Consider the following 57,671-nt stretch of genomic DNA (forward strand, 5'->3'; position numbering starts at 1 on the left):
GGAAGTGAGCAGGATGACCTATGGTATGATCCATTCCGTTGAATCATGTGGAACAGTCGATGGTCCTGGCATTCGATTCATCGTCTTTACGCAAGGATGTCCACTACGGTGTCAATACTGTCATAACGTGGATACATGGGAGTTCGGTTGCGGACGGCGTGTCTCAGCAGACGAAGTCGTAAAAGAAGCGATCAGCTATCGCTCCTTTTTCGAGGCAACGGGTGGCGGAATCACCTTCTCTGGAGGTGAACCGCTCGCTCAGCCAGAATTCTTGGAGGCTGCTTTAACAGAAGCAAAACGCCATGGACTGCATACGGTCATCGATACCGCGGGATCCGTCGTCCCGAAAAACATCGACGCGATCCTCGATGCGACGGATCTGGTACTGCTCGATATCAAACATATCGACGATGCCGCTTGCCGCGTCTTGACTGGACGGAGTAACGCCAATACACTCGCCTTCGCAAAACGTCTAGCCGAGCGAAATATTCCCGTCTGGATTCGCCACGTCCTCGTTCCAGGTATTACGATGTCGGAACATTTCCTCCGTCAGACCGGCGAGTTCATCCGGACGCTCGGAAACGTCGAGCGCGTCGAGGTACTCCCGTATCATCAACTAGGAGTCTATAAGTGGGAAAACCTCGGTCTTGCTTATCCGTTAACTGATGTGCTTCCCCCTTCATCAGAAGAAACGGATGCTGCGCAAACCCTACTTGAATCGTACTTGTGTTAACGTTTCCATTTTGTTACAATAACGTCATAGACTAAGAACAGGAGGTACAACACCGAAATGAAGCAATCACTCGTACACGTCGCTTGATGAATGAAATCATCTCTTTCGCAATGCAGTTGCGGATGTCTGACGCTACGAGTCTGCTCTTTTTCGGTGTGACCAACCTCTGGCCAGCACCTTCTTTGAGTTACACTCCGGCACACCATCCGCTCGCTTCGGATGGTGTGTTTTTCATTTCATCTTATCGGAAATGAACACTAAAGGAGCTGCTTTTATGCCTACTGAAACACTTACGATCCAACACCTATCGATGGACTACGACGAACGACGTCTTTTCTCGGACGTTTCTTTTCATATTCATACCGGTGAACATGTCGCCTTAATCGGTCCGAACGGCATCGGAAAAACGACACTGTTACACTTGATCGCTGACCAACTTCAGCCGACTGACGGTTCGATCAGGCGTCATTACAAAAAACTCGGTCTACTATCACAACACTTCGTAGCGGGCGATCACACCGTTCTTGATGTCGTCGAACGAGCGGATGCGGTTCGTTATCAACTTCGCGCTAATGCCATGAATGGTGACTTGACGATCTATCAACAAGCACTCGATCAGGACGCCTTCTCGCTTGAAGCAGATGCAACACGCGTCTTAAAAGAAGTCAAATTAGAGGAAGCACTCTGGACACACAAAGCATCCAGTTTAAGCGGTGGTGAACAGACGCGCCTCCAACTTGCCTGCCTGCTTCTGTCACGACCTGATTTCATCATTCTCGATGAACCTACGAATCATCTGGATCAAGAGACGCTCGAGTGGCTCACGGAATGGGTCAACATGTCACGGACCTCGATTCTCTACGTCTCACACGAACGATTCTTCATCGACGCAACGGCTGATGCCGTCATTGAATTATCCGAATCAGGGGCAACGCGATACAGCGGAAACTACCAGTCCTATAAAGAACAAAAGGAACATCAAGCTCTGTCGCAACAACGAGCGTACGAAAAACAAGAACGCACCCGTAAAGAGCTGACACGCATGATTCAAGGATACCGACAATGGCATCAAAAAGCCTCGAATCAAGCGAGTGAACGGGATCCGTATGCGAAAAAGAAGGCTGCTAAACATGCGACGAAGGTCAAGGCAAAAGAGCAGCAACTCGAGCGTCTACTCGAGGATTGTGTACAAAAACCACAGGTTGCACCGACTGTTCACGTCGCATTCGAACATGAAGCGATTCGTGCGAAACGACTGATTTCGTTTGAAGGTGTCTCTTTCATGCATGAGACGAAACCGATCCTAAACGACGTTTCGTTTACGGTAGAACGTGGTGACCGAATTGCTGTCATCGGACCGAATGGAAGCGGGAAAACGACCTTACTGCGTCTCATCGAGGGCGAATATGCTCCTCATCAAGGGAACGTAATCCGTCATCCTCGATTGAAGACCGGCTATTTTTCACAAGCCCTTTCCCACTTACCGACATCCGGTACGTTGTTAGAGGCATTACTTGAGTACGGCACGATGAGTGAAACGGACGCCCGGACGTTGCTCGCCTGTTTTTTATTCCGTCGCGATGATGTTTACCGGTCGATTTCCGACGCTAGTATGGGTGAGAAATGTCGGATCGCTTTCTTACGTCTGTATTTTTCAGGTGCTCACTTGCTTATTCTCGATGAACCAACGAACTATTTGGACCTTGCGACTCGTGAACAAATCGAAGCCGCCCTCGATGTTTTCCCTGGTGAGCTCCTCTTCGTCTCTCACGATCGTTATTTTACCGATCGGCTGTCGAATCGGACGTTTGATTTAACGACTGGATTCAACGATCATCCGGTCGGAACGGCCACGGTACGAAACGCGCGCCGAAGTGACCCTGAAGCGATTCAATCCGACTTACATCGTCTTGATGCGTTGACGGGTAACGTGCCGTTCCATACAGAAACAAATGAATTCCTTTCAAAAGAATAACGAGAAAAAAGCATCTGCATAGAAAAAGAGACTCCTTTTTCCGTTGCAGATGCTTTTCATATTTCAGTCGTATTATCGCTTTTGATACTTCACTTTCGTATGCGCTTGGGCCTGCTTGTGGATTTTTTTCCACTTTTCTTTCTCCGCCGCCTGCAACGCCACATTTTGCTTGCGTTCCGCATAAGCGATTTCTCGTTTTAGCTTGACGAAGCTATTCCAGCGTTCAGCAGTTAGTGTGCCATCTTCTAAAGCTGTCCGAACGGCACAGCCCGGTTCCTTATCATGTTCACAGTCTCGGAAACGACAGTTTTCAGCAAGCTCCTCAATATCAGAAAACGTCGACGATAAACCGTCACTTCCATCCCATAAGGCCAATTCTCGCATCCCCGGTGTATCAACGAGCAGTAGACCGTTCGATAGTCGTTTCAGTTCGCGATGCGTCGTCGTGTGACGTCCACGTTCATCGTCTTCTCGTACGCCACCCGTCTCCATTAACTGTTCTCCAGCTAAAGCATTGACGAGCGTCGACTTCCCGACGCCGGACGACCCAACTAACACAATCGTCTGCTTGATTTGTAACTGTTCACGCAACTCCTCTAATCCGTCACCGGTCAAAGAATCAACGGCAAGGATTGGTGTTCCGAACGCGATCGCTTCGACAGCCTGTATTTCCGTTTCAATCGACGGCATCAGACTTTTTTTCGTCAGGACGATGATTGGTGTCACCCCTGCATCCCAAGCAACCGTTAAATAACGTTCCAGTCGACGGACGTTGAAGTCATGTCCAAAAGCCATGACGAGCAAGGCAACGTCGACATTCGCGCAGATGATTTGTTCCTCGGTCTCCGTTCCTGCCGCTTTTCGGGAAAATTGAGAAGATCGTGGCAAGACACGCTCGATCCGTCCCTTCCCAGGTTCTCGTTCTGTTTGGATGATCCAGTCTCCAACCGCTGGCAATTCAGCTTTCGTTCCTGATTGAAAACGCAGCTTACCAGACAGTTCGCTAAGTGATTCTCCTGTGTCCGTCATGACACGATAATGCGTTTGGTAGACGGCCGTGATTCGTCCCAGTTGTTCTGTTCCTGTCGTTTCGTAGACAGGTGGTGTACCCCATTCGTTCAAATGGTTTCCTCCTCTGATTTAAGGGAGGGAAACCCCTCCCTGGTTTTCGACACATGTTACTTTTTTAGCGTTGATTGTTGCACTCATCAACATCACTCCTCTCGATTCGATTCCTTTATAGAATATCATATCAATCAATGTTTCTGGTAGCGCTTCCCTCAAAGTCAGACCTTCTCTCCGCCTTAAGCCCGAGAGCAAATACGGTCCAAAGAGCGTCGTACGAACAGAAGGACTTCCGTATTATAAAGGTATCAACACAAGGGAGGCTTCCTCATGAAGCAATCGAAAGGAAAACAATTGGTGATGATTCTTGCCGGACTCGCATTACTCGCCGTTGTCATCGGAACATTACCACATATGATCGGACTTGGTTTAGGGGCATTACTTGCGTTCTATTCGATCAGTAAGTTCATGCAATCGAACAAATGGCCAGCGAAACTCGGTTTCGGATTTCTAGCAGCCATCGGAATCGGACTTGCCCTCTCAAACATCTGGGCAGTCATCGGAATCGCAGCAGCCATCGCATTGTACGTCGGTTACATGCGTATGAAACTACAGCGTGTCAATGTTCAAGATCTCTTTAACCGCCGCCGTACGTCAACAACACATTTTGAAGCTGACTGGAAAGACTTAGACGAAAAACGATTCTAAATTTAAAGATAATACCCATACTGTTTACCACTTTCAAGGAGGAATTTTTCATGAAAAACGTGTTTGATCAACTCAATGATTTTGCGACACAAATGATGACAGAAGTCAAAAAAGCCGCTGAACAGGGCGAAGTACCTGCTAAAAAGCTCGTTCGTCATATTCGATCTACAGAAGCTGATTTAAAAGAGATTGATCGACTACTTGAGCGTCAACGAACATTATTGCTGGAACTGACTCAAAAGCAGGAAGAAGCGAAGGATTTAGCCGATAAACGCTTCAAACAAGTTGAAATCGCAAACGAAGCCGGTGAACAGCAACTCGCCGAACGTGCTGCCATCGAATCGAAACATTACGGAGAGCAATACCGGTTCTTCGAAGAACTCGTCGCTGAAACGAAACGCGAGTTAAATGAGCTTGAACGTGAAGCCCTCGAATTGAAGTTGAAGCTCGAAGACCTACAGAACAAACGGTACGAATGGATGATGCGCGAAAACGTTTCGAACTTAAAAAACAAGATGAACCAGGTGCTAGATCGCGAACCAAATGCTACTATAAAAGAAGAAGCACATCCGTTCACGGCGGAAGAACCTGAAGCAAAACAACCAGCCGTTGATGAAGATGATATCGATGCGCGTATCGCTGAACTCGAACGCCGCATTCATCAATAAGCAGTTCATGACGAAGGAGGCGTATGCCTCCCTTTGTCATGTTAGAAAGGAGATTGATCGTGCGACGATTAAGTACGAAACAACTGGTCGGTTACGTATCGATCCTGTTCGCCCTTGGTCTATTCTATGACCTATTATCCGGTGCAGGAAATGTATTGTTCGGTGTCTTATTCCCTTTCCTGCTGTATTACGTCGGGATTCATTTCCGGCGGCGCAATCATGAAAAACTAGCGATCCTCTTTTATATCGTCGGTACGATCATTCTTGCTGGCGTCGTCCTCAGTTCGGCTGCCATCGGTTTTGTCATTGCCGGAATTTTGCTCTATCTTGGGATCATTCTTGTGACACGGCATTCTGTCCGTGAATTTTTGTTTTCACGGATTGCCCCCCATCAATATGAAGAGGAAGGCATCAAGATTCAACCAGCTTACTCCTTCTCGACCCAGGCCGATGCACCGTATGTCTTACAGGACTTAAGTGAACAGTTCATCGTCAAGGATTTAGAAATCGATTTGACGCATGCCTATGTCCCGGAAGGTGAAACATTGATCGTCGTCAGTGGCGTCGTCGGGGACGTCCGGATTCTTTTACCGTCCGGTTATGATTATACGCTCGACACGTCGATCGGCTTCGGAAGCGTCAAGACGGACATCCGCCGGATTCCGACCTTCTTCAATCGACGCATTCAATTCCGAGCACCAGAATACGGTGAAGCGACGCGGAAGGTTCGTATTCATGTCATGCTCGGTATTGGCAACGTGGAGGTGTCTTCGATATGAAGCGTGATCAATTTCCGCTTGGTGTCATCGCTCTGCAAGTCATGACGGGCTTTTTGACAGCCGTCATGACGACGTTGTTATTCTTAAGTACACGCCAAGTCGATTGGCATGTTCTCTTCGTCCGTCAGCAAGACTTTCCTGTCCTTTTACTCGTCATCGGACTCTCATTACTACTGCCGCTTGCTATCGGTAGCATGCATTATTTTTTCTTGCGTCGTGACTTCAAGCGTGTCACGACTGCCATCATCGAACTGGAGCAAGGAAAAGATGTGACGATCGTTCCGGGTCCCTACTTTCATACGTTGACACGCTTGTCGCGGATTGGAAAACGTATCGACGAACAAGTCGAGACTGTCCAAAAAATCAGTACACGTCCGCAACATGTTGAACAAGTAAGAGTTCAAGCCGTCACGGAAGAACGAAAACGACTCGCACGTGATCTACACGATTCCGTTTCGCAACAGCTCTATGCCATCTCCATGATGACGACAGCAGCTAAACAGACGATTCTGTCTCAACCTGAAGCTGCTGCCAAACAGATTGAGATGGTCGAGACGATGGCGCAAACGGCGCAGTCTGAAATGCGCTCCCTCTTACTTCAGCTTCGCCCTGTCGAACTCGAAGGAATGACGTTACAACAAGGACTTTCTCAACTGCTCGAAGAATTATCTAGAAAGCAGTCCACACAATTGAGTTGGAAGTTAGAAGAGATGTCACTTCCACGACAAATTGAAAACGAGTTATTCCGGATCGTTCAAGAAGGATTGACGAATGCATTACGTCACGCGAAAGCGTCTCATATGGATATCGAACTCCGACAATTCAACGAAACGATCATTCTAAGCATGAATGATGATGGTGTTGGATTCGTCGTTGATGAAAAAAAACTTGCCTCTTATGGCATTAATTCGATGCGGGAACGGACGGCTGAGATGGGCGGAACGATTCGTCTCGTCAGCGTTCCGGGACAAGGAACCCAAATCGAAGTCAAACTTAGAAAAGATCGGATGGTGCAAGTATGATACGCGTATTATTAGTAGATGACCACGAGATGGTCCGGGCCGGTGTGTCTGCTTTCCTTTCCACACAACCAGACATCGAGGTCGTCGCCGAAGCGTCGGATGGTCAAGCAGGAGCCTTGCTTGCGCTTGAACACCGACCGGATGTCATCTTGATGGATTTAGTGATGGAACCAGTCGATGGTGTCGAAGGAACGCGACTGATCCGTAAAGACTGGCCGGAAGCAAAGATTCTCGTCGTGACGAGTTTTCTTGATGATGAGAAAGTTTATCCTGTCATTGAAGCGGGTGCGATGAGTTATGTCTTAAAAACGGCTAGCGCCTTTGACATCGCAGAAGCGATCCGCAAGACGGCAAACGGTCAATCCGTCATGGCAGCACAAGTGACCGGTAAAATGATGGAACGTCTTCGTCGTCCTACGACACACTTACATGATGATTTAACGGAACGTGAGCAGGAAGTTCTTCAATTGATGGCTCGTGGTATGGCGAACCAAGAAATCGCAGACGAATTATTCATTTCCTTAAAAACCGTTAAAACACACGTCTCGAACATCTTATCGAAACTCGATGTCGTAGACCGTACACAAGCTGTCGTCTATGCCTTCAAGCATAATCTCGTCAAATAAGATTTAGCCCTTCATTACTTATTCCTTAAGCTCACGCAAATAAGGGGCTGACTCAAAAGTCAGTCTCTACAAAGATAAGGGAGGCAGATTGATGATCTGCCTCCCTTATCTCGTAATAAAAAGAATGACGCGTCACACGCAACTCCTACAGGAAAAAACGCATTTATGCGTTGTCAGAGACGAACAAGACCCGCTTTCCTGCTTAAATGAAGCAGGAAAACTGGCTTGTATCTCGCCTGAGGAAAGGGCGTTTACAGACGCGTCATTCTTTTTTTGAGTCAGCCCCTTCTTCTTTGTCTTACCAGAGTCTCCATCCGGGAGCTCCTGGAGGAGCATTTTCAATCATATGCCAAATCGGCACCGTATACGCAAACGCAATCAAAGCGAACGTTACGAAAATCCATAACTTCCAATTTTCAAAGAAGAGTGGCGTTGCCATCGCCTCTTCTTCCGTTTCAGCAATCGGAAATTCTTCCGTTTCTTTTGGCGTGCGGAAGGCAAGTTGGAACATCGCATAGAGGAATAGCAGAATCGAGATGAATAAAATCGTTCCGCCGATCGCCATTGCGACATGATATGGAATCCAGTCAGCGACGATGGAATCCTTGAAGTAGGCGGCTGGACCCGTCCGTCGTGGATTACCGAGTAGTCCTGAGATGTGCATCGCCGTCGACATGAAGAGCATTCCGATCGTCCAGGCAGCCGTTTGAATAAGCCCGAGACGATTCATTGCCGCTGTTAACGTCCGACCACGTAAGAGCGGGACAAGCCAGTAGGCTGTTCCGAAGAACGTCAGTGCGACAGCAGCACCGACCGTGATATGAAAGTGTCCCGTGACCCACAATGTGTTGTGAACGATGATGTTCAGCTGATGCGATGCATTAATGACACCACCTGCACCTGCTGGAATGAAGAACAACATCCCGATGAACGGTGCAAGGAACCGGACATCCCGATATGGCATTTTCTTCACCCAACCAAATATGCCAGTTGCCCCCTTCCGGCGACCCGCCAACTCAAAAGTCGCAAACATCGAGAAAGCAGTCATCAATGATGGAATGATGACGAGGAATGTCAAGACGACTTGGACATACTTCCAAAATGCAGAAATCCCCGGCTCTAACAATTGATGGTGAAAACCAACAGGGAATGAAAAGAGTAGGAATAACAAGAACGACATACGTGCTAACGCATCAGAAAAAATCTTCCCCCCAACGATTTTCGGAATGACCGTATACCAGACGATGTAGGCAGGTAACAACCAGAAATAAACGAGTGGATGACCGAAGTACCAAAATAGCGTCCGGGATAGCTCGATTCCGACCTTATCTGTCCAACCGAGAGATAAGGGAAGTAACTGAAAGAGAATCGTTGCTGCTACGCCGAGTGTCGCAACGACCCACAACAAGGCAGTCATGATGCTCATGTAGGCTTGAAGCGGTGGATGAACACCTGGATGTTCCCGCTTGTAATCAGCATACATACGGAACATGGCACCAGACGCGATCCACGTTCCGACGACGAAGATGACGAGTCCGATATAAAAAACGGGATGTGCCTTCAGTGGTGCATAGAATGTATAGAGGACGGAAGCTTCACCTGCAAGCACCATCCACGTGACGAGGACGACACCAAGAATCATGAACCAGAATCCGACCCATCCGAGACGTCGAGGAAACTCTTCGAATCGTCCGAACGATTGACCTAAAAATGAGAACAATAATCCAAAAATGAATAACGTCGTAAAGACGATCGCAAGCATCAATCCGTGCGCAGTCAGAAGTTCATAGTATCCGATTCCCGCGATTTCTGGAATGGCACCTGTCCGTACCATCGTTTGTAGTAATCCACATAGACCACCGATCAATAAAGCAACAAGTGAAAAACTAACATGTGCGAAGGCCAGTTTCGCTTCCTTGATTCCGATGACGGTAGCGGGTAGACCACGCTCCATCTCGAACTGTCTTAGTTTATTTGAAATAGCATTCATCTTATTCCACCACCCTGATTTTCGTTGCCATCATATGATGGGCATTTCCACAATATTCATTACAGACGACGAGATACTCGCCTGCTTCCTTGAACGTGTACTCAATCGAATTGATATGACCGGGAACGACCATCATGTTGACGTTCGTCTTGACGATTTCGAATCCATGTACGACGTCCTTCGATGTCACGAGAAAATCGACTGTCGCCCCTTTAGGTATGACCATATCTTTTGGTGTAAACTGAAAAGCTTGTGAAACGATGACCGCTTCGTATCGGTCATCATCAATCTTTTTTAGTCCTGGCTTATCAAACGGTTTCGTTTGATCGACTTTTGTCGGATCAATCAATGTCGCATCAGATGGTGGTTGATTTCCGGATGCAAAAGCGGATACACCGATAATGGTCAAGAAGACCGCTAGCATCGCTACTCCGAAGATCAGCCAAATTTTTTCTAAACGATGAATGTGCATCGTGATTCCCCCTTAACGTGATATGAACAATAGAAAGATTGAACTCCACATCCCGATGATGACACCTGCTACGATCAGGACGGCAACAAATGTTCCTTTTAGATTTGATTCTGTCTTTTGGCTCATCGTGATTACTCCTTTCCTACTCTGAACTTGTCTTTATTGTAAGAATTCAGCAAGTCTGGAAACTGTGATAAATATCACTTTAAATATGAAGATTCCGCACTTTTCATTTCGAAAACACACAGAAAGTTCACATCTAAACGAGCGTAGAAAAAACTTTTATACATAAAAATAACGCGAGACAGGAAAGTCCTGTTTCGCGTCGGGATGATTCATACATTTTATTAAATTCGACAAACACCTGCTGGACATCCTTCACAATGACACAGATCCCGTAGATATTGCGGATCGTGAATGGTGATTTCTTTTGCTGTCATCGAAATGACCCCTTCTTTTTTCCACTGAGAAAACATACGATTAACGGTTTCACGTGGTGCACCAATCAATTGACCAAACTCACCGTCGGATGGTCGCTTCGCAAGACGATACGTTTCTCCCACTTGTTCCCCTTCCATCGCAATCAAGCGAAGTAACGTCGAAGCTAATGCCCCTGGTTTTCCAAACAGTAGTAAGTCACGTAATTTCGTTTCCGTTTGCTTCCGCATTAATGCTTGCCATCGCATGATCTCAAGCGCAAAGGCACCGTCTTTTTTCATGAGCTCTTCTAATTGGTTTTTCGATAAGAATCCGATGATGCTATCTTCCATCGTTTCAATACTGTAGGAACTCGGAAAAGCTTCTCCTACATCAAATTCGCCAAACAAATCTCCTTTGAAATATAAAAACATGAGTAATGGACTGCCTTTTTTCGTCAACTTCGATAGTTTGACGCCTCCTTGTTTCACATAAAACAACTTATCGTTCATTTCCCCTTCCCAACAGACAATGGAATCCTTTTTGAACGTCGTTTCTGTCATGAAGCTCTCAAGCAACGTTCGCGTTTCGGGTGATAAGACGAACGTATTGGCTTCAGTCGTTCCACAAGTTAGCATATCCATTTCTCCTCTCCTCTTCTTCTGCTTTTAGTATAGAACATCACAGTCGAAAAGAATGGATTTTCAAAAGATTGTCAAACTTTGTTCAACATTTCACATTATTATTTTTAAAATGACCTGACGACTACTTTTAAGAATGCAAAAGGAATCGTCAGGAGTGATGTCATGGATTTATATCATAGTAATGATGAACAATTCGATTGACTGCTTGACCCGGCGTCTGATCATACCAGTTCTGTTGGAACTTCTGCATGTGTTGACGACATTCTTCAAGTATCACATCAGACGTGATCCACTCCATCAACTGCTCCATCCGTTCTGTCTGGCGGACAGGTAGCGGTTTCGGATACTGATCCACGAGCCCTGGTAGTTGTCGGTATGTGTCAATATCCGGTGTATACAAGAACGCCGGAATGTTGAGGAGACAGCTTTCAAATGGAATCGAAGAATAATCAGTTACGAGCACATCTGTGATCAGCAAGTAATCATTGATCTGATACGTATCGTCCAAAAGATGGATATGGCTAGAACGATAGGTAGAAAGAGACCGAATCGTTGGATGTAATTTAACGAGAATCGTCCATCCCGCTTGAGCAAGTTGTTCGAACTGTTGAATTGTATGATCTTCTGTTCCTTTGTATTCCCGGTATGTCGGTGCATACAATAATATTCGACGATCAGTCTTTACATATTGTTTTCTTAATTCCAGTGTTTTCTGCTTTCGTTGCTTCTCATCAAACCAATAGTCCGTTCGTGGCATGCCGAATGGTTTAAAGTGAGACCGTTTTAAGTCGTGTGGTGCCATGAACTGTGTCGCACAGCGCATCCCTGGTACGATGAAATCACCATATTCCTGATAAACACGTCGAAAACGATTTCGTACTCGTTCTGATACGAACAGACTTTTGGAGGAGGTCAGTCCAAACTGCTTTAATGTTCCTGCCGCATGCCATAGCTGGATACGTCGTGTTCCTCGTCGCGTTGTTGCGACACTGAATTCTGCGACATAATTATCGACGAAGACCGTCCGGGAGGTCGCAAGCAAATACGCCAATCGGACGAATCGTAAACGACGAAAGCGAAGAGTCCGATCTGACTTCCACAGATCCGGCTGCTTCATGAAATGATGATCATATACCAGATACCGTTTCTCACTTGGCAATTCCTGCGCTAAGCGATCATTAACAGGTTTTGCGTTATCACCATACGTCATCCAAAACAAAGTGACTGGTCGAAGCGGTAGCCATCGAAAGACACCATAACAAATACGAAACAACAATAAATAGACCCATACGATACCTTCTCTAACCACTTTCATCCTGCCCTTCTACGAAGAAAGACCGCACGTCGATCGTGTGGTCTCCTCTTCAATCACTTCGAAGCTAATTCCGTTTTAATCTGGCTTGTAGAGATGCCTTCAGTCCGACTGAGGTAAACGACTTCACAGTGCTCTTTCAAGAAGTCGAACTCGCCTTTCCAGTCGTCACCCATGACGAAGAGATCAACATCATGTTTTTTCACATCTTCTACTTTTTGATCCCAGCTGTTCTCTGGAATAACTTCATCCACATAACGGATGGCTTCAAGGATCATCTTCCGATTCTCAAAGTTATGGTAAGACTGTTTATGTTTTAAACGATTGAATTCGTCTGTCGAAATCGCGACGATGAGGTAATCGCCCATCTCTTTGGCACGTTTTAAGATGTTGATATGACCCCAGTGCAATAAATCAAATGTTCCGTACGTAATAACCTTCTTCATGATTTTGCTCTCCCTTTTATCCGTAAATTCTCTTTATGATCGTCTTCATCGCCCGTTCTGAAGCCTGCCCATCATCCCATTGACAATACGTCTCTTGGAACGCTCGGAATGCTGACGCATACCGTGTGTGCCAATCATCCAACTGATTCAATTCTTCAAATAGTGCTGTCTCAGTGGATAATAATGGTCCCGGTGCCCCCTGTTCAAAATCGAAGTAAAATCCGCGCAACTGATCGCGATAATGTTCTAAGTCATACGTATAGAATAAAATCGGACGCGATAAATGCGCAAAATCGAACATGACAGAAGAATAATCCGTGATCAAAGCGTCTGACGCCATATAGAGCTCCGCGATATCCGGGTAGTCCGATGCATTTCGAACGGATGGATAAGCAGTGACGTCGAGACGACTTCCGACTAAATAGTGCATTCGAATAAGCAGGACATATTCATCCCCGAATCGCTTTTCAAATTCCTCTAACGAAAAGGGCAGCTCAAATGAATATTTCCCTTGACCTTCGAACGCATTATCTCGCCAAGTAGGTGCATACAGCAAGACTTTTTTCGAAGAATCAATCTCATAGTGGCGATAAACCGTTTCTTTGATTTTAGCATGCCGTGCCTCTTGATAAAATATATCATTTCGAGGGTATCCAATTTCTAGCATCTCACCTTCAAAAGCAAATGCCCGCCGAAAGATTGAACTAGAGTAGGCATTCGGGGAAATTAAGCCGGACCATTTTGCAGTCTCTTGCTTAAATCCTTGCTTGTACCGCTCCGTCGTCGTATTCGCCATTTGGACATCATCCATATCAAGCGCGAGCTTTTTGAGCGGTGTGCCGTGCCATGTTTGGAGATAATACGTTTTTTTCGGTTTGATCAACCAACTCGGTAACCGACTGTTTGATACCCAGACCCGTGACGTCGCGAGCAAATAAATCCAGCGAAACGTCAACCGATCTACCGTCTTGACGTCTGGCGGAAACGTAACACCTCGTTGTTTACTAAAAATCAACTCACATTCCGGATGCATCGTACGCATCAATTCGTAGATGGCACGCGGACTGTCACTATATTGCTTTCCGAGAAAACTCTCGAAAAGGACTCGATTTGATTTTTGTGGCAACCACGTAAAGACTTTCATGATGGTTCGCAGACTGCGTTCAATCAAGCCTGTTCGTTTCATCCACTGTTTTACTTGATCTTTCAAGTGAAGAGCTCCTTCTTAAGTCAATTAATCACAGCTCATCATAACAAAAAGCGCATCCATTTGGAATTGCTATTTGTTCGCATGTAGCGGAAAGGTAAATCGAACGCCGTCGTGTTTTTGACGATTCCTTTACGATGGCTGAACGTCTCGAAACTATACTTGCCATGATATCCACCCATGCCACTCGCCCCGACTCCACCAAATGGTAGATGATGCTGTGCGACGTGCATCAATGTGTCATTGACACATCCGCCACCGAATGAAATCCGTTCAAGGATACGATGTTCGACGGCTTTGTTCTCTGTGAACAGATAAAGTGCAAGCGGCTTATCACGATCGTTAACGAACGCGATGACCTCTTCGACTTCACGGTATGTCAATACCGGCAAGATCGGTCCGAAGATTTCGTCTTGCATCAATGGAGCATCCACCGCTACATTCGTCATGACAGTCGGCGCCATCTTACGCGTTTCCGGATCCACTTGTCCACCGAATTCGATCGTCCCTTGCGACAAGTAACTGCTAAGGCGATTCAGATGATCGTCCGATACGATTTTGACGTAGGATGAGACGCCGACGCCATTCCCGTACTGTTTGAAGGCTTCTTCTTCAATCAACTGCAAGAAACGTTCTTTGACGTCCTCATGAATCAATACGTAATCCGGGGCGATACATGTCTGTCCGGCATTCAGCCATTTTCCCCATGCGATCCGCTTCGCTGCTAGACGAAGATCCGCATCCTTGTGAACGATCGTCGGTGATTTCCCACCCAGTTCAAGTGTGACCGGTGTTAAATGCTTCGCCGCAGCCTGATGCACGATTTTTCCGACGCGTGTGGAACCCGTAAAGAAGATATAATCAAAACGCTCGTTTAGTAAAGCGCTACTGACTTCAGCATCTCCTTCTATGACGATTCCGAATCGTTCATGGAATGCCGTTTCAAAAACTTCTCGTAATACACGAGAGACGTTCGGTGTCAGCTCGGATGGTTTAAGGACGACCGTATTCCCCGCTGCAATCGCACCAATGACCGGAGCAAGTGCCAGCTGGAAAGGATAGTTCCATGGCGCGATGACAAGAACGTTGCCATAGGGTTCATACTGGATTTCACTTTTTGAGCCGATATGCAGAAGCGGTGTTGCAACACGCTTTGGACGTGCCAGTCGACGGAGTTGTCGCTCCATCCGTTGAATCTCTCCATAAACGAAACCGATTTCCGTCGTAAAAGCATCATGCTGTCCTTTATTGAGATCTTGTTTTAATGCCTCATAGATCGCGGCTTCATGCGTTTCAATCGCTTGGCGTAAGAACGTCAGCATGCTTAAGCGAAAAGCTAGACTACGTGTTGCACCTGTTTGGAAAAAGTGACGCTGTGTCTCAAGGCGCTCTGAAAGCACTGTCTCTGTCATCGTTGTCTCCATCCGAGAATCTCCCCTTTAACTGATCTATAACACTGCCTTTATCTTACCATATCTCTTTTTCGATATGAAAAAAGACGGAGAGGCTTCTCCGTCTTACTTCTTATAATTGAATCGCTGTCTCGAGCGCGACTTTCATCATATCGTTGAATGTCGTCTGGCGCTCTTCAGATGTCGTTTCTTCACCTGTCAACAGGTGATCTGAAATCGTCAAGATCGTCAGTGCGTTTACTTTATGTTTTGCTGCAAGTGTGTAAAGACCTGCCGCTTCCATCTCGATTGCGAGACATCCGAAATCCGCCCATTTTTTGAAGTGATGGAAATCATCTTGATAGAACTGATCCGTCGTGAAGATTTGACCAACTTTTGCATCGATACCTTGTTCTTTAGCTGCTGTATATGCTTTATGCAACAGATCAAAAGAAGCTGTCGGTGCGTAGTCTAGTCCATTAAAACGGACACGGTTCTGTGCCATGTCATGCGAAGCACTCATCGCGATGACGACGTCACGAACTTTAACGTCTGGCGTGATCCCACCGGCAGTTCCGACACGGATCAAGTTCTTCGCACCGTATGACTGAACAAGTTCGTTCGCATAGATCGACATCGATGGTACACCCATACCTGTTCCTTGAACCGAAACTTTTTTCCCTTTATAAGTACCTGTGAAGCCATACATGCCTCGAACTTCGTTATAAAGGACGACGTCCTCTAAAAACGTCTCAGCGATGTATTTAGCACGTAACGGATCTCCTGGGAGTAAGACCGTTTCGGCGATTTGTCCTTCAGCTGCATTAATGTGTACACTCATGTACGATTCCTCCTCGATAGTCGTTTAAATCGACAACAATTCACGAAACTCATTCGGTGTCATACCGAATTGTTTTTTGAACACTTTCCGAAAATACTTATCGTCCTGATATCCGACTTCAAGTGCGATTTCGTAAATGCGCGCTTCCGTCTCACTCAATAATTCCTTCGCTCGATTCAAGCGAATCGTTTGGATGTAATCAGATAAGTTAACGGAAAAACGCTGTTTGAAGCGTCGTGATATATACTCTCGGCTCAAGTAAAACCGTTCGCTCATGAATTGCAGTGTCAATTCTTCCGCATAATGCGTTTCGATGTATTTGGCGATTTGATCAATCGCTTCTCCTGATTCCACTACCGGATGGATACATTCCATCGCGCGGGACAAGGCATCATTGAGTACATCTGGATCAACCGGCTTCAATAAATAATCAAAGGATTGATGCAAAATGGCACGTCGCATATACGTATAATCATCATACCCTGTCAGCACGATCGTGACGACCTTTGGATGATGATTTTTTGTCCATTCTAGTAATGTTAATCCGTCGAGTCCAGGCATTTCGACATCTGTCAGCATTAAATCGATCGTTCCAGTATCCAGTAATCGTTTCGCTTCTTCCCCATGTTCCGCCTCGTAAATATGTGAGACCTGCCAACTGTCCCATTCTCCGAGCAATTTGACCGCTTCCCGTACATGTCGTTCATCATCTACGATCAACACGTTCATGCCAAGTCCCCCTTCTCATATGGAATCCGAATCACGATTTTGAATCCTCCCTCTACCGCTGAAGAAGAGAGCGTCATATTTGCTTGCTCCCCGTAAAAAATCAAGAGCCGTTCATAAATATTATGGAGACCAATGCCGCTCGTCTCGAGATCTTCTGGGTTACGATGCATGCGCATTTTTCGATCAATCTCTTCAAGTCGTCCTGTTTCAAGAATGGCGCCGCTATTCTCGATTTGAATGATGAGACGTCCACCATCCGTCCGTACTTTGTAGGCGAGATAGTTTTCCGTCGCTGCTAATTGCTGTCGAAAGCCGTGTTTGAAGTAATTTTCAGCGAACGGTTGCAAGATCATCTTCGGCACTTCAATGTCATTGAGATGCCACGGGACGTCAACGATATAACGGAACCGTTCCGGAAAACGTTGCTGTTGCAAACGAATATACGCTTGAAGATGATCGACTTCTTGTTTTAGGGTTACGATCGTCTGCTCATTATTCATCGAGTAGCGCATCATTTGTGATAATCCGGTGATCGAGCGGTACGCGATCTTCCGGTCTCCTTGTAGCGTCGTCGTTCCGATCGATTGTAAGGCATTGAATAAGAAGTGCGGATTGAGCTGAGATTGTAATGCCCGTAGCTCATTCGTCCGGTTTTCAAGTGCCAGTCGATACTCCCGTTTGATTAAACGATCAATCCGTTGAATCATGCGTTGGAACTGACGGTTGAGTAATCCAATCTCGTCATTCGTCGTCGCAACGAATGGTGCTGATAAATCCCCTTGTTCGACTCGCCAGACGTTTACTGTCAACTGTTTGATTGGTTTCGTGATCTGCATGGCAACGAGACTTGCGGCAATGATCATGACGAACAGTGAGACTAAACCAATCAAAACAAGAATCAATGCCGTTTCATTCGCCCCTTGGATGACTGACGCATACGGAATCCGTTTGACGAGTATGAGTGGAACGCCATTCGTCATCGTCTTCGAATAGACGATGAACGATTTTCCGACACGTAAACTCCCACTCTGCCCAGTGAATTGATCGACCGGTAGTTCCATCTCTGCTCCAGTCTGTGCCAACACACGCTGTTCTGTCATCAACCATAACGACTCTTCCGGATCATTCTCGAACAGTTTCAATTGTTGTTCGAATACACGGACTGGAATATCCACTGAAAGGAAGCCGAGTGGCTCATCTGTTTCGACACGATCGATGCGATAACGAAAACTAACGACTTGTTTCTCATCAAGAATCATCGTGTGCACATTGTATGGTTCAATCGTGTGCGCTCCGTCAATCAACCAGCCACTTTTTTGTTTCATCAATCGAAAATAATCCGTTTCTTGCATCCAATCAAACGTTCCCCGACTCGTCGTTTTCATGTTGTAGACCGAATACTCCGAATAACCATTTAAGATGACGAAATGTAACTGCTCGATATCCTGACGTGATAAAAACAGACCTAACATCGCCCGCGAAACGACTCCATCAGATTCGTCTAATTCCTGATCTGCTCCGACGCGCATAATGTTCATCAACGAACGATTCGCATACAGACTTGTCGAGAGACGGCGGATATCCTCTATGTAATGGGTCACCTGTGTATTTCCTCGCGTCAACACGTTCAGGCTAGAACGTTCTGCCTGTTCAATGTTTTGGTGCCGTACATACAAGTAGGAGATCGATGTCGCGAGGGCTGTCGGAATCAAGATCGCTAGGACGACGAGACGAATCAAACGTGTCCGGATACTTTTCATGAAAGGCGCCCCCATCCTTTTTCTTGTAATCAATCGTATCATAACCTTGAATCCGCTTACATCATTTCCTGATATTCTCTTTCATGATTCCTATAAAAAATTCTTTTTTGTTACGACTTGATTCCGAATGAATTTTACTATAATATCATCAATGTTCGTTTTTTTAATCAATTTGTTATGAAGGTGGTCCTTTTACCCATGTTTAAACTTGCCGCACATCAAACAACCGTAAAACGTGAAATCCAAGCTGGATTCGTGACGTTCATTACGATGGCATATATTCTGCTCGTCAATCCAACGATTTTAGCAGATGCCGGTATCCCCCAAGCCCAAGCATTTTCTGCGACGATCATCGCGACATTGATTGGTACGCTCCTGATGGGGCTTTATGCGAATCTACCGATCGCAGTCGCACCCGGAATGGGACTCAATGCGTATTTCACTTATACACTTGTCGTTGGTGAGAAGATTCCCTATCAGACAGCACTCTCAGTTGTCTTCGTCGCTGGTATCATTTTCTTATTGTTATCCCTCTCACCGATTCGTACGAAGCTGATTGAAATCATTCCGATGACATTAAAGCTTGCGATCACAGGTGGAATCGGTCTTTTCATTGCTTCACTCGGTCTGAAGATGTCAGGAATTCTCGTCGCTAGTGAAGATACACTCGTCACGATTGGCGCATTGACGTCACCAGAAGCATTGATCACACTCATCGGACTATTAGTTGCCGCCATCTTGACGATCAAACGTGTACCAGGTGCTATTTTGTATGCCATGATCCTTTCTGGATTGATTGCATTCCTGACAGGTGAATTGAAGTTTTCCGATTCCTTCGTTGCGTTACCGACGTTACCAGAAGGATTGATCATCACGAATCCGTTCAACGCCATTCAAGACGTATTCCAATACGGTCTGTTCAGCGGTGTCCTCTCCTTCGTTCTCGTGACGATGTTTGATACGACAGGTACGATGGTCGCTGTCGGAGAACAGGCTGGATTGATTGAAGAAGATGGATCATTGAAAAACAGCGAACGTGCCCTATTATCTGATTCGACTGCGATGGTCGCTGGTTCATTATTCGGAACAAGTCCCACAACGGCTTACGTAGAATCTGCAGCGGGTGTTGCTGCTGGTGGACGGACTGGACTCACATCCGTGACGGTCGGGATTTTATTCGCATTATCTGCCGTCTTTGGACCGTTCGTTCAATCGATTTCGAGCGTCCCTGCGATTACTGCGCCCGCATTGATTTTAGTCGGTGCCTTCATGATTCAAAACATCAAACAGATTCCATGGGATGACTTCAGCGAAGCCTTCACGGCTTTCCTCGTCATCTTGATCATGCCATTATCCGGTAGCATCGCAACCGGTATCGCATTCGGTTTCATCGTCTATCCAATCATGAAAGGTATCCAAAAAGAGCGTGTCCATCCACTCATCTATGTATTCGCGCTTCTCTTCTTCATCCAATTATTCTTCTTATAATAAAAAACATGCCTGTTCCGTCAGTTGATCGGAACAGGCATGTTTTTTTGAATCAGTTCTTATTTCTTCATTTTATTCCATGTTTTCGTGAAGTCCTGCAGCATCTCGTCAGCTGTTTTTTGCTTACCAACATATGCTTGCATGATCGCTCCGAACTCGTTTACAGCACCGTCCGGATACTTGAACCAGTTCCATGAGATCGTTTTTCCGTCTTTCGAGTACGCTTGAATATCATCTGCAAGCGGTCCTAAATCCTTTGCTTCGATTGATTTGAAGGCAGGGATGAATTTAAATTTATTGACCATGTAGTCTTTTCCTGTATCAGACGTCGCCATCCACTCGAGGAATTTTTTCGCTTCTGCTTTGTTCTTCGAGTTCTTATTGACGACCCAGTTGTTTGGTACGCCGACAGGAAGACGATCCATTTTTTCTTTATCATCATTGATCGGCATCGGGATGAAGCCCATGTTGATGTCCGGATTGACGTCCGTGATCAATTGTTGTGCCCAGTTCCCTTGTTGAAGCATCGCTGTCTTACCTTCAGCAAATTGAGAGACTTGTGTGTTGTAATCCGTCGTTAACGGATTTTTATTCCCGTACTCAATCGTTAAATCAAATAGATTCATGAAATCCTTGAACTGTTTGTTATCTTCGAACTTTCCTTTTCCAGAGTTGAGATCCGCGATGAACTGATCTGGATCATCCTGCTGTGCGACCGGAATGTTCAACAAGTGATTACCGAGAATCCACCACTCTCCGTACCCAATCGAGAATGGCGTCACTCCGTCTGCCTTCAGCTTCTTAGAAGCTTCCGTCAATTCAGTTAATGTTTTCGGAAGTTCCGTGATACCGGCTTTTTTGAAGATATCTTTATTGTAGATAAAGCCATACCCCTCAAGGTTCATTGGCATACCATACAATTTACCATCAATCGTCATTGGCTCTTTTGATAGATCCGTTAGATCACCGACCCACTTTTCATCTGACAAGTCTTCTAACTTATCCTGCCATGTCTTTGCTTCCGTAAAGCCACCGTTGTTAAAGACATCCGGTTCATTACCTGAAGCGAACTGTGATTTCAGAGCCGCGCCATAGTCCGATCCACCACCGACTGTTTGCACGACGACTTTCGTCCCGGTTTCCTTTTCATACGCTTTTGCCATCTTTTCCATGTCTTTTGCGATTTCAGCCTTGAATTGGAATACGTTGAGCGTCTTACCATCTTTTGAACCACTATCTTTCGAGTCATCGCTATTCAATGTACCGCCACCACATGCTGCCAAAGCGACGACCATCGCCGTCGTGACGACAGGTAATGCTGCCCATCTTCTTTTACGCATTCGGATTCCCTCCCTGATTTCGTTTCATTTCGTGCTACATCTTCACAATAAATGAAAACGCTTGCAATGAAGAGAGAGAAAGTTGTCCGGTGTGGTGGAAAATATTGAACAATCGTTATCCGAGTCTTTTCATCGGAATTGTTGTATCATGAAACTAGAGATTCTTTTATGAATAGGAGTTTGATGCCATGTCCTTGCAACTCACGATTTTATTGATTGGTATATTGCTGTTTGCCGCTGTCTGGACGACGAAGTTATCAAGTCGTCTGAATATTCCTGCTCTACTGATTTTTATCGCCCTTGGTATGATTGCTGGAAGCGACATTACGGGGTTCATTCGTTTTGACGATGCAGAACTGGCTCAGCTTCTTGGAACCGTCGCCCTCATCATCATCTTATTCGAAGGTGGTCTGCAAACGGTTTGGAAGGAAGTGCGTCATGAATTAGCCCCTTCCCTCTCGCTTGCGACGTTCGGGGTCTTCATCGCTACATCCATCGTTGCCGTTGCTTCCCATTATATTCTAGGCTTTAGTTGGGCGAATGCTTTTTTACTCGGGGCAATCGTTGGTTCGACGGATGCCGCTGCTATCTTTTCTGTCTTGAGTGGTCAGCCGATTCGACGGAAAGTCGGATCAACACTCGAAGTTGAGTCCGGTACGAATGACCCGATGGCCGTCTTTTTGACTGTCTTGTTCCTTGAGTTCGTGACAAACCCTGAAGAAGCATCGCTCTTATCGGGACTTGGATCACTCGTTTGGGAAATGGCGATGGGACTTCTGATTGGTTTGTTCATCGGATGGGCAGCTTCGACCTTGATCAATCGGATCGATTTGTCCTCTTCTAGCTTTTATCCGATCATGCTCATGTCGTTTGCTTTCCTGTCGTTCGGTTTAGCTGATACGTTCCATGCCAGTGGATTTTTAGCCGTTTATGTCACAGCGATCTACATCAGTAATCATGAACTCGTCTACCGACAGACACTCGTTCGTTTTACGATGAGTATGGCGCATCTTGCCCAAATCGGAATGTTCATCGTGCTCGGTCTGCTCGTCTTTCCGAAACAATTGCTCGATGTTCAGGTCATCCTGTCTTCCATTGCGCTGGCGCTGATCCTCATTTTCATCGCTCGTCCTTTGTCAGTCTGGGTGAGTCTTCTTCCGTTTCGTTATTCGTGGCAAGAGAAGGTCTTCATTTCTTTTGCTGGTCTAAAAGGAGCGGTACCTATCATTCTCGCGACATACCCTCTCGTTGCGGATATCGAGAATGCATCGATGATCTTCAATATCGTGTTTTTCACAGTCTTACTATCTACGCTAATTCAAGGGAGTATGTTGACGTTCCTTTCCGAGCGGTTACGACTGAACGAAACACAGACTTCTGCTATTCATACGGTCATTGAATTCATGTCGATTGGTAAACCGAATGCGGAAATCATTGAATTGACCTTACCGATGTCCCATCCATTCATTGGAACGACGATTTCAGAGATTGATTTGCCTCAGGAATTTTTGATCACAGCTATCATCCGTGATGATCAAATCATTACACCACGTGGGGACACTGCCCTAGAAGGCAATGATCAGTTACTACTGCTTACCCCAAAACATCGGATCAAGACACTGAAGCGATTCCTGTTTCCTCCCGCTTAATCTGTTCATGAAACAACGCAGTGGATCCTGAAGATCCACTGCGTTGTTTTTTTACATATTCATGAATCTTGTTGTTTCGTTTGTGTGTCTTGCTTCTGTTCTTTACGCTTCGCTTTAGCACGACGGTAGAGAACGTATCCACCAAGAATTACGACGATTCCACCTAAGATCCACCATAACTCCTGTTCTAATCCTTTTAGCATGGATTCAGCACGTTCTACTCCGAATCGTTCACCGACCCAGATGTAAAAGAAGGAAACCGGAAAAAGTCCAATACTTGAAGCGAGTAAATAGCGTTTGAACGAAAGACCAAACAAACCACACGGAATCGAGACGACCGAGCGCACGACGGGGAAAAAGCGGCCGAACAAAGCAGACCATGTTCCGTATTTCCCGACGATGCGCTCCCCTTGCTCAATTTCTTTTTCTTTAATCAGTAACCATTTGCCGTACCGGATAAGTATCGGACGACCTGCATAACGACCTAGAAGATAAAAGACCGTCGCGCCCATCAGACTTCCTAAAAAACCGACCAGAACAGCAGCTGTCCAGCTGACCGTTCCGTTCGACACATATAGACCGAGCAACGGTAAGCCCACTTCTGCCGGAATCAATTCTGTTCCAAGACCAACGATCATAATTCCTAAAAACAGCCAGAGATTGGATTCTCCGGCTGAAAACAACCATTCCAACATACGGGTAACCCTCCGTTCATCCTCTCGCTGGACGGAGGAGATAATAAATGATGACGACTAACGTCGTCCAGACGCCTGTGAAGATTCCGATAATACCGACAATGAAGAAACCGAGTGCAACGATTGAGCCTGTCTGTTTATAATCCCGCCACATCGTCCGTAATCCTTTAATGTTGAACCAAAGGAATACGAGGAATAATACAGGGATGAGTAATCCTACGATCAATAAAGAAGACATGTCTTCACCTCTTTCTTATTTATTGTTATCCCCATTCTATCAGGAATCGACACGTCTTTCCTCCGCCTGAGGTCTTACGAACCTAAAAAAAGAACACGCTTCTGAATCGAAGCATGCCCTTTGCTTTATAAAACATCCTGTTTTGACGCTTTCTTACTATATATATGTCAGAGCAAGTGGACGCCTTCCGCTTGAAGACTTTTACGCGTCTCTTCTGACCAGACAGAAGCTTGGACTTCACCGATGTGACGTTTCTTCAATAAGAACATCGCCATGCGGGATTGACCGATTCCTCCACCCATCGTTAACGGTAGACGCTCTTCGAGCACACCTTGATGGAACGGGAACGCCAATTTATCCTCTTCTTGAGCAATCGCAGTCTGTTTCAACAACGCTTCACGGTCAACGCGAATTCCCATTGAAGACAATTCGAATGCTCCGATTTCTGGATGGTGTACTAAAATGTCACCGTTGAGTGTCCAGTCATCGTAGTCAGCCGCTCGACCATCATGCTTCTCACCTGAAGCCAGTGCGCCACCGATTTGCATGAGGAAAACTGCACCATATGCTTTCGTGACTTCTGTTTCACGTTCTTTCGCCGAAAGTGTTGGATACGCATCTTCTAATTCTTGCGTCGTCATGAAATGAATCGTTTCCGGTAAGATCGCTGAAATACCATACTCCGCTTCTACTTCTTGTTCGACTTGGCGAATCGTTGCATAGATCGCTTGTACCGTTTCTTGTAAATAAGCACTCGTCCGTTGTTCTTTCGTAATGATCCGTTCCCAATCCCACTGATCGACGTGAATGGAGTGTGTCGCATCCAGCATCTCATCGCGACGAATCGCATGCATCAACGTGTATAATCCTTCTCCCGCTTCAAATCCGTACGTATGAAGCGCTTGACGCTTCCATTTCGCAAGAGATTGTACGATTTCAAGATCTGCTGTGTGATCCAAGGCATCGAAGCGAATGATCCGCTCTACGCCGTTGAGATGATCGTTGACACCGAGTGTGCTTTCTACGAACAATGGTGCTTCGACACGTGTCAATCCGAGTGTCGTCGAAAAGCGTTCTTCAAAGCGTTTCTTTACGAGTGTGATAGCTTCCTGTGTGTGTTTCATCGATACGAGTGTTGTCATGGTGGTGTTCCTCCTCAATTGTGTTTTGAAAAAGAAGCCATAAAAAAGAGCCCTTCTTTCCCAAGAATATGGGACGAAAGACTCGGTTCCGCGGTACCACCCATGTTAGCAACGATGTTGCTCACTCAAAAGACGAATCACTTCATCTTCGGCCTTATGATAACGGACAGGCAACTCCGGCTACGCCTACTGACATTCGGGTTCGGGTAGCGACTCCGGGAGGTTCTTCGCATCTTGCTTCCGACTGGGCTCTCACCATCCCCAGCTCGCTATACGGTCGTACAAGGTGTTACTCTTCCCTTCAACGTCGTTGTTACAATTGAATTGAGAACATCGTACAACAGGTCGCAAGTGTTTGAAAAGACTTTTTTTCAAAAAAAATAAAAGTTGTCAGATTAATCTGACGTGTAAAACATGAAAAAAGCGTTCTCGCAGAATCGAGAACGCGCTTACAAAAATTATTTGATGGATCCACTCGTAATTCCTTGAATGATCTGTTTTTGCAAGGCAAAGAAGAACAGCAATAACGGAATGATCCCGAGGACGAGTCCGGCAAGTGCTAAGTCCCACTGCTTCGTATACTGACCGAAGAAATAGAACGTCGCGAGTGGAATCGTTCGTAAATCGACGTCTCGTAACATCAGCGATGGCAGTAGGAAATCATTCCAAATCCAAAGCGTGTTCAAGATGATGATCGTGACCGTGATCGGCTTGAGTAATGGGAACACGATGCGCCAGAACACACCCCATTGTGAACAACCATCAATGATGGCTGCCTCCTCGATTTCTTCAGGAATCGACTTCATGAATCCATGGTATAAGAAGATTGATAATCCAGATCCAAAACCAAGATACATCAGAATCAATCCCCAATAACTGTTCTGCAATCCGAGATCACCGGACAGTTTCGATAAGGGAATCATGATCGACTGGAATGGAATGATCATCGCCGCAACGAATAAGAAAAAGATGATCGTTGACAAGCGTGTTTTCGTCCGGACGAGTTTCCAAGCTGCCATCGAACAAAAGATGATGATGACCGCGTTAGCGCCGACTGTAATGATGACGGAGTTTAAAAAGACTTTTCCGAAGTTCATGGCTTCCCATGCTTCTGAATAGTTGGACGTCATCCATTCTTTTGGTAGACCCGATGTATTCGTAAAGATATCTCCCTGCGTCTTGAATGAATTCGAGACGACGTAATAAAACGGAATCATATACAGAAGCCCCATCAATAAGGCTGCCAGTTCGACTGTTCCAAGACGGAATGAATAACGACCTCTCGTCTTTTTAGAGCGCTTCGGTTTCTCCTCTTGCGGAGTGGGTAACGGTTGTGCCGTACTCATGCTTCCACCTCCCGTTTTTTCGTCAGATAGACTTGAGTGACTGTAATCGCGGCGACAACAACGAAGAAGATGATCGCTTTAGCTGACCCGAGTCCAAGATTATTGTTCGTAAACGATTCTTTATAAATGTTTAAAGCAAGCATTTCGGTCGATTTGAATGGTCCACCATTCGTTAGGGATAAGTTCGTATCGAATAACTTGAAGGACCATGAAATCGTCAAGAACAAACAGATCGTGACCGACGGCATGATCAGTGGCAACGTAATGTTCCGTAACGTCGAGAGACGATTGGCACCATCGATTTTTGCTGCTTCAATCAGCTCTTGTGGCACGTTTTGTAGAGCTGCGATATAGATGACCATGATGTAACCGCCACCTTGCCAAATCGAAACGATGACGATACCCCAGAATCCTGTCCGGGCATCTCCCAACCATGGAAGTTCAAATATACTCCACCCTGTCAATTCACCGATCGATGCGAAGCCTTTGACATAGATGAACTGCCAAACGAATCCGAGGATCAACCCACCGATCAAGTTCGGCATGAAGAAAATCGTTCGTAAGAAATTACGCGTGCGAATATTTTGTGTCAATAAGAACGCCAAGATGAAACCGACGACATTCGTTAAGATGACGGCAACGACCGTATATTTCGTCGTCAACCAAAATGACTGCTGGAACTGCTCGTCACTCGTAAAGAGACGGACATAGTTATCAAAGCCGATCCAATTTAATTCTCCGGTTACACCGTTCCAATCCGTGAACGAATACATGACGCCATTGAAAAACGGTACAAGCACGATCACTGCGAATACAAGAAAGACCGGTCCGACGAAGAGCCAAAAATCAAGACCGCGTTTCCACTTCTTTTGTCCAGATGTCATTGTTTCATCCCTCCTCCACTCTACAGTACGTCTTTCTCTAGCACTTGAACACGTCACCATTTGACCCATTGGGTGGAAAATATTGAACGTTTTCTTTTGGCGCGTTCGCACTAGATACGCTACTATTAGAAAAAAGAGAGATCCAATCAAAGAGGGAGTCGATACCATGGAAAAGACCATTCGTTCAGACTTAGAAATCGCACAACAAACCGTCTTACGCCCGATTCGAGAAATTGCGGACCGGATTGGTTTGCAAGAAGAGGATTTTGATACGTACGGAAAGTATAAAGCGAAGTTGACAGACGGACTGTTGAACCGATTGGCAACGAAATCTGACGGTAAATTGATCCTTGTCACTGCCATCAATCCGACAGCCGCTGGTGAAGGAAAATCAACCGTCACTGTCGGACTCGGACAGGCGTTGCATCGGGCAAACCACAAGACGATGATTTGTTTACGGGAACCCTCACTCGGTCCGACGATGGGCTTAAAAGGTGGCGCGTGTGGTGGTGGCTATAGCCAAGTCCTACCGATGGAAGAGATCAATCTTCATTTCACAGGCGATATGCATGCGATCACATCTGCCCATAATACAATCAGTGCCTTGCTCGACAATCACCTGCATCAAGGTAACATCCTTGGCATCGATCCGCGTCGTATCGTCTGGAAACGCGTTCTTGATTTGAATGACCGTGCCTTGCGCCAAGTCACGATTGGTCTTGGTGGTCCTGCTCATGGCGTGCCGCGTCAAGATGGGTTCGATATCACGGTCGCTTCCGAGATCATGGCGGTCCTCTGTCTAGCAGACTCGATCACGGATCTCGAACGACGCTTGAGTCGCATCGTCGTCGCGTATACGTACGATCAACAGCCGGTTACGGTCAAAGATATTCAGGCGTCAGGAGCTGCGACGTTGCTTCTAAAAGATGCGTTTCGTCCGAACCTCGTTCAAACCGTCGAAGGAACACCGGCACTGATTCACGGTGGACCGTTCGCGAACATCGCACATGGTTGTAACTCTTTGATTGCAACGCAAACTGCACTGAAGCTAAGTGATTACGTTGTCACAGAAGCAGGATTCGGAGCTGATTTAGGTGCCGAAAAGTTCTTCAACATCAAATCACGAATTGGCGGACTCCACCCGGATGCCGTCGTCATCGTCGCTACGGTTCGTGCCTTGAAGATGCACGGAGGTGTAGACAAAACGCAACTCAGCGAAGAAAATCTCGCTGCCTTAACAGGTGGTCTTGCGTTACTTGAAAAACACGTCGAGACGATGAGTCTATTCGGCGTTCCTGCCGTTGTTGCCTTGAACCGTTTCTTCACCGACACGGAAGCAGAACGGAACATGATCCTAGAATGGTGTCAGGATCGTAATATTCGTGTCGCGGAAAGTGAAGTCTTCAGTAAAGGGGGAGCTGGCGGTGAAGCACTCGTCACGGAAGTCATGCAAGCTCTTGAGGAACCGAGCCAGTTCCGCCCTCTGTATCCTGACGTCTTACCGCTTCGTCAAAAGATCGAGCGTATCGCAAAGCGTGTCTACGGTGCAGCCGACGTTCATTTTGAAGACAAAGCACTCCGCGAACTCGAACGGTGTACGGAGATGGGGTTGAATGAGTTACCGATTTGTATGGCAAAAACACCATTTTCTTTAACCGATGACCCTGCTCGTTATGGTCGTGTCGAAGACTTCACGATCACGGTCCGCGAAATCCGACCATCGGTTGGTGCAGGGTTCATCGTTGCATTGACTGGGAATGTATTAACGATGCCAGGATTACCCGCAGTTCCCGCCGCCTTCCACATGGGCGTTTCGGAAGACGGACAGGTATTCGGACTTTCTTGATGAGAGGATGAGTTACATGACGATTGATCATTCACATTGGATAGCCTCTGACGGCTATACTACGACATTGCATAGCCTCGAAGCCCATGACCCTAAAGGAGTCGTGATCGTCTTTCACGGGATGATGGAGCATGGCGCACGGTATGAGGAATTCGCAGAATTCCTCTATGCTCATCATTACCACACGATCATCGCAGACTTACGCTGTTTCGGAACTCGAGCAGCACAGCTCGGAACGCTCGGACACCTCGAGCCGAATCAAGGGTTTAAACAATTGATGCAGGACGCAGAAGAACTCGTCTCTGACATCAAAGAGCGTTATCCGACATTGCCGGTGTTCATTTTTGGTCATAGTTTTGGTTCGTTGATCGCTCGCCGGATTGGTCAAACACTCGGTCATACAGTAGCTGGAATCATCGCGAGTGGCCCTCCGACTAGCACAGGCTTACTCGGTGATGTCAGCCAAAAACTCGTCGAACGTCAAATCCATCAGCTGTCAGCAACACACCCTGCTGAGCGGTTCGGACAACTCGTGTTCGGGCGGTATAACTTACGCTTCTTCCCAGCACTTTCTAAAAATGCTTGGCTCTCTTCGGATCCTCAATCCGTCATGCGCTATGATGCAGATCCATTGTCCGGTCAAACGGTCACGCTTGGGTTCTTCCACGAACTCTTGCATGCAACGAAGCTCGTCAACGCACTTGCTTCCGTCTATCAGCATCCACGTCACTTACCCCTCTTATTGCTTGCTGGTGGGGATGACGCGGTCGCGTTCGATGGAAAAGGTATCCATCATCTATTTGACATGTATAATCGTGTTCGTGTCGATGCTGTACAGCTGACGATTTATCGAGGGTTACGTCATGAGCTCTTCCATGAGTTCGAACGCATCCGCGTTTTTGCCGATATCGCGAGCTGGTTGAATAAGCAAGTCAACCCTGCAGCTAAACAGTCATCTTCCCGTTCTTCTTAAGCCACACCGATCAATATAAAAAAAGGCAGCGGATCCTTGCGATCCGCTGCCTTTTGCACTTCTATCGTATCCTTCATTGAATCCAAGTCAGTGAAGAAATCATTGCTTCGATTTCCTCGATTTCAAGCGTCTCGCGTTCAGCAGAGTACGTCAATAAGACTAACCGTTCCCCGTCCGAATACGCGTAGATCCGTAAGAAGATATCTTCTTCTTTCCCATCTACCGCAAGCAATGCTTCTTTTGTTGAATTACGACGGACTTCAAGTGCTCCTGTTAGTTCGATGCCGAACTCTTCCACCAACAGGTTGATTTCTTGTTCCGCCGCCTCATACGGTGTCAATTCTTCTGAATCGGACTCATAAATGGATAATTGGAGCGTTCCCATTGCATTTTCATCCGTCGAATAAAAACTAACATATGTCTCTTCTTCTTGATATTCGAATACCTTTGGATATTCTAGCGTGATCCAATGATCGACTGTGTACTGTTTCATTTGAATTCCTCCATTCGTTGTATCTCTTCAAAGCGGATACCCGTCACAGCCATACGCTCGAATTGGCGAGCGAGTTGAGCAGATACGAATATGCGATGCGTGCGTTCATCTCGCATAAGATGATGCGGACAAACCGAATCGCTGATTCGTCGCTCTGTCAAAAAATAGACACGTCGTCTCGGTACCAGACGGAATACATCCGTCGTATGTAGATGTTCGATCCGACTGACAGATAAGAGATTGAGAAGATAGTACGGAACCACTCCGTCCTTCGTCTCAAGATGTACCTTGAGACATTGTACAGAAAAAGGCGCGTATGCTGCAATGACGCGTTGCACACGTTCCGAGACGAGCGGCAGATCGAATGTGTTTGGAAGGACATCCGGTAGCAAATCCGCATCTTGATTGATGGAAAAAGCAAGTACACCTACGTTATGGAACCACTCTCCTATCAATAAGCGATGACGATCGAATTGGTGGTGACAAATCGCTTCCCATCCTTTTCCCATCGATTGTTCGCTCCAAACTCGCACTTCATTCACCAGACACTCTCTCCTCTACCCAACTTTACCCATATTGCAAATCAAGATTACCATTGGAAACGATTAACTAGTATTATTGTACACCGAATCTTAAAAGAAATTGCTTTTTTTCATAAAAGTTATGGAAATGCTCTCTTTGCTATGCTACTATATTTCATGTAGCCGATACGCGGGTGTAGTTTAATGGTAAAACCTCAGCCTTCCAAGCTGATGACGAGAGTTCGATTCTCTTCACCCGCTCCAATTATGACATAACATAGGTCTAGGACCATTTCCCTCTAGAGGGCAGGCGACTCGCGACGTGCGAGTCGTCTTTTTTATTGATTCTGCTGATGATTCCAACGAATTTATGGGTATACAACGATATAGATAGAGATTCGTAAAGGAGGATTCGTATGATTCAGATGAAAATGCCTGGCGTGACGATTTATCAAAGTACACTCATGAAAACGACCTCAACATTGATCGAGACGCCTGATTGTCTGATTGTCGTCGATCCTGGCTGGCTTCCCGATGAAATTGCAACGATTCGTCGAGACGTCGAAATCGTGCGTCGTGAACGACCGTTATATGTCGTCTATACGCATGCTCATTTTGATCATATTTTAGGTGCCTACGCCTTTACGGATGCCATCGTCATCGCTTCGAAACCATTCATCGATGTCGACCGACAAGAAGCGCTAAAAGCCGTTCAAGACTTTAACGATGAATTTTACATCGACTCCCCCGTACTATTTCCAGATGTGACGCATGTCATCCATGAGTCTGAAACGATTTTGACGATTGGTCAGACGAAACTGATTTTCTTTTTGACACCTGGTCATGAATCGACTCATCTTTCCTTCATCGTCATGCCACTCCATTTGTTAGTCTGCGGCGACTATGCTTCCGATGTTGAAATCCCCTTGATTGAACACGATTCCTCTGAGTATTTGACGACGCTCGAGCTACTCGAGTCATTCATTTACGAATATGAAGTCAAACTCTTGATACCCGGACATGGTCATATTTGTGATGTCCGAACAGAGATGATTGAACGACTTCATCAGAGCTATGATTATATCCTCGCACTCCGTGCCGGAAAAGAATCCGACTGGGCTCCGTCCTGGCAAACGACGCCATTCATGAAACGTCTGCACGAAAAAAATAAGCGACAAGTCAAAAAAGAACAAGAGGAACGATTAGCTCGACGCCATTATGATTAACTCCGCTCAATCAAAAGACTCGGTCGCCAAATCGGCGACCGAGTCTTTTATAGTTATCCAAGTAATGTGACGAGCAACGCTTTTTGTGCGTGGAGGCGATTCTCGGCTTGATCGAAGATGACAGATTGCTTGCCATCGATGACGTCTGCCGTGACTTCCTCACCGCGATGCGCCGGCAGACAATGCAGGAAAATAGCTTCATTCTTCGCTTGATTCATGATATTGGCATTGACTTGATATCCTTCAAATTCTTGCAAACGCATCGTCGCCTCTTCTTCTTGTCCCATACTCGCAAAGACATCCGTATACACGACGTCCGCACCACTTGCCGCTTCCTCGGGATCCGTCATGACGATGATGTTTCCACCCGTTTCCTTCGCGATGACTTGTGCCTCATGAACGACTTGTGGATCAGGAGCATACTCCGCCGGCGCACAGATGCGGACTTCCATTCCACTGAGCGCTCCACCAATCATCAGCGAATGCGCCATGTTATTTCCGTCCCCGATATATGTCAAAATCTTCCCAGACCGGTTTCCAAATGTCTCTTCGATCGTTAACAAGTCAGCAAGCACTTGGCACGGATGATGCAGATCCGTCAATCCATTGATGATTGGAATCGTACCGTGTGCCGCAAGCGTGTCGACGATCTCATGACCGAACGTCCGGATCATGAGGGCATCGACGTAACGGCTCATGACTTGAATCGTATCCGAGAGCGGCTCCCCCCGCCCGATTTGCATATCTGCTCCACTCAGTACGATCGGATGTCCACCGAGCTCGACAACACCCACCTCAAATGATAGACGTGTTCGCGTCGATGCCTTTTCAAACAATAAGGCCACTTTTTTATGGCTTAATGCGTTTTGGTAGACACTTGGCTGATGCTTGATATCTTTCGCGAGCGCCAATAGCTCCGTCAATGCTTCCGGCGTCAGTTCCGCCATCGTCAAGAAATGTTGTAGTTGTTGCATCGTCTTCATTTTACTTCCTCCTTGATCGGCTCTGTCCATGTATGAAGTGGCTTCACAGCATAAGGGGACTTTTCTGTCGCTTGTAGATGATAATGTGCTAGTTCAGGTTCTGTCAGAACTTGTACCCCGGCAGCAAGCGCTGCTTCGCGACTCGCTTTTTCTTCTGTCACGTGCGAATAGAAAATCGCACATTGTGCCCAGTCGATCGTTCCATCTAACGCTACACCCGTTCCGAAAGCCTCTGTATCTGCTCCAGCAACGATGACGTCTCTTGTCGTCAAATGTCGTTTCGTCGTTTCGTCAAAGATAAAACGTTCCAGCGCCAGTCCGTCTGTCGTCCATTGCAGCGTTTCACCTGTCGAACGCATGACGGGACCTGTTTTCGGATCGACGCCCTGTAGTTTCAACGTTGAAAAAACAGGGGTCTTGACGGCATGGAAATCAAGTTTCGTCTGTTCCGTTGGTAGTGCGACCGCTTGACCGACCGCAGCTTGAACTGCCCACTGCAAGATCGGTTGACCTGTTACTTTGGCGACGATCGGTAACGTTCGGGAGGCACGCGGATTGATTTCCAGGACGTAGACTTGATCGTCATGCAAGACGAATTGGATATTGTACGCTCCTTTATAATCCATTCGTTGCCCGATCATCTGTGCGATTCGCTCGATTTCGCTCTGAACGGTAGCGTTGAGCGATACAGGTGGCAGAATCATCGTCGAATCTCCAGAGTGAACCCCTGCCCGTTCCAATTGCTCCATCAAAATCGGAACGTACGTCGTTGTTCCGTCCGTAATGCAGTCGACTTCGATTTCCTTTCCTTGGAGGTAGGCATCCACGAGGACCGGGAATGCTAATTCGGAAACGATCGTCTCTAATTGCTCTTGATCGTGGATGATATGCATTCCTTTACCTCCAATGACATAGGAAGGACGAATCATAACCGGATAACCAATCGTTGTTGCGACTTCTATCATTTGTTCGTGCGTCGCCACTTCTTGTCCCGGAATACGATCGATACCAATGTCATCTAAAAATTGATAGAACCGCTCACGGTCTTCCATTTGATCGATGACATCTGCCGTCGTTCCGAGAAGATGATAACCGGCTTTCTCCAAACCAGACGCAAGCGCAATCCCTGTTTGTCCTCCGAACTGGACTAAAACGTCTTCGCAATCCTCTGCTTCTAGCACATGCATGACGTCTTCAAGTGTCAACGGCTCGACATACAGGCGATCTGCGACTTCGAAGTCGGTCGAGACGGTCTCCGGGTTATTGTTGATCATGATTGTTTCGTAACCGGATGCTTGTAATGCACGTACCGCGTGAACGGAACAATAATCAAATTCGATTCCTTGACCGATCCGAATTGGTCCCGCACCGATGACAGCAACTTTCTTTTTCGTCGATGCTGTGACTTCCGTTTGACCACTCCAGTTTCCGTAGAAATAAGGCGTCGCACTCTTGAACTCACCTGCACATGTATCGATCATATGATAGACAGGGAGGATGCCTTTTTCTTTACGTAAGTGCTCGATCTCTACAGCACTGACACCCGTCAGAAGCGCAATCTGTTCATCCGTAAAGCCCATCATTTTGGTTTGCTTTAGAGAACTTTCATTCGATACATCGATTTTTTGTTGCTGATCGACAAGACGTTGAAGTACTTTGACGAATAAAGCTTGTACTTTCGTCTGTTCAACGAGTTCTTCGACGGTCGTCTCCTTGCGATCGAGTAGTGCGAGCATCGCAAGCAAGCGACGGTCCGTCGGAGCCTTTATTTCTTTCCACAATACGTCAGCCTCCGCTGTTTTCATACATGTCGGATAAAGAGGTGATTGCTCAACTCCCGCACCGCGCCACGCCTTTTGTAACGCTTCTTCTAGCGTCTTCCCCATCGCCATGCTCTCACCCGTCGCCTTCATTTGTGTTCCAAGCGTCCGGTTACTGCCGGTAAATAGATCAAATGGGAAACAAGGCACTTTTGCCGTGATATAATCCATCGTCGGTTCAAAACTCGCCATCGTCTCTTTCGTGACAGGATTGATGCAATCGTCGAGTCGCTCACCGAGCGCAAGACGTGTCGCTAATTTTGCGATCGGATATCCCGTCGCCTTGGAAGCAAGTGCCGAAGAACGACTGACACGCGGATTGACTTCAATGACGAAATAACGTTCTTCCGTCGGATGGATCGCGAATTGTATGTTGCATCCACCGATGACACCGAGATGCGATACGATTTTACGCGCTTCCGTCCGCAATTGTTGATTCATTCGATCCGAAATCGACTGAATCGGTGCAAAGACGACCGAGTCCCCGGTATGGACACCGACAGGATCGATGTTTTCCATGTTACAAACGATGATCGTCGTATCTGCGCTGTCACGCATGACTTCGTATTCGACTTCTTTATAGCCAGCGATACTCACTTCAACTAAACACTGTGAAATTGGACTCGCTTGTAAGCCGTTCTGCGCTAACAGACGTGCATCGTCCTTCGTCACTGCGATTCCGCCGCCCGTTCCACCGAGCGTAAAGGCTGGTCGGATGACGAGTGGTACCCCGTGTACTGCCATGAATTCCTCAAGCTCTGCTAACGACTCGATCGTTTGACTTTCCGGGAGCGGTTGCGCGAGTTCGATCATCTTTTGCTTGAATCGTTCACGATCTTCTCCGTCTCGGATCGTCTCAAGCGAAGTTCCTAGAAGTTCGACACCGTATTGTTCAAGTACGCCTGCTTCTTCGAGTGACATCGCAAGATTGAGTGCCGTTTGACCGCCGACCGTCGCTAGGAGATGGGATGGTCGATCTTGTTCGATGATGGCCGTTGCTTTTTCAAGAGTCATCGCCTCAATATAGACATGATCTGCCGTGCTCGGATCCGTCATGATAGTAGCCGGATTCGAATTCATTAAGATGACCTCGCATCCCGCTTCTCGAAGCGCCTGACAGGCTTGTGTGCCGGAATAATCAAATTCTGCTGCTTGCCCGATGACGATTGGACCCGAACCGATAACGAGTACTTTCTGTTTATCCCACATATGCTACCTCCTGATGTAATACGCTATTTACGAATTGATCGAAGACGACCATCGCCTCTGTTGGTCCTGGGCTCGCTTCTGGGTGAAACTGGACTGTCATGATTGGCAGAGCCGGATGAATCAATCCTTCAACGGACCCATCATTGATGTGTTCGTACGCAAGTTCCATCTCAGACGCTTCGATGCTTTTAACATCAACGGCATAGCCATGATTCTGAGATGTCATGAACACTTGCCCGGATGCTAGATGACGTACGGGATGGTTCGCTCCTCGGTGTCCATGATGTTGTTTTAATAAGGTACAACCAAACGCATGAGCGAGAACCTGATGTCCCATACAAATACCAAGTGTCGGATAGCTCGTCGCCAGTTCATGGATTCCTGAAAGGAACGGGTCTAGTTGCGTCGGATCACCAGGTCCGTTGGAAAACAGTAGACCATCTGGCGCCAGCGCTTGAATCCGTTCCGGTGTCGTATCATATGGCACGACCGTTACACGCATATGGCGTTCAAGCAAAGTATCAATCATCGATTGTTTCACGCCGTAATCGATACAGACGATGTGCCCCTGTTCGACTTCCGGTACGTATTCGATGTTTGAAGTCGTTGATACTGAAGCGATGTATGCTGTGTCGATTGACGCAGTGACAGTCATATCTACTTGCATCATGTCACCGAATTGATCGCCTTCCGTCCGTAATAGATGCACAAGAGAACGCGTATCGACTCCCGACAAAATCGGCACATTCGCTTCGCTCAACCAGCTCGCGAGTGATGTTCCTTCCCCGTCCTCTGCTAATGTTTGAACGATGACACCAGCGACTTGAATCTGGTTGCTTTCTGACGCTTCCGCTTGAATACCGTATTGACCGATCAACGGGTATGTGAAGACAAGAATTTGTCCTTGATAAGATGGATCCGTCAAGACTTCCTGATATCCTGTCATTCCTGTAAAAAAGACGACCTCTCCTTTGACTGGAGCTGTTCCTTGCCACGAACCGGTAAACGTCGTTCCGTTCGCAAGCGTTAGTTTTCCGGATTGTTTCATACGATGACCTCCTGTTGACAAACGAGTTGTATTTTTTCGATGGCGTCCATGAGTTCCTGTTCCGTTACGAACAATGATGGCAATAAGCGAATGACATGAGGACCAGCCGATACGACGAGAAGACCATTCTCACGTAAGGCGTCAATCAGCGTTGCAACAGGCATCACACACTCGATACCAATCATCAAGCCACGTCCACGAATAGAACTCACGATCGACTTGGGTAATTTATTTTCTAGTTGTTGACGTAAATATTCGCCTTTTCCTTGAACGTCTGCCATGACAGTGTCATTTAACAAAAGGTCAAGTGTGGCTTCCGCAGCTGTCATCGCGAGTGGATTTCCACCAAAGGTCGAACCATGCGATCCAGGTGTGAATACTTCCGCCGCCTCCTCCGTCGCGAGTAACGCACCAACCGCGAGTCCACTCCCAAGTCCTTTCGCAAGAGTGATGATATCCGGTACGAGGGGTGTTTGTTCAAATGCAAAACGAGATCCCGTCCGACCGATGCCGGTCTGTACTTCGTCGACGATGATTTTGACATCGTATTGTTGCGCCTTCTTCATCAACGCTTCTAGCCACGCATCGTCGGCGACGACGACTCCGCCCTCTCCTTGAATGATTTCGAGCCATACGGCAGCAGTTTGCTCCGTAATCGCTGATAGACTCTCCATCTCGTTAAACGGCAGATGTTTGAAGCCATTCACCATCTCCCCGTATCCCGCTTTGATTTTCTCCTGTCCTGTTGCGCCCATCATCGCAAACGTTCGCCCGTGGAAGGACTGTTTAAACGTGACGACTTCCGTTTTCCCTGTCCATTTTCGAACGAGTTTATACGCCGCCTCGTTTGCTTCCGCACCACTGTTACAAAAGAAAGCATGACTGAGATGACTGTCTTCCGTCAGTCGCTCGGCGACCCGCTCTTGTGTCGCGATTTGAAACAGATTCGACGTATGCCAAATTTGATTCAACTGTTCCTCTAGCCGTTGCTGAATATAAGGATGACGGTGCCCTGTGTTGCATACAGCGATTCCCATGATGAAATCAAGATACGTCTTTCCTGTCGCATCTTCTACGATCGACCCTTGTCCTTTGACCAATTCCACATCAGTACGTTGATAAGTGGGTAGTAGTGCACTCATGTAATTCCTCCTTGATTCGTGTCCCTGCAGCTAACGCATTTTTCCCAGACCGAATGACGACCTCTGGAATACCATGCTGAGTTGCCTGCATCATCGCTTCGACCTTCGGAATCATTCCCCCGTAGATTTCTCCCGACGCTATCGCAGCTTCGATGGCTGCAGACGTGATTTCTGATTGATAGTCACCGTTTACTTTTACACCCTCGACATCCGTCAACAATTCAAATCGGTCGACAGACCAAGCCTTCGCGACAGCAATCGCACACGCATCCCCGTTACTGTTCAATACACCTTGCTCCCCTGTGACAAGGGATGTGACGACAGGCACATAGCCATTCGTACTCAACACCGTGAATAATCGTGGATGAATGTGCGTGATCTGACCGACTGCCCCGAGTCCTTTGATTGTTTTACCATGAACACTTGCTCCGTCTAACCCGCTCATCCCGACGGCAGGAATCCCTGCTTGATTCAACTGCTGGACGATACCGGATTGGACTTCCCCTGCTAAGATCCGTCGTGCCCCGAGTAAGACACCATCCGTCGTTACACGGACACCGTTCCGAAACACGGGTTTGATTCCCTCTTGTTCACAGTAACTCGATAGAAGAGGACCGCCCCCATGGACGATCAATAATTCGTTACCGGTTTCAACCCACGCTTTCCATTCCTCGAAATACCGAGCATCCAGTTGCTCCCACACACTACCACCTAGTTTGATGACTTTTCGTTTCGTCATGTTCGGTAACTCGCATTGATTTTGACGTAATCGTACGTCAGGTCACAGCCGTAAGCGTGTCCTTGTCCTACTCCATCATGCAAATCAATGTGAATCTGTACCTCCTGCTGTGCTAGATCCTGCGATGCAATCGTTTCATCGAATAAAGCAGGCATGCTCTGTTGCAACACCCACTGCGAACCAATTTTGATGTCAACGTTTGATACATCGAGTGGCTCCTTGATACTTCCGACAGCAGCGATGATTCTTCCCCAGTTCGCATCTTCCCCAAAGATGGCTGTTTTGACGAGAGACGATCCGACGACTTGTTTGGCGACCATCCGTGCTACTTCATCGGTTTGTGTTCCCTCTACCGTCACTTCGATCAACTTCGTCGCACCTTCACCGTCCCGCGCAATCTGTTTCGCTAAATCTTGACAAACCGTTTCGATGGCCTGTTCGAATGCCACTGCTTCTTCTGTCCCTTCAAGAATCGTTGCGCCCCCTGCAGCTCCACTTGCTAGAATCATGACCATGTCATTTGTCGAACTATCGCCGTCTACGGTAATGCAGTTGAACGTCCGATGAATCGTCCGGCGCAACAGTGTCTGTAAGACATCCGGTTCAATCGTTGCATCGGTCGTCAAGAAACCAAGCATCGTTGCCATGTTCGGATGAATCATCCCTGATCCTTTCGCCACGCCACAGACTGAAATTCGGACATCCCCTTGCATGTATTGTTGACCAGCTGTTTTCGTACCAGTATCGGTCGTCAGGATCGCATGAGCAAAATCATCCGCGGCATCCTTGTCATTTGTAGGCATCAGCTGTGGAATACCTGCCAGTAACGTATCAATGGCTAACGGTTGACCGATGATCCCTGTTGAAGCAATCGCGACTTGTTCTGGAGTGATCCCGAAGTGGGTCGCTAACGCTTGTTGTGATGTATACGCATGGGATAACCCTAGTTCCCCTGTACACGCATTCGCGTTCCCGCTGTTAACGAGGACGGCATGAATACGACCTTGTGACGCCTGAATCGCTTGTTTCGTCACAGCGATTGGTGCTGCTTGCACCTGATTCGTCGTATAGACAGCTGCAGCGCTTGCTCCTGCTTCACACCAGATCAGACCTAAATCCTTCCGCTTTCGCTTTAGCCCCACGTGTATACCTGAAGCTTGAAATCCCTTCGGTGTCGTGATCGTCAATGGGGTCTCTACTTGTACTTGCCACACAGGCGTTCCTCCTCTTTTTTCTCTTGATTAAATGTAGATCGGCTGTTGCGTTAAACCGGATGTCTCATCAAAACCAGCTAGAATGTTGGCATTTTGAACGGCTTGTCCGGCAGCTCCTTTTTGCATGTTATCGATGACTGAAACGATGGTCACTCGCCCTGTCCGATCATCCTTATAAACGGTCAAATCACAGTGATTACTCCCGACGACGGATTTGATTTCCGGATCAGCCTGTTGGATTCGGACGAATGGTTCCGTTGCATACTGATCCGTCAACCAGGATCGCCACTCCGTTTCCGATAAATCCATCAACGGCTGAACCGTCATAATCGCCATGATGCCTCGATTGATCGGTAGTAGTTGAGTCGAGAACGTAATCGGATCCGATGATCCGGTCCATTCGAAAAGCGCCTGCTCAATTTCCGGGATGTGCTGATGCTGATTCACTTTATACAAGCGAACGTTTTCGCTTGAATGGACATGATGCGTTTGTGCCGTCAACGTTTTCCCTGCTCCCGTCAGACCAGAAGAAGCTTGAATGATGATTTGAGATGGATCGATTTTTTTCTCTTTTAAGAATGGTGTTAGTCCAAGCAAAACTGCTGTCGCGTAACAGCCTGGATTCGCAATCCATTTGCTCGCTGTAACAGCTTGACGATTCCATTCTGGTAATCCATAAGTTGCTCTTTGTTGTAACTGGGCATCAATGGGTTCCTTGTCATACCACGTTGCATATGCTTCAGCTGGAAGTCTCAAATCGCCACTTAAATCAATGACGTAACCGGACCAGTTTTGAAGTTGTTCTAAGTAATGCTTCGAAATCCCACTCGGTGTCGCTAAGAACACCATGTCCGTCTCGGTTTCCATCAAATGCTCCACCGAAAAGGAAGATAACGAGGAATATGTTTTTTTATTCATAAATGGGAATACGTCATGCATGGATTCCCCCGCCATCGAGTCACTCATCAAACAGATGATCTCAAATGAAGGATGTGATTCTAGTAGGCGAATCAGTTCAATTCCGGTGTATCCTGTTGCTCCGATGATGGTACATTTCATATCTGTACGCTCCCCTTCAAAGAATGTTATACCGATTTAAACATATGTATATTTATACTGTCAATTGAATTTTTATTAGTTTTTATGCAAAAAAAGAAGCGTTGAAGCGATTGTCTTCTATAAGACAGTCCCTTCAACGCTTCTTTTACACGCATCTACTTAACGCTTTTCCGCACGTTGCGCTACGACATGATCAATCCCAAATACGCCTGCACCCATGATCGCGACGACTACTACAAAAATCAATGTAAACATATGTATCCTCCTCATCGTTCACAAAAATGTCATTTGATACTTCTTATTGTGCAAGATTTGAGCTAAAAAAGAAAGCGTTTACGACAAAAAATCGTCACAACTTCGCTTTTTTATATTTTTCATCGACACTCTTATGGTTGACGTCCTCCATAATATTCGTTAGTATTACGTTTGTTCAATGCTTTTGTGCATAAAAGCGTGTTAGCAACAGAGCGTTATCATACTTTCATATTCATATAAGGAGGTGGAAGCATGCGCATGTCATTCCGTGAATCCGCAGCTATCCTAGGAATCAGTATCATCATCTTATTGTCCGCGTTATTCGGTGCTAAAGCCGAACCGCATCTTGCCATCTTGTCTAGTCTTATTTTCGTCTCAGGATATGCCGTTTACCGCGGTTTTAAGTTCGAGGACGTCGAACACCATATGATTCAAGGTATTCGTGAAGCGATCAAACCGATCCTGATCATGTTGCTCGTCGGTATGACGATCGCGGTCTGGATGATGAGTGGCGCAGTGCCGACCCTTCTTCATTTTGGGTTATCTACCCTTTCAGCGACTTGGTTCGCACCGAGCGCTCTTCTGATCGCGATGGTCGTCTCGACCTTTACAGGCAGTTCGTTTACAACGATTGGTACGGTCGGTGTTGCCTTGATGGGAATCGCGATCGCACTGGGCGTCAATCCTGCGCTTGCAGCAGGTGCCATCATCAGTGGAGCTTGTTTCGGAGATAAGATGTCACCTTTATCAGATACGACGAATTTCGCGCCCGGAATCGTCAATGTGTCTGTGTTCGATCATATTCGTTTCATGATGGGAACGACGATTCCCGCTATCACGATCACATTTATCTTATTCTTCATTTTCGGACGTAGTAGTGGAAATGTCGATTCGTCTGCTGTTCAAACGACACAACAAGAGTTAGCTCGTTTGTTCGACTTGTCACCTTGGACATTGCTTTCACCGTTGCTCGTCATGGTATTAGCATTACGTAAGATGCCGGTCGTTCCAACACTTGTTGCTGGCGTTTTAAGTGGATTGTTGTTAACAGGTCTTGTACAAGGAAACTGGAATATCTCGAACTGGATGGCCGTCATTCAGAACGGATTAAAACTAGAATCTTCTAGTGAGACGGTCACATCCATCATTAGTAAAGGTGGATTGCAATCGATGATGTGGTCGGTGTCGCTCGTCATGCTCGCCCTTGCGTTCGGTGGTGTCTTACGTGGCATCGGTGTCATTGACGTGGTCATTGAACGGACCGTTTCTAAACTAAAACGTGATGGTAGCATCATTTCATCCGTCGCCTTATCGTCTATCGGTGTAAACTTGATGGCTGGGGAACAATACTTGTCCATCTTGCTTCCGGGTCAAGCATTCAAGAAAATCTTTGAAGAGCGTCAGATTGATCCGCGCTTCCTCTCTCGTTCACTCGAGGATGGAGGAACACTCGTCAATCCGCTTATTCCGTGGGGTGTTTCTGGGGCGTTCTTTGCTTCGACACTCGGTGTCCCAGTAACAGCATACGTTCCGTTCGCATTCTTTTTACTCCTTTCACCATTGTTTACGTTTTTACTCGCATTTCTTCGTTCAACGAAAATCGAAACAAAACAATCTCTCGCTTCTTGAGCCTATTTCATTTTAAAGATCCGATATGTCCTATCGGGTCTTTTTTTCTTTCCAATATCTCCTTTATTTCCTGTTAAATACGTCAGATTTAAGACGAAAACGGCTTGGAATCACGTTTTTTTAAAGAATCATGTGTAAAGATGAAATGAACTGGGAATATACCAAACATAAGATTAAAAATTACAGAGAATGATAGAGAGAGAGTACGTTCCTGATCGACCGAGGGATGACTTCGATGTAATTGTGGGAGGAGTTAATATGATCAAACGTGGTACGCTGGAGCGACTTGACGGCAAGTATGCTGTCCTACTATGGGAAAATGGTTCAAGTTTCATTCCACGACGTTATTTACCACCTGAAGCAAGGTTAGGCGATACGATTATTTTTGACGGTACAACCTATACGTTAGATGTCAGTAATTCATCACCCTCTTCCTTTCAAACATTTTCGTTTCGGCAAATGGGTTGATGATCGATAAAAAGCCATTCCGTATCATGCATTGACTATGGAGAAGGAATTTCTCTCATCAGTCTTTCATGAAATGAATGGCTTTTTCGCTTTATCTACGCACATATAGGGAGTGACCATCACACGATGGACAAGGAAAGTGATCAATATCGGATATTTCGATTCGCTCTAGTATCGTCTGATCATGTGGGCATTCATAAAGTGGTTGAACGACATCTAGTTGCAAAAATAGGGCACACCAAAATCGATTCGAAAATCGGTGACAAGTCGGACAGTGGTATAAATCCAATTGATACGGTACCCAACCATCCGCTAATTCCTCCTGATGGAGTTGATAGTGCTGAATTAATCGAAATCGATTCCAGTCGTCTACATACGTCCGCTGTAAAATCGGTTCATGCATCGACGGAACGAACCAAAGCGGGAGACCTGTCATGAACGCTTCGACTCCTTGCGTCAAGACAGCAGGAAATGTCGGCCAACCCTCTAGTTGACCGAGTTGGAATGTTTGTTGAAAGGAGCAGTTGCGGCATAGGAGTTCCATTGTCATCCTCCTGTTCGTTTCACCATCTCTTTTAACATCTGTTCCGTTACAGGACCGATGTGTTTCGAAAGAATCGTTCCTTTCCGGTCTAATACATATGTTGCTGGCATTGCTACGAGACGATACGCATCTTCTGACGTTCCCTTTCGGTCATATAACACAGGGTATTCAACAGGTGTCTGCTTCAGAAAATCAGCAACATCCGAAACACGTCGTTCTGATGTCGTGACATTGATTCCATAGACGGGTATATCTGTATGTCGTGCAAAGGCATTTAGTTCTGGAATCTCTTGTTTACAAGGTGGACACCACGTTGCCCAAAAATTAATGACAAAGACATCATGATTGATTTCGTCTAGATCGACAGTTTTTCCTTCTTGACGCAAGGATAGATTCGGGGCTTTCATCCCGACTTCGAGACCACCTTGTGATGCTTGTTTTTGTTGTTGCTCCACTTTTTTTTGTTTTGCATCATATGTTTGATAACTTTGATAGGCAATGCCGATAATAGCAATCGCTAGGATCAGATAGATCAACGGTTTTTTCACATCTAACCCCCTCCTTCTTTGTTCAGTGTAGCAGACTTCCTCTTTTCGACTATCTACTTTTATCAACAAAAAAGCGAACTCTTCCGTCTTATACGCGGAAATGAGTTCGCTTTATTTTAGAGAATTCACGTTTTAACGAGACAAACGGTTAGTTAAAACGTGGTAATTGTTTTTTGACTTGACGGTTATCTTTAACGCTACCTACAGCTTCCGCTCCCCCTAAGGCCTCATTCAAGGATGTCTTTCCTTCCTTGACTTCTAGACGTCGATTGAATACCGATCGATTATCGACAGAAGCGACGAGGATCGATGCGACATCCGTTTCCGAAATCGTCGCGTCCTTCGTGTCCTTCAAATCTTCATCGGCTTCAATCAAGCCACGCCCTTCACCTGTTGTGATAGAAACTGGACAAATGATCGTATACGTCAAACCACTATGTTCAATCTGTTCCTCTGCTGCATTCTTAGCAGCATAGAACGGATAGACATCTTTCTTGAATTGCTCAGGTCGATCTGCACCATAAGCGCTCAGTAGCACGAAATGACGTACTCGCGCTTTTTTAGCTGCATCAATTGTTTTCAAAGCGACTGTTCGATCCAGCAGTTCTATTTCAGTTGCTTCACCGTCTACTCCTGCGGTCGCCGCACAAATGACTGCATCCTGCCCTGCGACTCCGTGCTCAATGACTTTTTCGAGTTCTGTTTCGATATCGACGTAATGCGCCTTGACACCGAGTTTTTCGAATCGTTCCACCAGATGTTCATGACGAACGATGACCGTGACCTGATGACCCTTGGCAAGCGATTTGACGACGCGCGCTCCGATCGTACCGGATGCACCTACGACTAGTACTTTCATATGGGGGGTCCCTCCTCGATAAGTTAGTCACCTTCGTGGAATGTCATGATGTCATGTCCAAAAATCATCGATTTCAGAGATAACCTAAAACAATCCACCAAAGGAGCAACGTACATCAATTTATACCCGCAATGACCGGAAGGAAACCCCTCCCCTTTAGTTCTTCAATGTGCCATAAAACGTCGTATCGAGCTGATCACGTAGTTCTTGCAGTGCCTTCTCATTCGGTAAGTCATAGAAAATCCCGTTCAGTCGTTGGCTGACGGCTTCGATTTCATAATGTTTTCGTTCTGACATCAAGGCAATCGATAACCCTGCCGTCGCCATCTCGCGGATACTTAAATCAAGGTTCATCTCTTCTTTCATATACGTGTGCGCTGCTGGAATTTTCGACCATCCAGTCGGCTTCATCAAGTGTGTCGCGACGGCTTGAATGACTTCCGACTGACGATTCGCGCGCGCTCCGTCATTATCCGTTTTTCGATGTCTCGAATAGGCAAGTGCCATCGCACCATCCATATGGTATTCCTTCCCTTTTTGGAATGAATACTGATTTGCTTTCCCACTCGCATCCTGCTCGGAGAACGTTCCTGTCGAGACAAGGTCGATTCCGCCGATTTGATCCACTAATCCGATGAAACTATCGAAGGAGATGACGATCTTTCCATCGATCTCTTCATCGAGTAGACCCGAAACAGCATCTTGCGTACATTCTTCTCCACCGAAGGCAAAGGCATGTGTGATTTTATCCTTCTTTCCATTCTCACAGGAAATCGGTGTATACGTGTCTCGAGGAATCGACGTCAGTTGAATCGTTCGAGAAAGTGGAATGAATTGCATGACCGACAGGGAGTCTGAACGTGATCCACGCAACGACTCTCCAGGTCGTGCATCACTACCGATCAATAAGAACGTGAATGGTTGTGAGGCAAAAAGAACGAATGCGATGAGCAACAATAAAAATAGTCCAAGAAGCTTTCGTTTAAAACGACGTTTTTTCTTGATTTTTTTAGGATGAGCTTCTCTTGAAGAGACGTCAGGATTTTTCTGTACCGATTGCTCTGATCGACCCGCCTTCCTCGAGCGTCTCGAGCGTTCCCGATTAGCAAACAATCGTGATCCGGCACCCCCGATCATCTGTGCGACCTGTTTAAGCATGCCGCTCCCGGAACGACGCGATGTACTTTTTCGATCTCGCGGTTGCTCTTCGACATATCGATGGTACGTAGCTGGTTCTTGCTGCTTCTCAAAGGATTCTTGAGAAAATGATTCGTCCGGCGCGTACGCTTTCGAAAAAGCTTCTTCTTGCCTAGCCTGCTCTTCTTCTTGTCTAGCTTGCTCTTCTAACTGCATACGTCGTCGCTCCAAGCGAGAGCGGTGTGGTTGATGTTCTGCCATTCAGATACCTCCGTATCAATCTTTTGCGATCTGTTTCTCTTTCAAGAACTCGCGGAGATACGTCCGTTTCGGTTCGTGCATCGAGGCAGCCATCTGTTTGACCCACCCTTCTGTCCGTTGACCAGCGGTCCGTTCTCCGTAGTACGATGACGTTGACTCTTCGTATCCTGTCAGTAACTCACGCATCGTATCGTCATCAGTATACGTATTCCGGTGGAAGACCGCATCCATCGGAAGGCGGGGTTTTTTACCCGGTTGTTGATCCGGAAGACCGACCGCGACTCCGAATAACGGTACGACGTGATCTGGAAGTCGTAAGAGTTCGCTGACACGACGGGCATCATTTCGTAGTGAACCGATGTAGACCGTTCCGTAGCCGAGCGACTCAGCAGCTACGACTAAATTTTGAGCAGCGAGTCCCGCATCGACAGCCCCTACGACAAGCGCTTCCGTCGTCTCGATCGTCCGGCTCACGTCGCCTCCTGCTAGTTCTGCCGCTAACGTATGTTTGTGGTAATCCATACAAAAGACGAAGAAGTAACTGTTTTCTGCCACATATTGTTGACCACTTGCAACGTCGACTAATTGTCGTTTCAATCCTTCGTCTTCGACACCGATGATCGCATAGGCTTGCTGATAAGAGGATGTCGAGGCAGCCTGTGCGGCTTTTATGAGTGTTTCAATCGTCTCTTCGTCTAATTGATGTTGTTTGAATTTCCGGATTGACCGGTGGTTGAGTAAATGTTGAATGGTTTCATTCATGTGTAATCGTCCCCTTCTGTAATGAGTCTTCTTATTTAAGATAGTCGTCTCTGACTAAAAAGCGCAAATGAAGAGGTTCGGTTTATGAAAAAAGCGGGAATTGAATAGTGTTGTACTGTGCTTTTCTTGCGAAGGAGGGCGATCATGAGAATACGGAAACTGCGACTCTTACTAGAACAATATGGCGATACGACCCTTCGCGATATCATCGTCGAAATCTATCGTCAACTCCCGAGACAAGTCATCGAAGAGAAAGAGTTTGACGCCATGTTGACACAGTTCATGAAGTATAAGGATTTGCAAAAAGAACAGGAACAACCGACCGTCGAACAGACGATTGCTCAGACGGAACGGTTTATTCAATTAGCATACGATCTCCAGTACCTTGAGCCGAATCCGATCGTACCGCTTCGCGAACAAAAGAATTGGTATATCACCGCCAAACGCCTGCTTAAGCATTTACGCCACTATGCTCATCGTAAAAACGGAACCCGTATTGCCTTTGAGGAATTTTTCTTTCTTCTTTCGTCGGCTGCCGGGGAAGAACCTTTATTTTTAAGTAATGATCCGTTTCGATTATTGAAAGTCTCGCAGGTCGATTTTTTTCAAGAATTAGTCGGCTATTATAAAAATGATAGTCATGGCGTCGAATGGATGGAACGCGCCCTCTATACAGCGTTGAAGGTTCCGATGGACGTTGATACTGAGCGCAGTGATCTTTTGCTTGCCGTACTTGCCCATTGCGAGAAACCAGAACATCAAGAAGCATATATCCATTGCTTGAACGCGCATGCAAAAAAACTACAGTCGCATGTTCGGATTGATGCAGACGCTTTATCCACCTATCAAGAAATTCGTTTCGCAGAGCTACATGCTCTCATTTCCCTACGCGCGTTAGATCGAGCGGAGACGATGCTTTTCACAGAATATATCCCATATTTTTCGCATCGCTCGACTCCGTTTCGCTATTACCTCGATCTCCTCGAACGTGCTGGACTCGAACAAGAACACGAACGAATGGCACGCGTTGGTCGAAAAAAACGAATTCATTTCTAAGAGTAGATTCTTCTTGATCCCACGTAGTAGACAACAAAAAGCAAGTGACGATGGATTCGTCACTTGCTTTTTGTTAGTTTCTAATGGCTCAGAGCAGATTCATCTTAATCGGAGGCATTGACGATTCCAAGTCCAACTGTTGCGAGTAATGCAATACAAGCGAATAGGAATGCCATGTCGTTCGGTGAATCGAATCCTTCATAAATCGGTTCCTTCCGATCAACGATGATATGATCCTCCGCACCGTAATTGCCATATGTCGTCGAACTGCTTACACCCGGTTCATCGTAATCACGTGCTTCGGCTACCAATGTATCCGCGCTGAGTAAAAAGCCCGATAAACCGATGACGATCCAGAGATACTTCATGATAATTTTGCCTCGATTCTTTCTTATCTTCAGGAATCCATCTACTTTTTGTTTGAAACAGAAGATATAAATACCTTTTATTTCCTGTAATATAAAAGCAAGGTATTTTCAACTTCACTTTGCTAAAGGAGGAACTTAATTTGCCTATTGTGTATTACAATCAATTGTCTCATGTTCAAAGGCGACACGTCCATCAACTTCTACAGCACCATCAAAAGGCATATGATTTTTCATTTTTTCAGCCGCTTGAAGATTGTCAATGGGTCTACCTCGAATCCGGTCAGGTGAAAGCGACGCTTGGATATCATGTCGTGCATGACGTCGTTCACTTTATGAACGGCGCCTTCCATGATATCAAAGCCTTTCGTAGTCTGGCTATTTTGCTACACTTACATGCCGTTCGACAAGGATGCCGGCATATTCATGTACAAGTCTCTCCGCCGCATGATCTTTCTCTAACTTCGATTTGGAAAGAGCTTGGTTATAGTTTATATGCCGAACAGTTTCGTTTAATCGGCCTCTCAGAGGGACAGCCTGCTACGCTGCGTTTGAAAGCTGTTCATGCACAGAATCAAGATACTTACCTTGCACTTCGTAACGATGCCCTTAAAGGAACACATCACTTTTTTCCTTATCAGGTATCTGATTTAGACAAGTTGATTCAACGAAAAGCGCTTCCTTACCTCGTCTATGATAAGCAACTGGTCGTCGGTACACTATTATTTCAAAAGCAGGGACAGAATATCCGTCTTCTTGAAATCACGTGCCTACCTGAGCTGAGACGTCAAGGATACGGTAGCCGCATCCTTCATACATTTCAAGAAAAATTACGACGTGCAAACATCCAAACGTTTGAAGTCTTTTTTCTCTCAACACAACAAGATGTACTACGCCTGTATCACCCCTCGATGTTTTGCGATATCCAGTTAACCTCTCATTGGCACACGTTCAGTACGGATCAACCTCCGTTAATCATTTAGTCGATTGACGATCCCCCTGTATTCAGGCAACACATACTCCGCATCCATTTCTCGAAAATCAACATGACCCGTTTTACGAAGCACTAGCCCCATCTCGTATAATTGTTCGATGTAGGCGTCTCCCCATGTCAAGGCAAGTCCAGGTTGATGGTTATGAAAAGCAAGCAAGGCATCTTCAATAATTTCAGAAGCAATAGATGCTTGCATCACACGGTTCAACAAAGATTGGAACAGTACGGTTTGTCGTCCGATCAGCGCATAAAACGGGAAATAATGTTTAGCATAAACAAACGTCGGCAAATAGGCATCCGCCTCAATCGTCTTTAGCAACAATGGTGAAGCGGGACGTTGTAATCGTTCTGCAAGTCCAACGGTCGCCTTGCATTCGCACAGCTGATCAAGCACTCGAACCGTCAACTCCTCTTCGATATCGAGCAATAAGACGAGGTCAAGCAGATTCAATTCATGCGTCTCCATGAATTGATCACTGCGTTGAAGATGCATCGTGTAAGTAAAGTCCAGTTTTTCAGCAACAAGTGCCCATAACTCTGAATGGCGCGCCGCATATAGACCTACCGGAAAGTGAAGGGGTTGGCGGACGATCGATCGATGCCCTTCAAGTGTATAGACTTGATTGACGTCTAGACCGTATGCTAGCAGCATTTCGAGTAACTGCTGACGATTTTGACAAGTGACGAGTGTTTGAAACAGACGATCGACTTCGACGAGTGGTTGTTTCATTTCAAGCGCTATTTTTAAATGAGCAGGTGAATCCTGCTCTAGCGCCCGCTTAATGAACTGTAAGGCCTGTTGTTCCGCATCGTTCAGTTGGGCAACATGTGTCCGAAACATTTCGATGTCAAGTTCCCGGAAGGCTTGTAACGCCGGTGCAATTGATTGATTTTTTATAAAGGGTTTCCACATGATTCCCTCGACCTCCTCATTCCAGTATCTCTTCGTAGTGTACGCAATATCCTATCGTCTTGAAAGCAAAAAATGGAGAATCTTCCGTCGTTTCAGGAAGATCCTCCATTTTTTATTTTTTACCGACTTTTAAATGAGCGTTTCGAAAGACGGCATCTTGTTTTCCTGTCTTTTCAACACTTGTTCCGACAGACCCCAGGTATTCGATTTCATCCTTTGGTTGAATGAACTCATATGTGATGGCAGGTTCACCCCGAAGTCGAACGTGTATGATTTGTCGATGTCGTAAAGAGAATGATGCGCGCACTTCAAGAAAGGAGGAAGCTGATAAATCATGTTGCCGCTCTAAAATCGTCATCAACTCTTTTTCAGAGTTACGATAGTTTCCCTGCAATTGAGCATACGAAATACCGACTCCTAAAGATAGGATACCGATTAGACTAAGAGCGAAAATGACCAGCACTTTCTTCATGACTGATCCACCTCCGAGAAAAGTTCATTCTACTTATTCATCGGTTCATCCATCGTCGACGTGAAGTCTTTTTTCGAATCCTTTACGTGAAACTGCATGTCCACATGTGGAATATCATCTTCTAAATAAGGTTCGGATACGGTTTCGAAACCAAACGATCCGTAAAACCCTTCTAGGTGTGCTTGTGCCTGTAAGTAGATCGCAGTTTCTTTCTGCAAATGAACCATCGCTTTCTCCATCATTTGTCTCGCTAACCCAACCGACCGGTGTGCACGATGAACGGCTACCCGTCCAATCGCTATTCCTTTTGTCGGATGATCGTATATCCGAAGACATCCGACGATTTGACCCCTTTCACTCCGTACGACCAGGTGTGTCGCTTGTTGATCTTGATCATCTAGCTCCGGATACGCGCATTCCTGCTCGACGACGAAGATATCCGTGCGTAATTTCAAAAGTTCATATAAGGTATCAGGTGTCATGTGATGAAAAGACTCGAATTCAAATTCGTACATAAAAAGCTCTCCTCTTTAGTTACGACAAAGTCGTGATAATTGTCCTGCGTAGATCGTGACGGGAATACCTCTAAAAATCGTATCTTTTTCCCAGTTCAGCCCGTTTGCACGAGCGACATTTTGCGAAGCACGATTATCGGGATGAATGATCGAGATGATTCGATCATGCCCTCGGTTGAACGCCTCCATCATTAGTTGTTTCGCTGCTTCACGACCATAACCTACTTTCCAGTGCTTCGGTTCGAGCCAATAACCGACTTCTAATTCTTCAATTCCATCCACTTCCTGCATCAATAATCCGGCGAAACCAATCGGTTCATTCGTTTCTTTTTTGAATAACAGCAAAAAACCAGTTTGTCGTTCATCCGAGTATCGCTCCAATTGCCGTTCGAACCACTCTCGTACTTCATCTTCACTCAGGGCAGTACCTCCATTGATATAACGCATGACTTGCTCATTTTGGACAAGCGACTTATAAAAACTGAAATCCTCTTCTTCGAACGGTCGCATCCATAAACGTTCACTTTCCATCGTCATCGCCTCCTTCTATACTTCTCTTTTCCCGAGTTCTTTTCGCTTCATTCCTCTTCCTGACTCTGCTTTCCTTGTGACATTTTTCATTACTAATCGATGACATTCACTCCCTAGTGCTTGCAATTCCCGGCATAAGTCGGTATTTTGGGAACAGTATGTTGAACAACGACCGCACGATTAATGTTAAAATATATTTTGAGCGCATGAGCGCTGAGTAGGAATTCACGAAAAGGACTGAGACCATAATGACTGAACAAGTAATGACGGGACTGTATGAAGGCATTTCAAAAGAGTCCGTACTAATCAATGAACCTTTAAAATATCATACGTATACAAAAATGGGAGGAATCGCGGATTTATTCATCATCCCAACTTCTTATGAAGAAACAGCTTTTGTCGTCCGATATGCTTACGAACAAGGTATTCCCTTGACGTTGCTTGGAAACGGATCGAATCTTGTCGTACGTGATGGCGGCATTCGCGGCATTGTCCTCTCCTTTGAGAAGTTAACCGATATCTCGGTCGAAGGACATGAGCTCGTCGCTCAAAGTGGCGCAGCAATCATCGAAGCGTCTCGTGTAGCTTACGCGCATCAGCTCAGCGGTCTTGAATTCGCTTGTGGGATTCCAGGAACGATTGGTGGCGCATTGATCATGAATGCGGGAGCATACGGTGGTGAAGTCAAGGATTGCCTCCATAGCGCTACTGTATTGACACGACAAGGAGAACTGTTGAACATTTCGCATGATGAACTCGAACTGGGATACCGGACAAGTTGCTTCTCAAAGAAAGAATACATCATCCTCGAAGGTCGATTTGCGTTAACAGAGGGTGACCCAGCATTGATCAAGGAAGTCATGGATGATTTAACGCATAAGCGGGAAACGAAACAACCACTCGAGTACCCTTCTTGTGGTAGCGTCTTTAAACGTCCAGAAGGCTATTTTGCAGGGAAGCTGATTCAAGATAGCAACTTACAGGGAACACGCATCGGTGGCGCTGAAGTGTCCAAGAAACACGCTGGTTTCATCGTCAACGTCGAGAATGCGTCAGCATCCGACTATATCGCGCTCATTCGTCATGTACAAGAAACCGTTCAAGAAAAATTCGGTATCTTACTTGAGACAGAAGTGAAAATCATAGGTGAAGAAGCATAATCCATCATTTTACGAAAAAGGTGAGCTCCGCATTTTGAAGGGAGCTTTTTCTATGGCTACATCTAAGTTTTCGATGAATCACGCAGCATTAAGATGTATGAGGATGGAACAGACTCAATCAAGTCAACCGTCTCGCTCTTCGAGCTTTCAGTTACGACCTTAAATAGATGGAGAGCAAAATATCGCACATACGCCTCCTTCACACTCCGTGATCGAACAGAATGGACATGTTATCCAGAATGAATGCTGCACGTGCGGTGCTAACTCAAGAGGAATCACTCACTATTGCTACGGTACAGTTTAATATTTTCGAGTTTAGGCGTACTTGCAAGATGGATTCAGAAGTATACTAGTCATAATATTCAAGGGAAATCATTGAAAGAGCGATCAATTATGACTAAAGGTATAACTTAACTACTGTATTCGAAGTGCATATTCAAGCAGTTATGGACTGTATACAAAGCGGTTATCCAATTACTGTCCTATGCATCTCGCTGGTGTCTCGCGTGCTGTCTACTACAAGTGATTACGTCGAATAGGTATACTACGGAGACGTGAGACTGAGAACATAAAAATCATCGAAGAGATGAACGAGATTCATCTTTCGGTGAAAGGAATCTATGGCTATCGACGAGTGACATTAAAAAATTTGAAACATCGTTTCGGAAGAAACGTTAACGCCAAGCGTGTCCGTCGCCTGATGCATGTCGCCAGTATTCATTGCGTCATACGCCGGAAAATCCTTTGTACATTCGTAATCGCCCTCAAGAGACCGCCGAGAACATTCTGAACCGTGATTTCCACGCGTCAGAACCGAATCAAATATGGGTGAGACGGGTGTTCACGGAATTGAAGTATGGTGCTTCTCAGAAGGCGTATTTGTGTGCCATTCTGGACCTATATGATGAATCCATCCGTGCCTTCGTTTTAGGGCACTCTAACAATAATCAGCTCGTGTTCGATACGTTTGAACTCGCCCTTCAGGGCACACCGGGAAGCCGTCCCTTGCTTCATAGTGATCGAGGGTTCCAATATACGTCGCATGCGTTCCGTCACATGATACGCGTGGCAGGCATTATACAAAGTATGTCTCGGATTGGTAAATGTATTGATAATGGTCCGATCGAGTCCTTTTGGGGAACCTTGAAATGCGAAAGTTATTATCTACATAAGGTTACGGAGTTCGATGAACTCCAGCTTGCGATTCAAAAGTATATGCATTTCTACAATGTAGAACGGTACCAATAATGATTAAACGGCTTGGCTCCATTAGAATACAGAGCTCAAGCCGTTTAAGTGATTTTTATTATTTATCCTGTCTACTTGACGGGGAGCAGTTCAGAATTCAAAATGCAGGTCCTTTTTTATTTGCACCTCTTCGAAGGAATTCTATACTGTTTTATAGTTTTAGGATAATTCAAAATGTCTATTTCATAAAAATAGTTTAACTTCCTTATAGTTCTATAAAATCAATCCCATAACTAAAAAGGACAAGTTTTATAATAACTTGTAAATATCAAATTAAATTGAATATGAAAATTTTATTTTGAAAGGAAATAAATAAATTTATTCATAACGAAGTGCTTCTATCGGATCCAACTTCGCAGCCATGTTTGCCGGAATAAGACCACAAACGATACCAAGTATCATGGAGAATAAAACCCCTCCAATAACAACGTCTATAGAAACTAATGGGGGCCAGTTGGCCAGAATAGAAATTATGTTAGCACCAGCATAGCCTAGCATGATGCCGATAACACCGCCAAGAGAAGTGAGGATCATAGCCTCTATTAAAAATTGTAACAAGATTTTTCCACGAGAAGCTCCAAGTGCTTTACGAATACCTATCTCCCTCGTTCGTTCTGCTACAGAAACAAGCATTATATTAATAACACCTATTCCACCTACTATCAAAGATATACCTGCGATTCCACCAATGATATAAGTCATTACTTTGGTGACTTGCGAGATTCCCTCTTGAATCTGTTTAAGATTTACTACCTCATACTTCCCACTTGCTTCAGCAGGTTTACGCTTGTTCAATATACGTACTGCCTTTTTCCCTATAATCGCCAAATTGTCTACTTCTTTTGCTTGCAAAGAAATGTTTTGTACTTCGTCTTCACCATAGATTGTGGACCATAAAGTAAGAGGGATATAGATTTCTGCTGATTCTTCCCCTATCGAAGACTTCTTAGAATCGAACACACCTATGACTTGTAGCGGTTGTGATCTTACTTCAATTATTTTTCCTAGAGCGGACGTATCATCAAAAAATTTTTTTTTAGCTTTCTTATTAATCATTACAACGTTCTTTCCGTATTCCACATCGGTATTTTGAATCAAACGTCCTTCTATAATCGAAACTTTGTTCACTGCAAAGAAGTTACCTTCCAAGCCTACGATGTTCATCAACTCAGACTTATTCTTTAAAGAAAAGCTTTCTGTCTCTGAGTTAGTAATCAAAACCTGCCGAAGCCCATCGATTTTCTTTAACTCGAATAAATCTTCATCAGTTATTGTCGGATTAAAAGTAATTTCGGATTGAAATAACTCATCCATATTCGGTGTGTAACTAACAGATACTGTTTTGTTGTCCGGACCTACTAATTGAGATTTTAATACTGCTTCTCCACCCCTCCCGATAGCTACAACAGTAATTATGGAACCGACACCGATTATAATTCCCAACATAGTCAAAGTCGATCTTAATTTATGGGCTAGTATAGAATGAAACGCAATTTTTAAACTTTCCATAAAATTCATAGTATAATCCTTCTATCCGTCTTTATTTCACCATCATTCAATACTATTCTCCGAAAAGAATAGTTTGCTACTTCTTCTTCATGAGTGACCATCACGATAGTTTTACCTTCCTTGTTTAATTCCCGAAAAATCCCCATTATTTGTTTACTGGATTTCGAATCTAGAGCTCCAGTTGGCTCATCTGCCACTATGATTTCTGGACTGCTCGATATCGCTCTTGCAATTGCAACTCTTTGCTTCTGTCCTCCAGAAAGTTGATTAGGATAATAATCTACTTTATCTTTTAATCCTACTTTTTCAAGCGAATCATATGCTATTTCTCTTCTTTCCTTTTTTTTATATCCACCGTAGATTAGAGGCAATTCTACATTTTCTATTGTAGTAAGACGTGGAAGTAATAAAAAGTGTTGAAAAACAAATCCAATTTTTCGATTTCTAATCGCTGTGAGTGTTCTTTCACTAGTATTAAGAACATCTATACCTTCTAATATATATTCACCAGAAGGCGATTGATCCAAACAACCTATGATATTTAAAAGAGTTGTCTTACCCGATCCCGATGAACCCATAATAGATATGAATTCGCCTTTCTCTAT

Annotated in this window: 59 protein-coding genes, 1 tRNA gene and 1 other annotated feature (1 of these 61 only partly in view); of the genes, 21 read left to right on the top strand and 39 right to left on the bottom strand. The window is 45.8% G+C overall.

All coding sequences use genetic code 11. The features are described 5' to 3' along the window. The first annotated feature begins 13 nt into the window (after window positions 1–13). The gene (pflA, locus tag B3G15_RS04410; protein WP_058704984.1) at window positions 14–733 is read left to right on the top strand and encodes a pyruvate formate-lyase-activating protein; all 720 of its coding nucleotides are present in this window, start codon (window positions 14–16) and stop codon (window positions 731–733) included. A 274-nt stretch (window positions 734–1,007) separates the two neighbouring features. Next, on the top strand, window positions 1,008–2,708 hold the full coding sequence (gene abc-f, locus B3G15_RS04415) for a ribosomal protection-like ABC-F family protein (RefSeq protein ID WP_290716193.1): 1,701 nt from the start codon (window positions 1,008–1,010) through the stop codon (window positions 2,706–2,708). Between the two features lie 72 nt (window positions 2,709–2,780). On the opposite strand, the gene rsgA is transcribed toward abc-f, so the two are convergent. Beyond that, window positions 2,781–3,830, bottom strand: coding sequence for a ribosome small subunit-dependent GTPase A (gene rsgA / locus B3G15_RS04420; RefSeq protein WP_290716196.1), 1,050 nt, complete (start codon window positions 3,828–3,830; stop codon window positions 2,781–2,783). Between the two features lie 273 nt (window positions 3,831–4,103). Between rsgA and B3G15_RS04425 the strand changes: the two genes are divergently transcribed. From B3G15_RS04425 to B3G15_RS04445, 5 genes are read left to right on the top strand one after another with little or no spacing between them, the layout of a single operon-like run. Then, window positions 4,104–4,481, top strand: a complete 378-nt coding sequence (locus tag B3G15_RS04425; protein ID WP_023467260.1) for a hypothetical protein — start codon at window positions 4,104–4,106, stop codon at window positions 4,479–4,481. Between the two features lie 50 nt (window positions 4,482–4,531). Beyond that, window positions 4,532–5,149 carry a hypothetical protein gene (locus B3G15_RS04430; protein ID WP_023467259.1) on the top strand — a complete coding sequence of 206 codons (618 nt, stop codon included), beginning with the start codon at window positions 4,532–4,534 and terminating at the stop codon, window positions 5,147–5,149. Window positions 5,150–5,208: 59 nt separating this feature from the next. Further along, window positions 5,209–5,928 carry a cell wall-active antibiotics response protein LiaF gene (liaF, locus tag B3G15_RS04435; RefSeq protein ID WP_029340864.1) on the top strand — a complete coding sequence of 240 codons (720 nt, stop codon included), beginning with the start codon at window positions 5,209–5,211 and terminating at the stop codon, window positions 5,926–5,928. Continuing rightward, entirely contained in the window at window positions 5,925–6,950 is a 1,026-nt protein-coding gene (locus B3G15_RS04440; protein WP_034785901.1) for a sensor histidine kinase, read from the top strand. The genes liaF and B3G15_RS04440 overlap by 4 nt, the downstream gene beginning before the upstream one ends. Then, window positions 6,947–7,576 carry a response regulator gene (locus tag B3G15_RS04445; RefSeq protein ID WP_023467256.1) on the top strand — a complete coding sequence of 210 codons (630 nt, stop codon included), beginning with the start codon at window positions 6,947–6,949 and terminating at the stop codon, window positions 7,574–7,576. The genes B3G15_RS04440 and B3G15_RS04445 overlap by 4 nt, the downstream gene beginning before the upstream one ends. Before the next feature lie 298 nt (window positions 7,577–7,874). On the opposite strand, the gene B3G15_RS04450 is transcribed toward B3G15_RS04445, so the two are convergent. From B3G15_RS04450 to B3G15_RS04500, 11 genes are all read right to left on the bottom strand, one after another. Continuing rightward, window positions 7,875–9,566, bottom strand: coding sequence for a b(o/a)3-type cytochrome-c oxidase subunit 1 (locus tag B3G15_RS04450; RefSeq protein WP_290716210.1), 1,692 nt, complete (start codon window positions 9,564–9,566; stop codon window positions 7,875–7,877). 1 nt (window position 9,567) lies between these two features. Beyond that, a complete protein-coding gene (locus tag B3G15_RS04455; RefSeq protein ID WP_290716213.1) occupies window positions 9,568–10,038 on the bottom strand; it encodes a cytochrome c oxidase subunit II in 471 nt (156 codons plus the stop codon). 12 nt (window positions 10,039–10,050) lie between these two features. Continuing rightward, window positions 10,051–10,164, bottom strand: coding sequence for a hypothetical protein (locus tag B3G15_RS04460; RefSeq protein WP_023467253.1), 114 nt, complete (start codon window positions 10,162–10,164; stop codon window positions 10,051–10,053). A gap of 221 nt (window positions 10,165–10,385) precedes the next feature. Beyond that, window positions 10,386–11,099 (bottom strand): Crp/Fnr family transcriptional regulator, encoded by a 714-nt coding sequence (locus tag B3G15_RS04465; RefSeq protein ID WP_251138223.1) that lies wholly within the window; start codon window positions 11,097–11,099, stop codon window positions 10,386–10,388. Between the two features lie 160 nt (window positions 11,100–11,259). Further along, entirely contained in the window at window positions 11,260–12,414 is a 1,155-nt protein-coding gene (locus tag B3G15_RS04470) for a CDP-glycerol glycerophosphotransferase family protein (RefSeq protein WP_149426862.1), read from the bottom strand. 53 nt (window positions 12,415–12,467) lie between these two features. Then, window positions 12,468–12,857: a glycerol-3-phosphate cytidylyltransferase gene (gene tagD, locus B3G15_RS04475; protein WP_050678243.1), complete on the bottom strand. Its 390-nt coding sequence runs from the start codon at window positions 12,855–12,857 to the stop codon at window positions 12,468–12,470. A gap of 16 nt (window positions 12,858–12,873) precedes the next feature. Continuing rightward, a complete protein-coding gene (locus B3G15_RS04480; RefSeq protein ID WP_290716696.1) occupies window positions 12,874–14,043 on the bottom strand; it encodes a CDP-glycerol glycerophosphotransferase family protein in 1,170 nt (389 codons plus the stop codon). A 62-nt stretch (window positions 14,044–14,105) separates the two neighbouring features. Continuing rightward, window positions 14,106–15,488: an aldehyde dehydrogenase gene (locus tag B3G15_RS04485; protein WP_214728510.1), complete on the bottom strand. Its 1,383-nt coding sequence runs from the start codon at window positions 15,486–15,488 to the stop codon at window positions 14,106–14,108. Between the two features lie 100 nt (window positions 15,489–15,588). After that, on the bottom strand, window positions 15,589–16,296 hold the full coding sequence (gene deoD, locus B3G15_RS04490) for a purine-nucleoside phosphorylase (protein ID WP_023467244.1): 708 nt from the start codon (window positions 16,294–16,296) through the stop codon (window positions 15,589–15,591). Between the two features lie 24 nt (window positions 16,297–16,320). Beyond that, window positions 16,321–17,025: a response regulator transcription factor gene (locus B3G15_RS04495; RefSeq protein WP_023467243.1), complete on the bottom strand. Its 705-nt coding sequence runs from the start codon at window positions 17,023–17,025 to the stop codon at window positions 16,321–16,323. Next, on the bottom strand, window positions 17,022–18,785 hold the full coding sequence (locus tag B3G15_RS04500) for a sensor histidine kinase (protein ID WP_290716234.1): 1,764 nt from the start codon (window positions 18,783–18,785) through the stop codon (window positions 17,022–17,024). The genes B3G15_RS04495 and B3G15_RS04500 overlap by 4 nt, the downstream gene beginning before the upstream one ends. Before the next feature lie 198 nt (window positions 18,786–18,983). Between B3G15_RS04500 and B3G15_RS04505 the strand changes: the two genes are divergently transcribed. Further along, window positions 18,984–20,273, top strand: a complete 1,290-nt coding sequence (locus B3G15_RS04505) for an NCS2 family permease (protein ID WP_290716237.1) — start codon at window positions 18,984–18,986, stop codon at window positions 20,271–20,273. A 59-nt stretch (window positions 20,274–20,332) separates the two neighbouring features. Here the strand turns inward: B3G15_RS04505 and B3G15_RS04510 are convergent, their stop codons facing one another. Beyond that, window positions 20,333–21,613, bottom strand: a complete 1,281-nt coding sequence (locus B3G15_RS04510) for an ABC transporter substrate-binding protein (protein ID WP_290716240.1) — start codon at window positions 21,611–21,613, stop codon at window positions 20,333–20,335. A 188-nt stretch (window positions 21,614–21,801) separates the two neighbouring features. Between B3G15_RS04510 and B3G15_RS04515 the strand changes: the two genes are divergently transcribed. Continuing rightward, on the top strand, window positions 21,802–23,262 hold the full coding sequence (locus B3G15_RS04515; RefSeq protein WP_023467237.1) for a potassium/proton antiporter: 1,461 nt from the start codon (window positions 21,802–21,804) through the stop codon (window positions 23,260–23,262). Between the two features lie 59 nt (window positions 23,263–23,321). On the opposite strand, the gene B3G15_RS04520 is transcribed toward B3G15_RS04515, so the two are convergent. From B3G15_RS04520 to B3G15_RS04540, 5 genes are all read right to left on the bottom strand, one after another. Beyond that, a complete protein-coding gene (locus B3G15_RS04520) occupies window positions 23,322–23,957 on the bottom strand; it encodes a DedA family protein (protein WP_149426856.1) in 636 nt (211 codons plus the stop codon). Between the two features lie 16 nt (window positions 23,958–23,973). After that, the gene (locus B3G15_RS04525) at window positions 23,974–24,195 is read right to left on the bottom strand and encodes a hypothetical protein (RefSeq protein WP_058703665.1); all 222 of its coding nucleotides are present in this window, start codon (window positions 24,193–24,195) and stop codon (window positions 23,974–23,976) included. 167 nt (window positions 24,196–24,362) lie between these two features. Continuing rightward, a complete protein-coding gene (gene asnA, locus B3G15_RS04530) occupies window positions 24,363–25,337 on the bottom strand; it encodes an aspartate--ammonia ligase (protein WP_214749639.1) in 975 nt (324 codons plus the stop codon). A gap of 66 nt (window positions 25,338–25,403) precedes the next feature. After that, window positions 25,404–25,651: a binding site (T-box leader), on the bottom strand. Between the two features lie 144 nt (window positions 25,652–25,795). Then, on the bottom strand, window positions 25,796–26,683 hold the full coding sequence (locus tag B3G15_RS04535; protein ID WP_058703664.1) for a carbohydrate ABC transporter permease: 888 nt from the start codon (window positions 26,681–26,683) through the stop codon (window positions 25,796–25,798). Further along, on the bottom strand, window positions 26,680–27,567 hold the full coding sequence (locus tag B3G15_RS04540) for a carbohydrate ABC transporter permease (protein WP_023467232.1): 888 nt from the start codon (window positions 27,565–27,567) through the stop codon (window positions 26,680–26,682). The genes B3G15_RS04535 and B3G15_RS04540 overlap by 4 nt, the downstream gene beginning before the upstream one ends. 166 nt (window positions 27,568–27,733) lie before the next feature. Between B3G15_RS04540 and B3G15_RS04545 the strand changes: the two genes are divergently transcribed. After that, window positions 27,734–29,413 (top strand): formate--tetrahydrofolate ligase, encoded by a 1,680-nt coding sequence (locus B3G15_RS04545; protein WP_290716253.1) that lies wholly within the window; start codon window positions 27,734–27,736, stop codon window positions 29,411–29,413. Window positions 29,414–29,429: 16 nt separating this feature from the next. Beyond that, complete coding sequence (locus B3G15_RS04550; protein WP_082202576.1) at window positions 29,430–30,386, top strand: alpha/beta fold hydrolase; 957 nt, start codon at window positions 29,430–29,432, stop codon at window positions 30,384–30,386. Window positions 30,387–30,459: 73 nt separating this feature from the next. On the opposite strand, the gene B3G15_RS04555 is transcribed toward B3G15_RS04550, so the two are convergent. Together B3G15_RS04555 and B3G15_RS04560 are read right to left on the bottom strand one after the other, a co-directional pair. Further along, the gene (locus tag B3G15_RS04555) at window positions 30,460–30,879 is read right to left on the bottom strand and encodes a hypothetical protein (RefSeq protein WP_023467229.1); all 420 of its coding nucleotides are present in this window, start codon (window positions 30,877–30,879) and stop codon (window positions 30,460–30,462) included. After that, window positions 30,876–31,421, bottom strand: coding sequence for an imm11 family protein (locus B3G15_RS04560; protein WP_290716270.1), 546 nt, complete (start codon window positions 31,419–31,421; stop codon window positions 30,876–30,878). Before B3G15_RS04560 ends, B3G15_RS04555 begins: the two co-directional genes overlap by 4 nt. 169 nt (window positions 31,422–31,590) lie before the next feature. Here B3G15_RS04560 and B3G15_RS04565 point away from each other — a divergent pair. Next, window positions 31,591–31,664: transfer RNA gene (locus B3G15_RS04565), tRNA-Gly, on the top strand. A gap of 152 nt (window positions 31,665–31,816) precedes the next feature. Then, window positions 31,817–32,626, top strand: coding sequence for an MBL fold metallo-hydrolase (locus tag B3G15_RS04570; RefSeq protein WP_050678250.1), 810 nt, complete (start codon window positions 31,817–31,819; stop codon window positions 32,624–32,626). Window positions 32,627–32,679: 53 nt separating this feature from the next. Here the strand turns inward: B3G15_RS04570 and argF are convergent, their stop codons facing one another. The 7 genes from argF to argC are packed head-to-tail and all read right to left on the bottom strand — an operon-like array spanning window position 32,680 to window position 41,840. Next, entirely contained in the window at window positions 32,680–33,609 is a 930-nt protein-coding gene (gene argF / locus B3G15_RS04575; protein WP_214861265.1) for an ornithine carbamoyltransferase, read from the bottom strand. Beyond that, window positions 33,606–36,638 carry a carbamoyl-phosphate synthase (glutamine-hydrolyzing) large subunit gene (gene carB / locus B3G15_RS04580; protein WP_214861268.1) on the bottom strand — a complete coding sequence of 1,011 codons (3,033 nt, stop codon included), beginning with the start codon at window positions 36,636–36,638 and terminating at the stop codon, window positions 33,606–33,608. The genes argF and carB overlap by 4 nt, the downstream gene beginning before the upstream one ends. Further along, entirely contained in the window at window positions 36,628–37,686 is a 1,059-nt protein-coding gene (locus B3G15_RS04585; protein WP_214861270.1) for a carbamoyl phosphate synthase small subunit, read from the bottom strand. Before B3G15_RS04585 ends, carB begins: the two co-directional genes overlap by 11 nt. Beyond that, entirely contained in the window at window positions 37,683–38,828 is a 1,146-nt protein-coding gene (locus B3G15_RS04590; protein WP_290716319.1) for an acetylornithine transaminase, read from the bottom strand. Before B3G15_RS04590 ends, B3G15_RS04585 begins: the two co-directional genes overlap by 4 nt. After that, window positions 38,794–39,567, bottom strand: coding sequence for an acetylglutamate kinase (argB, locus tag B3G15_RS04595; RefSeq protein WP_023467220.1), 774 nt, complete (start codon window positions 39,565–39,567; stop codon window positions 38,794–38,796). Before argB ends, B3G15_RS04590 begins: the two co-directional genes overlap by 35 nt. Then, the gene (gene argJ, locus B3G15_RS04600) at window positions 39,564–40,781 is read right to left on the bottom strand and encodes a bifunctional glutamate N-acetyltransferase/amino-acid acetyltransferase ArgJ (RefSeq protein WP_290716325.1); all 1,218 of its coding nucleotides are present in this window, start codon (window positions 40,779–40,781) and stop codon (window positions 39,564–39,566) included. The genes argB and argJ overlap by 4 nt, the downstream gene beginning before the upstream one ends. Window positions 40,782–40,808: 27 nt before the next feature. Further along, window positions 40,809–41,840 carry an N-acetyl-gamma-glutamyl-phosphate reductase gene (gene argC, locus B3G15_RS04605; RefSeq protein WP_290716327.1) on the bottom strand — a complete coding sequence of 344 codons (1,032 nt, stop codon included), beginning with the start codon at window positions 41,838–41,840 and terminating at the stop codon, window positions 40,809–40,811. 507 nt (window positions 41,841–42,347) lie between these two features. Between argC and nhaC the strand changes: the two genes are divergently transcribed. Continuing rightward, window positions 42,348–43,724 (top strand): Na+/H+ antiporter NhaC, encoded by a 1,377-nt coding sequence (gene nhaC, locus B3G15_RS04610; protein WP_290716329.1) that lies wholly within the window; start codon window positions 42,348–42,350, stop codon window positions 43,722–43,724. Between the two features lie 258 nt (window positions 43,725–43,982). Beyond that, entirely contained in the window at window positions 43,983–44,192 is a 210-nt protein-coding gene (locus B3G15_RS04615; protein ID WP_023467214.1) for a DUF3006 domain-containing protein, read from the top strand. Between the two features lie 91 nt (window positions 44,193–44,283). Here B3G15_RS04615 and B3G15_RS04620 read toward each other — a convergent pair whose 3' ends face one another. The 5 genes from B3G15_RS04620 to nfsA all read right to left on the bottom strand — a co-directional run bounded on the left by B3G15_RS04620 (window position 44,284) and on the right by nfsA (window position 48,303). Further along, window positions 44,284–44,736: a hypothetical protein gene (locus B3G15_RS04620; RefSeq protein WP_290716333.1), complete on the bottom strand. Its 453-nt coding sequence runs from the start codon at window positions 44,734–44,736 to the stop codon at window positions 44,284–44,286. 2 nt (window positions 44,737–44,738) lie between these two features. Beyond that, a complete protein-coding gene (locus tag B3G15_RS04625) occupies window positions 44,739–45,284 on the bottom strand; it encodes a TlpA family protein disulfide reductase (RefSeq protein WP_064300827.1) in 546 nt (181 codons plus the stop codon). A 148-nt stretch (window positions 45,285–45,432) separates the two neighbouring features. Further along, window positions 45,433–46,143, bottom strand: a complete 711-nt coding sequence (locus B3G15_RS04630; RefSeq protein ID WP_058703648.1) for an NAD(P)H-binding protein — start codon at window positions 46,141–46,143, stop codon at window positions 45,433–45,435. Window positions 46,144–46,299: 156 nt separating this feature from the next. Beyond that, window positions 46,300–47,541, bottom strand: a complete 1,242-nt coding sequence (locus tag B3G15_RS04635; RefSeq protein WP_290716338.1) for an LCP family protein — start codon at window positions 47,539–47,541, stop codon at window positions 46,300–46,302. A gap of 15 nt (window positions 47,542–47,556) precedes the next feature. After that, window positions 47,557–48,303 carry an oxygen-insensitive NADPH nitroreductase gene (gene nfsA, locus B3G15_RS04640; RefSeq protein WP_050678262.1) on the bottom strand — a complete coding sequence of 249 codons (747 nt, stop codon included), beginning with the start codon at window positions 48,301–48,303 and terminating at the stop codon, window positions 47,557–47,559. A gap of 144 nt (window positions 48,304–48,447) precedes the next feature. Between nfsA and B3G15_RS04645 the strand changes: the two genes are divergently transcribed. Continuing rightward, window positions 48,448–49,359, top strand: coding sequence for a hypothetical protein (locus B3G15_RS04645; RefSeq protein WP_050678263.1), 912 nt, complete (start codon window positions 48,448–48,450; stop codon window positions 49,357–49,359). 104 nt (window positions 49,360–49,463) lie between these two features. On the opposite strand, the gene B3G15_RS04650 is transcribed toward B3G15_RS04645, so the two are convergent. Beyond that, window positions 49,464–49,727, bottom strand: coding sequence for a hypothetical protein (locus tag B3G15_RS04650; RefSeq protein WP_050678264.1), 264 nt, complete (start codon window positions 49,725–49,727; stop codon window positions 49,464–49,466). A 149-nt stretch (window positions 49,728–49,876) separates the two neighbouring features. On the opposite strand from B3G15_RS04650, the gene B3G15_RS04655 reads away from it, so the two are divergent. Continuing rightward, complete coding sequence (locus B3G15_RS04655) at window positions 49,877–50,707, top strand: GNAT family N-acetyltransferase (RefSeq protein ID WP_326198775.1); 831 nt, start codon at window positions 49,877–49,879, stop codon at window positions 50,705–50,707. On the opposite strand, the gene B3G15_RS04660 is transcribed toward B3G15_RS04655, so the two are convergent. From B3G15_RS04660 to B3G15_RS04675, 4 genes are all read right to left on the bottom strand, one after another. Continuing rightward, window positions 50,696–51,631: a hypothetical protein gene (locus tag B3G15_RS04660; protein WP_133208531.1), complete on the bottom strand. Its 936-nt coding sequence runs from the start codon at window positions 51,629–51,631 to the stop codon at window positions 50,696–50,698. The genes B3G15_RS04655 and B3G15_RS04660 overlap by 12 nt on opposite strands. A 112-nt stretch (window positions 51,632–51,743) precedes the next feature. Then, complete coding sequence (locus B3G15_RS04665; RefSeq protein WP_290716348.1) at window positions 51,744–52,103, bottom strand: hypothetical protein; 360 nt, start codon at window positions 52,101–52,103, stop codon at window positions 51,744–51,746. Between the two features lie 29 nt (window positions 52,104–52,132). After that, window positions 52,133–52,618: a GNAT family N-acetyltransferase gene (locus B3G15_RS04670; protein ID WP_290716351.1), complete on the bottom strand. Its 486-nt coding sequence runs from the start codon at window positions 52,616–52,618 to the stop codon at window positions 52,133–52,135. Between the two features lie 15 nt (window positions 52,619–52,633). Further along, window positions 52,634–53,149: a GNAT family N-acetyltransferase gene (locus B3G15_RS04675; protein ID WP_290716355.1), complete on the bottom strand. Its 516-nt coding sequence runs from the start codon at window positions 53,147–53,149 to the stop codon at window positions 52,634–52,636. A 248-nt stretch (window positions 53,150–53,397) separates the two neighbouring features. Between B3G15_RS04675 and murB the strand changes: the two genes are divergently transcribed. The 4 genes from murB to B3G15_RS04690 all read left to right on the top strand — a co-directional run bounded on the left by murB (window position 53,398) and on the right by B3G15_RS04690 (window position 55,557). Continuing rightward, on the top strand, window positions 53,398–54,309 hold the full coding sequence (murB, locus tag B3G15_RS04680; RefSeq protein ID WP_035398835.1) for a UDP-N-acetylmuramate dehydrogenase: 912 nt from the start codon (window positions 53,398–53,400) through the stop codon (window positions 54,307–54,309). A 93-nt stretch (window positions 54,310–54,402) separates the two neighbouring features. Then, complete coding sequence (locus tag B3G15_RS15970; RefSeq protein WP_414651112.1) at window positions 54,403–54,552, top strand: hypothetical protein; 150 nt, start codon at window positions 54,403–54,405, stop codon at window positions 54,550–54,552. A 343-nt stretch (window positions 54,553–54,895) separates the two neighbouring features. Further along, window positions 54,896–55,099, top strand: a complete 204-nt coding sequence (locus B3G15_RS04685) for a transposase (protein WP_290716360.1) — start codon at window positions 54,896–54,898, stop codon at window positions 55,097–55,099. Then, window positions 55,054–55,557 (top strand): IS3 family transposase, encoded by a 504-nt coding sequence (locus B3G15_RS04690; protein WP_290716362.1) that lies wholly within the window; start codon window positions 55,054–55,056, stop codon window positions 55,555–55,557. The genes B3G15_RS04685 and B3G15_RS04690 overlap by 46 nt, the downstream gene beginning before the upstream one ends. A gap of 318 nt (window positions 55,558–55,875) precedes the next feature. Here the strand turns inward: B3G15_RS04690 and B3G15_RS04695 are convergent, their stop codons facing one another. Next, window positions 55,876–57,075, bottom strand: a complete 1,200-nt coding sequence (locus B3G15_RS04695; RefSeq protein WP_290716366.1) for an ABC transporter permease — start codon at window positions 57,073–57,075, stop codon at window positions 55,876–55,878. After that, on the bottom strand, window positions 57,072–57,671 hold the 3' portion of the coding sequence (locus B3G15_RS04700; protein ID WP_290716369.1) for an ABC transporter ATP-binding protein. Its footprint extends 81 nt past the window's final position; 600 of the gene's 681 nt are visible here — the last part of the coding sequence; its start codon lies beyond the right edge, outside the window; its stop codon occupies window positions 57,072–57,074. Before B3G15_RS04700 ends, B3G15_RS04695 begins: the two co-directional genes overlap by 4 nt.

Source organism: Exiguobacterium sp. UBA1053 (assembly GCF_002316465.1).
Taxonomy (GTDB): domain Bacteria; phylum Bacillota; class Bacilli; order Exiguobacteriales; family Exiguobacteriaceae; genus Exiguobacterium_A; species Exiguobacterium_A abrahamii.

Coding starts and splice junctions, on each gene's coding strand:
- pflA (WP_058704984.1), top strand. CDS start 14: ATGACCTATGGTATGATCCATTCCGTTGAATCATGTGGAACAGTCGAT.
- abc-f (WP_290716193.1), top strand. CDS start 1,008: ATGCCTACTGAAACACTTACGATCCAACACCTATCGATGGACTACGAC.
- B3G15_RS04425 (WP_023467260.1), top strand. CDS start 4,104: ATGAAGCAATCGAAAGGAAAACAATTGGTGATGATTCTTGCCGGACTC.
- B3G15_RS04430 (WP_023467259.1), top strand. CDS start 4,532: ATGAAAAACGTGTTTGATCAACTCAATGATTTTGCGACACAAATGATG.
- B3G15_RS04440 (WP_034785901.1), top strand. CDS start 5,925: ATGAAGCGTGATCAATTTCCGCTTGGTGTCATCGCTCTGCAAGTCATG.
- B3G15_RS04445 (WP_023467256.1), top strand. CDS start 6,947: ATGATACGCGTATTATTAGTAGATGACCACGAGATGGTCCGGGCCGGT.
- B3G15_RS04450 (WP_290716210.1), bottom strand. CDS start 9,566: ATGAATGCTATTTCAAATAAACTAAGACAGTTCGAGATGGAGCGTGGT.
- B3G15_RS04455 (WP_290716213.1), bottom strand. CDS start 10,038: ATGCACATTCATCGTTTAGAAAAAATTTGGCTGATCTTCGGAGTAGCG.
- B3G15_RS04460 (WP_023467253.1), bottom strand. CDS start 10,164: ATGAGCCAAAAGACAGAATCAAATCTAAAAGGAACATTTGTTGCCGTC.
- B3G15_RS04465 (WP_251138223.1), bottom strand. CDS start 11,099: ATGGATATGCTAACTTGTGGAACGACTGAAGCCAATACGTTCGTCTTA.
- B3G15_RS04470 (WP_149426862.1), bottom strand. CDS start 12,414: ATGAAAGTGGTTAGAGAAGGTATCGTATGGGTCTATTTATTGTTGTTT.
- tagD (WP_050678243.1), bottom strand. CDS start 12,857: ATGAAGAAGGTTATTACGTACGGAACATTTGATTTATTGCACTGGGGT.
- B3G15_RS04480 (WP_290716696.1), bottom strand. CDS start 14,043: ATGAAACGAACAGGCTTGATTGAACGCAGTCTGCGAACCATCATGAAA.
- B3G15_RS04485 (WP_214728510.1), bottom strand. CDS start 15,488: ATGGAGACAACGATGACAGAGACAGTGCTTTCAGAGCGCCTTGAGACA.
- deoD (WP_023467244.1), bottom strand. CDS start 16,296: ATGAGTGTACACATTAATGCAGCTGAAGGACAAATCGCCGAAACGGTC.
- B3G15_RS04495 (WP_023467243.1), bottom strand. CDS start 17,025: ATGAACGTGTTGATCGTAGATGATGAACGACATGTACGGGAAGCGGTC.
- B3G15_RS04500 (WP_290716234.1), bottom strand. CDS start 18,785: ATGAAAAGTATCCGGACACGTTTGATTCGTCTCGTCGTCCTAGCGATC.
- B3G15_RS04505 (WP_290716237.1), top strand. CDS start 18,984: ATGTTTAAACTTGCCGCACATCAAACAACCGTAAAACGTGAAATCCAA.
- B3G15_RS04510 (WP_290716240.1), bottom strand. CDS start 21,613: ATGCGTAAAAGAAGATGGGCAGCATTACCTGTCGTCACGACGGCGATG.
- B3G15_RS04515 (WP_023467237.1), top strand. CDS start 21,802: ATGTCCTTGCAACTCACGATTTTATTGATTGGTATATTGCTGTTTGCC.
- B3G15_RS04520 (WP_149426856.1), bottom strand. CDS start 23,957: ATGTTGGAATGGTTGTTTTCAGCCGGAGAATCCAATCTCTGGCTGTTT.
- B3G15_RS04525 (WP_058703665.1), bottom strand. CDS start 24,195: ATGTCTTCTTTATTGATCGTAGGATTACTCATCCCTGTATTATTCCTC.
- asnA (WP_214749639.1), bottom strand. CDS start 25,337: ATGACAACACTCGTATCGATGAAACACACACAGGAAGCTATCACACTC.
- B3G15_RS04535 (WP_058703664.1), bottom strand. CDS start 26,683: ATGAGTACGGCACAACCGTTACCCACTCCGCAAGAGGAGAAACCGAAG.
- B3G15_RS04540 (WP_023467232.1), bottom strand. CDS start 27,567: ATGACATCTGGACAAAAGAAGTGGAAACGCGGTCTTGATTTTTGGCTC.
- B3G15_RS04545 (WP_290716253.1), top strand. CDS start 27,734: ATGGAAAAGACCATTCGTTCAGACTTAGAAATCGCACAACAAACCGTC.
- B3G15_RS04550 (WP_082202576.1), top strand. CDS start 29,430: ATGACGATTGATCATTCACATTGGATAGCCTCTGACGGCTATACTACG.
- B3G15_RS04555 (WP_023467229.1), bottom strand. CDS start 30,879: ATGAAACAGTACACAGTCGATCATTGGATCACGCTAGAATATCCAAAG.
- B3G15_RS04570 (WP_050678250.1), top strand. CDS start 31,817: ATGATTCAGATGAAAATGCCTGGCGTGACGATTTATCAAAGTACACTC.
- argF (WP_214861265.1), bottom strand. CDS start 33,609: ATGAAGACGATGCAACAACTACAACATTTCTTGACGATGGCGGAACTG.
- carB (WP_214861268.1), bottom strand. CDS start 36,638: ATGTGGGATAAACAGAAAGTACTCGTTATCGGTTCGGGTCCAATCGTC.
- B3G15_RS04585 (WP_214861270.1), bottom strand. CDS start 37,686: ATGAAACAATCCGGAAAACTAACGCTTGCGAACGGAACGACGTTTACC.
- B3G15_RS04590 (WP_290716319.1), bottom strand. CDS start 38,828: ATGAGTGCACTACTACCCACTTATCAACGTACTGATGTGGAATTGGTC.
- argB (WP_023467220.1), bottom strand. CDS start 39,567: ATGACGAAACGAAAAGTCATCAAACTAGGTGGTAGTGTGTGGGAGCAA.
- argC (WP_290716327.1), bottom strand. CDS start 41,840: ATGAAATGTACCATCATCGGAGCAACAGGATACACCGGAATTGAACTG.
- nhaC (WP_290716329.1), top strand. CDS start 42,348: ATGCGCATGTCATTCCGTGAATCCGCAGCTATCCTAGGAATCAGTATC.
- B3G15_RS04615 (WP_023467214.1), top strand. CDS start 43,983: ATGATCAAACGTGGTACGCTGGAGCGACTTGACGGCAAGTATGCTGTC.
- B3G15_RS04620 (WP_290716333.1), bottom strand. CDS start 44,736: ATGGAACTCCTATGCCGCAACTGCTCCTTTCAACAAACATTCCAACTC.
- B3G15_RS04630 (WP_058703648.1), bottom strand. CDS start 46,143: ATGAAAGTACTAGTCGTAGGTGCATCCGGTACGATCGGAGCGCGCGTC.
- B3G15_RS04635 (WP_290716338.1), bottom strand. CDS start 47,541: ATGGCAGAACATCAACCACACCGCTCTCGCTTGGAGCGACGACGTATG.
- nfsA (WP_050678262.1), bottom strand. CDS start 48,303: ATGAATGAAACCATTCAACATTTACTCAACCACCGGTCAATCCGGAAA.
- B3G15_RS04645 (WP_050678263.1), top strand. CDS start 48,448: ATGAGAATACGGAAACTGCGACTCTTACTAGAACAATATGGCGATACG.
- B3G15_RS04650 (WP_050678264.1), bottom strand. CDS start 49,727: ATGAAGTATCTCTGGATCGTCATCGGTTTATCGGGCTTTTTACTCAGC.
- B3G15_RS04660 (WP_133208531.1), bottom strand. CDS start 51,631: ATGTGGAAACCCTTTATAAAAAATCAATCAATTGCACCGGCGTTACAA.
- B3G15_RS04665 (WP_290716348.1), bottom strand. CDS start 52,103: ATGAAGAAAGTGCTGGTCATTTTCGCTCTTAGTCTAATCGGTATCCTA.
- B3G15_RS04670 (WP_290716351.1), bottom strand. CDS start 52,618: ATGTACGAATTTGAATTCGAGTCTTTTCATCACATGACACCTGATACC.
- B3G15_RS04675 (WP_290716355.1), bottom strand. CDS start 53,149: ATGGAAAGTGAACGTTTATGGATGCGACCGTTCGAAGAAGAGGATTTC.
- murB (WP_035398835.1), top strand. CDS start 53,398: ATGACTGAACAAGTAATGACGGGACTGTATGAAGGCATTTCAAAAGAG.
- B3G15_RS15970 (WP_414651112.1), top strand. CDS start 54,403: ATGTATGAGGATGGAACAGACTCAATCAAGTCAACCGTCTCGCTCTTC.
- B3G15_RS04685 (WP_290716360.1), top strand. CDS start 54,896: ATGAACGAGATTCATCTTTCGGTGAAAGGAATCTATGGCTATCGACGA.
- B3G15_RS04695 (WP_290716366.1), bottom strand. CDS start 57,075: ATGAATTTTATGGAAAGTTTAAAAATTGCGTTTCATTCTATACTAGCC.